The 56,432-nt window shown below is 72.4% G+C and carries 49 protein-coding genes and 1 pseudogene (1 of these 50 running past the window's edge); 22 read left to right on the top strand and 28 right to left on the bottom strand.

What is annotated here, in order from left to right:
• The 7 genes from AB0J86_RS15785 to AB0J86_RS15755 all read left to right on the top strand — a co-directional run.
• On the top strand, positions 1-1,466 hold the 3' portion of the coding sequence (locus tag AB0J86_RS15785; RefSeq protein WP_363857545.1) for a LamG domain-containing protein. Its footprint begins 1,378 nt before the window's first position; only the last 1,466 of its 2,844 coding nucleotides appear in the window; its start codon lies off the left edge, out of view; its stop codon occupies positions 1,464-1,466.
• 19 nt (positions 1,467-1,485) lie between these two features.
• A complete protein-coding gene (locus AB0J86_RS15780; protein ID WP_363857543.1) occupies positions 1,486-7,701 on the top strand; it encodes an RHS repeat-associated core domain-containing protein in 6,216 nt (2,071 codons plus the stop codon).
• A gap of 232 nt (positions 7,702-7,933) precedes the next feature.
• On the top strand, positions 7,934-8,605 hold the full coding sequence (locus AB0J86_RS15775) for a hypothetical protein (protein ID WP_363857541.1): 672 nt from the start codon (positions 7,934-7,936) through the stop codon (positions 8,603-8,605).
• Positions 8,606-8,697: 92 nt separating this feature from the next.
• On the top strand, positions 8,698-9,807 hold the full coding sequence (locus tag AB0J86_RS15770) for a methyltransferase (protein WP_363857540.1): 1,110 nt from the start codon (positions 8,698-8,700) through the stop codon (positions 9,805-9,807).
• Positions 9,808-10,295: 488 nt separating this feature from the next.
• Positions 10,296-10,427, top strand: coding sequence for a hypothetical protein (locus tag AB0J86_RS15765; protein ID WP_363857538.1), 132 nt, complete (start codon positions 10,296-10,298; stop codon positions 10,425-10,427).
• Positions 10,428-10,614: 187 nt separating this feature from the next.
• Positions 10,615-11,145, top strand: coding sequence for a GNAT family protein (locus tag AB0J86_RS15760; protein WP_363857536.1), 531 nt, complete (start codon positions 10,615-10,617; stop codon positions 11,143-11,145).
• A 206-nt stretch (positions 11,146-11,351) separates the two neighbouring features.
• The gene (locus tag AB0J86_RS15755; RefSeq protein ID WP_363857534.1) at positions 11,352-11,942 is read left to right on the top strand and encodes a DUF1684 domain-containing protein; all 591 of its coding nucleotides are present in this window, start codon (positions 11,352-11,354) and stop codon (positions 11,940-11,942) included.
• 68 nt (positions 11,943-12,010) lie between these two features.
• On the opposite strand, the gene AB0J86_RS15750 is transcribed toward AB0J86_RS15755, so the two are convergent.
• Positions 12,011-12,211: a DUF397 domain-containing protein gene (locus AB0J86_RS15750; protein WP_363857731.1), complete on the bottom strand. Its 201-nt coding sequence runs from the start codon at positions 12,209-12,211 to the stop codon at positions 12,011-12,013.
• A gap of 123 nt (positions 12,212-12,334) precedes the next feature.
• A complete protein-coding gene (locus tag AB0J86_RS15745) occupies positions 12,335-12,616 on the bottom strand; it encodes a hypothetical protein (RefSeq protein WP_363857532.1) in 282 nt (93 codons plus the stop codon).
• A 698-nt stretch (positions 12,617-13,314) separates the two neighbouring features.
• On the opposite strand from AB0J86_RS15745, the gene AB0J86_RS15740 reads away from it, so the two are divergent.
• Entirely contained in the window at positions 13,315-14,196 is an 882-nt protein-coding gene (locus AB0J86_RS15740; protein WP_363857530.1) for a helix-turn-helix transcriptional regulator, read from the top strand.
• Positions 14,189-14,386 carry a DUF397 domain-containing protein gene (locus AB0J86_RS15735; RefSeq protein ID WP_363857528.1) on the top strand — a complete coding sequence of 66 codons (198 nt, stop codon included), beginning with the start codon at positions 14,189-14,191 and terminating at the stop codon, positions 14,384-14,386. Before AB0J86_RS15740 ends, AB0J86_RS15735 begins: the two co-directional genes overlap by 8 nt.
• A gap of 539 nt (positions 14,387-14,925) precedes the next feature.
• Here AB0J86_RS15735 and AB0J86_RS15730 read toward each other — a convergent pair.
• The 3 genes from AB0J86_RS15730 to AB0J86_RS15720 all read right to left on the bottom strand — a co-directional run bounded on the left by AB0J86_RS15730 (position 14,926) and on the right by AB0J86_RS15720 (position 18,079).
• The gene (locus AB0J86_RS15730) at positions 14,926-15,759 is read right to left on the bottom strand and encodes an alpha/beta hydrolase (protein WP_363857526.1); all 834 of its coding nucleotides are present in this window, start codon (positions 15,757-15,759) and stop codon (positions 14,926-14,928) included.
• Positions 15,760-15,821: 62 nt separating this feature from the next.
• On the bottom strand, positions 15,822-16,619 hold the full coding sequence (locus tag AB0J86_RS15725) for an alpha/beta hydrolase (RefSeq protein WP_363857524.1): 798 nt from the start codon (positions 16,617-16,619) through the stop codon (positions 15,822-15,824).
• A gap of 599 nt (positions 16,620-17,218) precedes the next feature.
• Entirely contained in the window at positions 17,219-18,079 is an 861-nt protein-coding gene (locus AB0J86_RS15720; RefSeq protein WP_363857522.1) for a patatin-like phospholipase family protein, read from the bottom strand.
• Positions 18,080-18,244: 165 nt separating this feature from the next.
• On the opposite strand from AB0J86_RS15720, the gene AB0J86_RS15715 reads away from it, so the two are divergent.
• Complete coding sequence (locus AB0J86_RS15715) at positions 18,245-19,240, top strand: AraC family transcriptional regulator (protein ID WP_363857520.1); 996 nt, start codon at positions 18,245-18,247, stop codon at positions 19,238-19,240.
• A gap of 879 nt (positions 19,241-20,119) precedes the next feature.
• Here the strand turns inward: AB0J86_RS15715 and AB0J86_RS15710 are convergent.
• Both AB0J86_RS15710 and AB0J86_RS15705 read right to left on the bottom strand, forming a co-directional pair.
• Positions 20,120-20,743: a hypothetical protein gene (locus AB0J86_RS15710; protein WP_363857518.1), complete on the bottom strand. Its 624-nt coding sequence runs from the start codon at positions 20,741-20,743 to the stop codon at positions 20,120-20,122.
• A gap of 120 nt (positions 20,744-20,863) precedes the next feature.
• The gene (locus tag AB0J86_RS15705) at positions 20,864-21,727 is read right to left on the bottom strand and encodes a LysR family transcriptional regulator (RefSeq protein ID WP_363857516.1); all 864 of its coding nucleotides are present in this window, start codon (positions 21,725-21,727) and stop codon (positions 20,864-20,866) included.
• Positions 21,728-21,808: 81 nt separating this feature from the next.
• On the opposite strand from AB0J86_RS15705, the gene AB0J86_RS15700 reads away from it, so the two are divergent.
• A complete protein-coding gene (locus AB0J86_RS15700; protein WP_363857514.1) occupies positions 21,809-22,543 on the top strand; it encodes an SDR family oxidoreductase in 735 nt (244 codons plus the stop codon).
• Positions 22,544-22,579: 36 nt separating this feature from the next.
• Here AB0J86_RS15700 and AB0J86_RS15695 read toward each other — a convergent pair whose 3' ends face one another.
• A complete protein-coding gene (locus AB0J86_RS15695) occupies positions 22,580-23,278 on the bottom strand; it encodes an alpha/beta fold hydrolase (protein ID WP_363857512.1) in 699 nt (232 codons plus the stop codon).
• Positions 23,279-23,424: 146 nt separating this feature from the next.
• Between AB0J86_RS15695 and AB0J86_RS15690 the strand changes: the two genes are divergently transcribed.
• Positions 23,425-24,270 (top strand): helix-turn-helix transcriptional regulator, encoded by an 846-nt coding sequence (locus AB0J86_RS15690; RefSeq protein ID WP_363857510.1) that lies wholly within the window; start codon positions 23,425-23,427, stop codon positions 24,268-24,270.
• 73 nt (positions 24,271-24,343) lie between these two features.
• Here AB0J86_RS15690 and AB0J86_RS15685 read toward each other — a convergent pair whose 3' ends face one another.
• The 4 genes and pseudogenes from AB0J86_RS15685 to AB0J86_RS15670 all read right to left on the bottom strand — a co-directional run bounded on the left by AB0J86_RS15685 (position 24,344) and on the right by AB0J86_RS15670 (position 28,495).
• Positions 24,344-25,090, bottom strand: a complete 747-nt coding sequence (locus tag AB0J86_RS15685) for a GPR1/FUN34/YaaH family transporter (RefSeq protein ID WP_363857508.1) — start codon at positions 25,088-25,090, stop codon at positions 24,344-24,346.
• Between the two features lie 478 nt (positions 25,091-25,568).
• A pseudogene (locus AB0J86_RS15680) lies at positions 25,569-26,141 on the bottom strand (general stress protein); the annotation flags it as partial.
• A 98-nt stretch (positions 26,142-26,239) separates the two neighbouring features.
• Complete coding sequence (locus tag AB0J86_RS15675; RefSeq protein ID WP_363857506.1) at positions 26,240-27,043, bottom strand: helix-turn-helix transcriptional regulator; 804 nt, start codon at positions 27,041-27,043, stop codon at positions 26,240-26,242.
• Between the two features lie 69 nt (positions 27,044-27,112).
• Positions 27,113-28,495 (bottom strand): glycoside hydrolase family 6 protein, encoded by a 1,383-nt coding sequence (locus tag AB0J86_RS15670; RefSeq protein ID WP_363857504.1) that lies wholly within the window; start codon positions 28,493-28,495, stop codon positions 27,113-27,115.
• Positions 28,496-28,809: 314 nt separating this feature from the next.
• Here AB0J86_RS15670 and AB0J86_RS15665 point away from each other — a divergent pair, with 314 nt between their 5' ends.
• The gene (locus AB0J86_RS15665) at positions 28,810-31,749 is read left to right on the top strand and encodes a ricin-type beta-trefoil lectin domain protein (RefSeq protein ID WP_363857502.1); all 2,940 of its coding nucleotides are present in this window, start codon (positions 28,810-28,812) and stop codon (positions 31,747-31,749) included.
• A gap of 75 nt (positions 31,750-31,824) precedes the next feature.
• On the top strand, positions 31,825-32,331 hold the full coding sequence (locus tag AB0J86_RS15660) for a metallophosphoesterase (protein WP_363857500.1): 507 nt from the start codon (positions 31,825-31,827) through the stop codon (positions 32,329-32,331).
• A 15-nt stretch (positions 32,332-32,346) separates the two neighbouring features.
• Here AB0J86_RS15660 and AB0J86_RS15655 read toward each other — a convergent pair whose 3' ends face one another.
• Positions 32,347-32,562 (bottom strand): DUF3072 domain-containing protein, encoded by a 216-nt coding sequence (locus AB0J86_RS15655; RefSeq protein ID WP_363857498.1) that lies wholly within the window; start codon positions 32,560-32,562, stop codon positions 32,347-32,349.
• Between the two features lie 287 nt (positions 32,563-32,849).
• Here AB0J86_RS15655 and AB0J86_RS15650 point away from each other — a divergent pair, with 287 nt between their 5' ends.
• On the top strand, positions 32,850-33,824 hold the full coding sequence (locus AB0J86_RS15650; RefSeq protein WP_363857495.1) for a sensor histidine kinase: 975 nt from the start codon (positions 32,850-32,852) through the stop codon (positions 33,822-33,824).
• Positions 33,825-33,832: 8 nt separating this feature from the next.
• On the opposite strand, the gene AB0J86_RS15645 is transcribed toward AB0J86_RS15650, so the two are convergent.
• Genes AB0J86_RS15645 through AB0J86_RS15635 form a run of 3 tightly spaced genes read right to left on the bottom strand, consistent with a single transcriptional unit; the run spans position 33,833 to position 37,997 of the window.
• Positions 33,833-35,152, bottom strand: coding sequence for a cation:proton antiporter (locus tag AB0J86_RS15645; RefSeq protein ID WP_363857493.1), 1,320 nt, complete (start codon positions 35,150-35,152; stop codon positions 33,833-33,835).
• A 12-nt stretch (positions 35,153-35,164) separates the two neighbouring features.
• A complete protein-coding gene (locus AB0J86_RS15640; RefSeq protein ID WP_363857491.1) occupies positions 35,165-35,842 on the bottom strand; it encodes an HAD family hydrolase in 678 nt (225 codons plus the stop codon).
• Positions 35,843-35,852: 10 nt separating this feature from the next.
• A complete protein-coding gene (locus tag AB0J86_RS15635) occupies positions 35,853-37,997 on the bottom strand; it encodes a SpoIIE family protein phosphatase (RefSeq protein ID WP_363857490.1) in 2,145 nt (714 codons plus the stop codon).
• 246 nt (positions 37,998-38,243) lie between these two features.
• Here AB0J86_RS15635 and AB0J86_RS15630 point away from each other — a divergent pair, with 246 nt between their 5' ends.
• A complete protein-coding gene (locus AB0J86_RS15630) occupies positions 38,244-39,200 on the top strand; it encodes a hypothetical protein (RefSeq protein WP_363857729.1) in 957 nt (318 codons plus the stop codon).
• 41 nt (positions 39,201-39,241) lie between these two features.
• Here AB0J86_RS15630 and AB0J86_RS15625 read toward each other — a convergent pair whose 3' ends face one another.
• The 5 genes from AB0J86_RS15625 to AB0J86_RS15605 all read right to left on the bottom strand — a co-directional run bounded on the left by AB0J86_RS15625 (position 39,242) and on the right by AB0J86_RS15605 (position 42,099).
• Entirely contained in the window at positions 39,242-39,625 is a 384-nt protein-coding gene (locus AB0J86_RS15625; protein ID WP_363857488.1) for an SDR family NAD(P)-dependent oxidoreductase, read from the bottom strand.
• On the bottom strand, positions 39,571-39,813 hold the full coding sequence (locus AB0J86_RS15620; RefSeq protein WP_363857486.1) for a hypothetical protein: 243 nt from the start codon (positions 39,811-39,813) through the stop codon (positions 39,571-39,573). Before AB0J86_RS15620 ends, AB0J86_RS15625 begins: the two co-directional genes overlap by 55 nt.
• 128 nt (positions 39,814-39,941) lie before the next feature.
• Positions 39,942-40,154 carry a hypothetical protein gene (locus AB0J86_RS15615; RefSeq protein WP_363857484.1) on the bottom strand — a complete coding sequence of 71 codons (213 nt, stop codon included), beginning with the start codon at positions 40,152-40,154 and terminating at the stop codon, positions 39,942-39,944.
• A gap of 183 nt (positions 40,155-40,337) precedes the next feature.
• Positions 40,338-41,195 (bottom strand): BTAD domain-containing putative transcriptional regulator, encoded by an 858-nt coding sequence (locus tag AB0J86_RS15610; protein WP_363857482.1) that lies wholly within the window; start codon positions 41,193-41,195, stop codon positions 40,338-40,340.
• 94 nt (positions 41,196-41,289) lie between these two features.
• Positions 41,290-42,099, bottom strand: a complete 810-nt coding sequence (locus tag AB0J86_RS15605) for a hypothetical protein (RefSeq protein WP_363857480.1) — start codon at positions 42,097-42,099, stop codon at positions 41,290-41,292.
• Between the two features lie 171 nt (positions 42,100-42,270).
• On the opposite strand from AB0J86_RS15605, the gene AB0J86_RS15600 reads away from it, so the two are divergent.
• Positions 42,271-43,620: an MFS transporter gene (locus tag AB0J86_RS15600; protein WP_363857478.1), complete on the top strand. Its 1,350-nt coding sequence runs from the start codon at positions 42,271-42,273 to the stop codon at positions 43,618-43,620.
• 100 nt (positions 43,621-43,720) lie between these two features.
• On the opposite strand, the gene AB0J86_RS15595 is transcribed toward AB0J86_RS15600, so the two are convergent.
• The 4 genes from AB0J86_RS15595 to AB0J86_RS15580 all read right to left on the bottom strand — a co-directional run bounded on the left by AB0J86_RS15595 (position 43,721) and on the right by AB0J86_RS15580 (position 46,135).
• Entirely contained in the window at positions 43,721-43,978 is a 258-nt protein-coding gene (locus AB0J86_RS15595; protein WP_363857476.1) for a hypothetical protein, read from the bottom strand.
• 183 nt (positions 43,979-44,161) lie between these two features.
• Positions 44,162-44,626 (bottom strand): SRPBCC family protein, encoded by a 465-nt coding sequence (locus AB0J86_RS15590; RefSeq protein ID WP_363857475.1) that lies wholly within the window; start codon positions 44,624-44,626, stop codon positions 44,162-44,164.
• 49 nt (positions 44,627-44,675) lie between these two features.
• Positions 44,676-45,086: a DUF2795 domain-containing protein gene (locus AB0J86_RS15585; protein WP_363857473.1), complete on the bottom strand. Its 411-nt coding sequence runs from the start codon at positions 45,084-45,086 to the stop codon at positions 44,676-44,678.
• A 44-nt stretch (positions 45,087-45,130) separates the two neighbouring features.
• Complete coding sequence (locus AB0J86_RS15580) at positions 45,131-46,135, bottom strand: YihY/virulence factor BrkB family protein (RefSeq protein ID WP_363857471.1); 1,005 nt, start codon at positions 46,133-46,135, stop codon at positions 45,131-45,133.
• 178 nt (positions 46,136-46,313) lie between these two features.
• On the opposite strand from AB0J86_RS15580, the gene AB0J86_RS15575 reads away from it, so the two are divergent.
• The gene (locus tag AB0J86_RS15575; protein WP_363857469.1) at positions 46,314-46,733 is read left to right on the top strand and encodes a ChaB family protein; all 420 of its coding nucleotides are present in this window, start codon (positions 46,314-46,316) and stop codon (positions 46,731-46,733) included.
• Positions 46,734-46,871: 138 nt separating this feature from the next.
• Here the strand turns inward: AB0J86_RS15575 and AB0J86_RS15570 are convergent, their stop codons facing one another.
• A complete protein-coding gene (locus AB0J86_RS15570) occupies positions 46,872-48,311 on the bottom strand; it encodes an aldehyde dehydrogenase family protein (RefSeq protein WP_363857467.1) in 1,440 nt (479 codons plus the stop codon).
• 116 nt (positions 48,312-48,427) lie between these two features.
• Here AB0J86_RS15570 and AB0J86_RS15565 point away from each other — a divergent pair, with 116 nt between their 5' ends.
• The 3 genes from AB0J86_RS15565 to AB0J86_RS15555 all read left to right on the top strand — a co-directional run bounded on the left by AB0J86_RS15565 (position 48,428) and on the right by AB0J86_RS15555 (position 53,213).
• The gene (locus tag AB0J86_RS15565) at positions 48,428-50,017 is read left to right on the top strand and encodes an NAD(P)/FAD-dependent oxidoreductase (RefSeq protein WP_363857728.1); all 1,590 of its coding nucleotides are present in this window, start codon (positions 48,428-48,430) and stop codon (positions 50,015-50,017) included.
• A 418-nt stretch (positions 50,018-50,435) separates the two neighbouring features.
• Entirely contained in the window at positions 50,436-50,942 is a 507-nt protein-coding gene (locus AB0J86_RS15560) for a hypothetical protein (protein ID WP_363857465.1), read from the top strand.
• 258 nt (positions 50,943-51,200) lie between these two features.
• Complete coding sequence (locus tag AB0J86_RS15555; protein WP_363857463.1) at positions 51,201-53,213, top strand: FAD-dependent oxidoreductase; 2,013 nt, start codon at positions 51,201-51,203, stop codon at positions 53,211-53,213.
• 192 nt (positions 53,214-53,405) lie between these two features.
• Here AB0J86_RS15555 and AB0J86_RS15550 read toward each other — a convergent pair whose 3' ends face one another.
• Together AB0J86_RS15550 and AB0J86_RS15545 are read right to left on the bottom strand one after the other, a co-directional pair.
• The gene (locus AB0J86_RS15550) at positions 53,406-54,173 is read right to left on the bottom strand and encodes a polyprenol monophosphomannose synthase (RefSeq protein WP_363857461.1); all 768 of its coding nucleotides are present in this window, start codon (positions 54,171-54,173) and stop codon (positions 53,406-53,408) included.
• Positions 54,174-54,366: 193 nt separating this feature from the next.
• Positions 54,367-55,377, bottom strand: a complete 1,011-nt coding sequence (locus AB0J86_RS15545; protein ID WP_363857459.1) for an SDR family oxidoreductase — start codon at positions 55,375-55,377, stop codon at positions 54,367-54,369.
• 339 nt (positions 55,378-55,716) lie between these two features.
• On the opposite strand from AB0J86_RS15545, the gene AB0J86_RS15540 reads away from it, so the two are divergent.
• Positions 55,717-56,432: HAD-IIIA family hydrolase (locus AB0J86_RS15540; protein ID WP_363857726.1), on the top strand; the 716-nt coding region annotated here is incomplete at its 3' end.

Here is a 56,432-nt window from a genome sequence, read left to right as displayed (position 1 = left end):
TGACCGCGGCGGCGGACGGTACGGCGACGGTCTCCGTCACGCCCGGCCCGTCCCGCAGCACCCTGCGCACCCTCTACGTGCGCAGCGTCGACGCGGCCGGCAACCTCAGCGCGGTACGGGCGTACGACTTCTACGTCAACCTCGCCGCCGGACCGGCCGGCTACTGGCGGATGGACGAGGCGAGCGGCACCACCGTCGCGGACGCCAGCGGTGGCGGTCGCGCCCTGACCGTCACCGGCGGGACCCGTACCGCCGGCCGGCTCGGCACCGGGGCCGACCCGGGCGAGACGGCGTACACCGACCGGACGCTGACGCTCAGCGGCTCCGGCCAGTACGCGGCGACCGGCGGTCCCGTGGTCCGTACCGACACCAGCTTCTCCGTCTCGGCCTGGGTACGGCTGAAAACGAACACCGCCAACGCGACCGTGCTCACCCAGCCCGGCACCACCAACGGCGGCTTCCAGCTCTACTACTCCACCGCCTACGCCAACTGGGTCTTCAACCGGCACGCCACGGACGCGGCCGACCCGCCGATCATCCGGGCGGTCTCCGGCGTGCCGTTCCAGCTCAACCGCTGGACGCAGCTCACGGGCGTCTACGACCTGTCGGCGCGGCAGTTGCGGCTCTACGTCAACGGGGCGCTCGCGGCCACCAACACGTACGACCAGGCCGCCTGGAACGCCACCGGACCGTTGCAGATCGGGCGGCTGAAGTACAACGGCGCCTTCACCGAGTACCTCCCGGGCGACGTCGACGAGGTACGGGTCTACGACCGGGTCCTCTACCCGGACGAAATCGCGGAGAACGCCAACCGGCCGGCGTCCCAGTTCGGCAAGTGGCTGATGGACGAGGCCACGGGAACCACCGTGAAGGACGCCACGGGCCGGAACCATCCGCTGACCGCCGCCGGCGGGGTCACCTGGGGCACCGACCGGTTCGGCGTGGCCGCCAACGCGGTGGTCACCAACGGCACCACCGGCTACCTCGCCACCACCGCCGGCACGGTCGAGACCGACCGCAGCTTCACGGTCGCCGCGTGGGTGAACCAGTCCGCGACCACGACCGGCTGGTCGACCATGGTGAGCCAGGACGGCTCCCGGCACTCCGGCTTCTTCCTCCAGTACAGCCCCACCGACCGCAGGTGGGCCTTCTCGATGCTGGACCGCGACGCCGCGGGCGCGGTGCCCACCCGGGTCTACTCCCGCGGCCAGGCCGTGCTCGGCAGGTGGACCCACCTGGTCGGGGTGTACGACGCGGCGGCCCGGCAGATCCGCCTCTACGTGGACGGCGAACTCGCCACCGCCAGCGCCTTCACCGGCACGTGGTCCGCCGGGGGCCCGTTGCAGGTCGGGCGCGCGAAGTACGACGGCGCGTACAGCGACTACTGGCCCGGCGCCATCGACGACGTACGGGTGTATTCCGGCGTCCTGACCCAGTCCGAGATCGACGACCTGGCGCTCTCCTGAGACCAGAAGGGGTTCCGCGATGAAGATCCGATGTCGACGATGGGGCGTGCCGACGCTCGCGCTGTCGCTCGTGGTGTCGCTGGCGGCGGCACCGCAACGAGCCGAGGCGGCGAAGCCGTCCTGGGCCGCCGTACCGAAGGACCGCTCCGTACCGGGCGCGAAGGCCAAGCTCGCGCCGCTGCCGAAGGACGACCCGCCGGCCGCGCCGGTGAAGGCGCTGGCCAAACCGACCTGGCCGGCGGCCGGTTCGGCGACGGTGGAGCTGCCGGCCGCCGCGACCGTGGGCACGACGGCCACGGCCGACACCGCCCGGGCCGCCGCGCCCGTGCGGGCCGGCACCCTGCCGGTCTGGCTCGCCCCGGCCGCCGCGCCGGCGGGAAAGGCGGGCGGAGCCGCGCCGGCCGAAAAGGCGGCCACCGCCGCCGGGCCGATGCGGGTACGCGTGGACCTGCTCGACCACGCGGCCCTGGAGCGGACCGGGCTGCACGGTCTGGCCGTACGGCTCGCCGCCCAGCGGGGGAGCGGGCCGGCCAGCGTCTCGATGGACTACGGCCCGTTCGCGGGCGCGTTCGGCGCCGACTGGGCCACCCGGCTGCGGTTCGTGCCGCTGCCGGAGTGCGCGCTCAGCACGCCCGAGTTGCCGCAGTGCCGGCCGGGCGCCCCGATCGCCACGCGCAACGACGTCAAGACCCGGCGGGTCACCGCCGACCTGGGCGCCTCGGCCGCGCCGACCACGTACGCCCTACTGGCCGGGGAGAGCGGTCCGGGCGGCGACTACTCGGCCACCTCGCTGTCGCAGTCGGCGACGTGGCAGGTCAGCCCGCAGACCGGCGCCTTCTCCTGGTCGTACGAGATGGACGTGCCGCCGGGGCTCAACGGCCCGGAGCCGAAGCTCTCGCTCTCGTACAACTCGCAGGGCGTCGACGGCCGGACCGCGTCGACGAACAACCAGCCGTCCTGGGTCGGTGAGGGCTTCGACCTGTGGTCGGGCTACATCGAGCGGTCCTACGTCTCCTGCAAGGACGACGGCTCGCCCGGTACCGGCACGATCAAGCGCGGCGACTTCTGCTACGCGTACGACAACGCGACCATGTCGCTGAACGGCTCGGCGACCGAGCTGATCCCGGACGGCACGGGCAAGTACCGGCCGAAGAACGACGACGGCTCGAAGATCGAGCACCTGACCGGGGCCAGCAACGGGGTCAAGAACGGCGAGTACTGGAAGGTCACCACCGCCGACGGGACGCAGTACTACTTCGGACGCAACCAGCTCCCCAACGGCGGCCCGGTGACCAACTCGGCCTGGGACGTCCCGGTCTACAGCAACAACCCGGGTGAGCCCTGCTACAACGCGAACTTCGACAGCGCGATGTGCACCATGGCCTGGCGGTGGAACCTCGACTACGTGGTGGACCCGCGCGGCAACGCGCTGGCGTACCTGTACGCCAAGGAGACCAACTACTACGCGCGGAACACGAAGACCTCGACGGCGTACACCCGGGGCGGCTACCTGACCGAGGCCCGCTACGGCCTGCGGGACAGCGCGCCCGGGGCGCAGGCCCCGATGTTCGTGAAGTTCGTCGTGTCGGAGCGGTGCGAGCCCACCGGCACCATCACCTGCTCCGACGCGCAGTTCACCAGCGCGAACGGGCAGTACTGGCCGGACGTGCCGGTCGACTCGAACTGCAAGCAGGGGGCCACCTGCTACGCGGCCAGCCCGTCCTTCTGGTCGCGCAAGCGGCTGGCGTCGGTGGACACGTACGTCTGGAACGGCGCGGCGCGGCCGGTGGACAGCTGGGTGCTGCGTACGGAGTTCATGGACAACGACGCGTCCACCCCGTCGCTCTGGCTCGACGGCATCACGCACAAGGGCAAGGCGGTGAGCGGCAGCGAGCTGAGCCTGCCCGAGGTGACCTTCACCCGCAAGCAGTTGCCGAACCGGGTGGACGGCCAGGAGAACATCCCACCGATGGTCAAGAACCGGGTCCTGGCCATCACCTCCGAGTCCGGCGGGGTGACCTCGGTGGACTACTCGGACCAGGACTGCGCGGTCGGGTCGTTCCCGGCGCCGGACGCGAACACGACCCGCTGCTACCCGACCTTCTGGACGCCGGACGGCAACACCGCGGCGACCCAGGACTGGTTCAACAAGTACGTGGTGGACCAGGTCGTGCAGGACGACCGGATCGAGGGCTCGACCGACGACGTGACCAGCTATCTGTACCGGGGTGATCCCGGTTGGCACTTCGCCGACGACTCCGGCCTGGTCAAGCCGGCGGAGAAGACCTGGTCGCAGTGGCGCGGCTACGGAACGGTGCTGGTCCGCGACGGTGCTTCGACCGAGCAGCAGAAGGAGACGGAGTACCGGTACTACCGGGGCATGAACGGCGACAGGCTCGCGAACGGGGGCACCCGTACCGCCACGGTGGTCGACAGCGAGGGCCGGGCGCTGCCCGACGACTCCCAGTTGCAGGGCTTCACCCGCGAGGAGATCGAACGGGACGGACCCGGCGGTACGGAGATCTCGGGGAAGATCAACGACCCGTGGACGTACGGGCCGACCGCGACCCGCACCGCGAGCTGGGGCACGACCAGCGCGTACCGGGTCAACATCACTAAGGTGCGGACCCGGGTGCCGCTGGCCGCCGGCGGAGTGCGCCGCACCGAGGCGACCACCACGTTCAACGCGGACGGCCTGCCCGAGGTGGTGGACGACGCGGGCGACGTCGCGGTGAGCGGCGACGAGAAGTGCACCCGCAACACGTACCTGCGCAACGACAGCATCGGCATGCTCGCCGTGCCGAGCCGGGTCAAGACCGACGCGGTGCCCTGCTCGGCCGGCAGCGTCAGCATCACCGGCGCCGCGGCCGCCGAGCAGGTGATCTCCGACGAGCTCACCTCCTACGACGGCCAGGCGTTCGGGGTGGCCCCGACCAAGGGGCTGCCGACCAAGACCGAGACGCTCAGTGCCGGCTCGACGTACACCACCACCGAGCGGAAGGTCTACGACCAGTACGGGCGGGTGACCGAGGAGTACGACTCGCTCGGCAACAAGAGCACCACGGCGTACACGCCGGCCAGCGGCGGACCGGTCACGAAGACCGTCTCGACCGACCCGAAGGGCTTCACCACCATCCGGGAACTGGACCCCGGGCTGGGCCAGGAGACCGCCGAGGTCAGCCGGAGCGGCAAGCGCACCGACTTCCAGTACGACGGCCTCGGCCGGCTCACCAAGGTCTGGCTGCCGGGTCGGGACAAAAACAGCCAGACGCCCAGCGAGGAGTACGGCTACCGGGTCGGCGTCGACGGCATGACCACGATCACGACCCGGCAGTTGCGTGACAGCGGCAGCGGCTACAACGAGAGCTACGAGATCTACGACGGGCTCCAGCGGCCGCGCCAGGCGCAGCACCCCGCCCCGGGCGGCGGTCGGGTCGTCACCGACCAGTTCTACGACTCCCGGGGCAACGTCGTCCGCAAGAACGACCCCTACCCGAACGACCAGCCGGCCAGCCCGGACCTGTTCCTGGTGCCGGACGCGCAGGTGCCCGGGCAGACCCGGTACGTCTACGACGGCGCCGGCCGGGTACGGGAGGAGATCTTCCTGGTCAACGGCGTGGAGAAGTGGCGCACCAGCACCAGCTACCAGGGCAACGCCGTGACCGTGGACCCGCCGGACGGGGAGACCCCGACGACCACGATCGTCGACGCCGGCGGGCAGACCACCGAGCTGAGGCAGTACCAGGGCGACAGCCCCACCGGCGCGTACGACTCGACGAGGTACACCTACACCGCCGAGGACGAGATCGCCACGGTCACCGATCCGGCCGGCAACGTCCGGCGGAACAACTACGACCTGCGTGGCCGGCTCGTCTCGACGGAGGAGCCGGACGCCGGCACGACCACCTACACCTACGACGACGAGGACCGGATCACCAGCAAGCGGGACAGCCGGGGCCGGACCATCACCTACAACTACGACAACCTCGACCGGCTGGTCTCCAGCTACGAGGGCGGCACGCAGCTGACCGGCTACGTCTACGACACCCTCGTACCGGGGCTGGTCACGTCGAGCACCCGCTACGTGGACGGCAAGGCGTACACGGTCGCGGTGACCGGCTACGACGAGGCCGACCGGCCGACCGGGACCCGGTTCACCATTCCGGCGGAGGAGGGCTTCGGCAGCACGCCGATCGAACTCACCACCGGCTACAACCTCGACGGCACGCTGGCCAAGGAGGGCTTCCCGGCGCTCGGCGGCCTGCCCGCGGAGACGGTCCGGCACGAGTACGACGACCTCGGCATGCCCACCACGACCTACTCCAACCTGGGCAGCTACGTGACGGAGACGGTCTACGACAAGCTGGCCGAGATGACGCGAAGCGTCTACTCGACCGGCGCCAAGAGCGTCGTACGCACCTACGTCTACGAGGAGGGCACGCGCCGGCTCAAGCAGACCGTCACGGAACGCGACGCTACGCCGCAGCGCATCGGAGACACGCGCTACGACTACGACAAGGCCGGCAACATCACGAGCATCGTCGAGGCCCCGCCGGGACAGAAGGCGGACAACCAGTGCTTCGACTACGACTACCTGCGCCGGCTCGTCGAGGCCTGGACCCCGGGCAGCGGCGACTGCCGCACGGCGCCGTCGGTGGGCGGCCTCGACGGCCCCGCCCCGTACTGGACCTCCTACACCTACGACAAGGTGGGCAACCGCACCAAGGAGGTGCAGCACTCCGCCGCGGGTGACACCACCCGCACCTCCACCAACCCGGCGGCGGGCGGCTCCCAGCCGCACACGCTCAGCTCGGTCGCCATCGCCGGCCCGTCCGGCGCTCGCACCGACACCTTCGCGTACGACGTGGCCGGCAACACCACCAGGCGGACGGTGAACGGGTCGACGCAGGCCCTCGACTGGGACGTCGAAGGACACCTCGCGAAGGTGACCGAGGGCACCAAGGTCACCAGCTACGTCTACGACGCCAGCGGGAACCGGCTCATCCGGCGCGACCCGAGCGGCACCACCCTCTACCTGGGCAACGAGGAACTCACCGTCTCCGGCGGCAAGGTCAGCGGCCTGCGGTACTACCAGCACGCCGAGGACGCGGTCGCGGTCCGGACCGCCACCGGGCTGAGCTTCCTGCTCAGCGACCACCACAACACCGACGAGATGAGCGTGGACGCCACCACGATGGCGGTCACCCAGCGGCGGTTCGACCCGTTCGGCTCGGCCCGGGGACCGCAACCGCAGTCCTGGACCGGGGACCGGGCCTTCGTCGGCGGCACGTACGACCCGTCGACCGGGCTCACCCATCTCGGCGCGCGGGAGTACGACCCGGTCAACGGGCGGTTCATCAGCCTCGACCCGGTGGTGGACCAGGAGGATCCGCAGCAGCTGCACGGCTACGCCTACGCCAACAACAGTCCGGAGACGTACTCCGACCCGGACGGCAAGTGGTTCGGCAGCAGCCTGTGGAAGAAGGCCCAGGCCGCGTACCGGGCCTGGCTGCGGTGGAAGGCGCAGCAGGCGGCGTGGCGCGCCTGGCTGATCAAGAAGGCCCAGGCGGCGGCGAAGGCCGCGCTGAAGAAGGCCAAGCAGATGTACCGCAAGCACGTGCCGAAGAGCATCCGCAAGGTCGTCCACAAGGTGGCCCAGCGGGTCAAGAAGGACATCAGAACCTTCAAACACGTGGTCAAGAAGGCCGCGAAGGCCGTGGCGAAACAGGCGGTCGCGCAGGCGAAGGCGTACAAGATGGCGGCCAAGTGGGCCTGGGCGCACAAGCAGCAGATCTACACGGTCGCGAAGATCGTGGTCGGCGTGGTCGCCCTCTTCACCTGCACCATCTGCGCGATAGCCGGTTACGCGGCGCTGGCCTTCTCGGCCTACGACACGGCTGCCGCCGGGGTGAAGCTCGCCAAGGACCCGTCCGGGCAGAACTTCGCCAGCTTCGGGTTCAACGTGCTCGGCTTCGCGACCTTCGGGGTGGCCTCGAAGTACCAGAACGCGCTACAGGAGTCGAAGCAGCTGGTGAAGACCACCCAGGCGATAACCGGTACCGCGTCCCGGGCCGATCCGGCGATGGGGCCGGCGATGCAGAACCTGGACCACGCCCGGGTCGCGTTCGAGCGGGCGCGGGTCGTCACCGGCGGCTACGAGTTCACGCACTTCACCGTCAACACGATCGAGGACGTGAAGGGGTCGTTCAACCTGAGGCCGTTGGTCGGGAAGTGACCCGGTCGTGGGGCCCCCCGCCCGGGGGGGGGGGGGGGGGCCCCCCCCCCCCCCCCCCGCGGGGGGGGGGGCCGGCCCCCCCCCCCCCCCGGCCGTGCCCGGGTGGCTCGCCACCCGGGCACGGTGTCGCTCCTCGGCCGGAACGGCGGGCACTGTCAACTATCCGTCGTTGTTTCCCCATAGGGCCCGCCGTAGCGTCTCGGTCACGCCGTGCTCCAGCTGGAGGTGCCAGGTGACCGAACTCGTCGGCCCGCAGCTCGTCGTCAACAGCCGGATGATCTACTTCGGCTGGCTGCCGGCCGACCCGGACGCCGTCGCGGCCCTGGTGCCCGACGGGCTGGCGCCCGCGCCCGACCGGCAGGTCTTCATGAACCAGTACGTCGTGGACGACCCGGCGCAGACCTCCGGCTTCGGCGCGTACTCGCTCACCTACCTCGGGCCGGACCTGGCCGGGCTCGACGCGCCCGACGGGGTGACGCCGGGGCGGTGGTGGAGCCACTACCTGAACTCCAGCCCGGCCGTGCGCGACTACGCGGTGGCGCGCGGCGTGCCGGCCACCCCGGGCCGCACCACCATCGAGGTACGCGGGCACACCCTGGTCGCCACGACCGAGGCCGACGGCGTACCGCTGATCCGGACCACGGCCCGGGTCGGCCGTACGGGCGACGCGGTCAACCGGGGCCAGCTGCGCTACCTGACCGAGCTGGACGGGCGGCGGATCAGCGGGATCTACCCGTTCGTGGCCGAGCCGGTCGACCCGTTCGAGATCGAGTCGCTGGAGTTCCTCGTGCCCGACCACCCGGCGTACGCGCTGCGGCCGGCCAACCCCCTGCGGATCGTCTGGGGTTTCTACTCGCCCCGGTCGTCGTTCGCCTACCCGGGCGGCGAGTCGGTCCTGCCTTGACCGGCGCCACCGGCGGGCGCGGCCCGATCCGCTGGCGCCTCACCGGTCTCGGCGGGCGGACCCGCCGCCGGCCACCGGCATACGGTGGAGCCATGAGCGAGCTGCGCCGCGAGTACGTGGAGGCGCTGCGCCGCGAGGGCGCCCTGCGCCGCGACGACGTGGCGGCCGCGTTCGGCCGGGTGCCCCGCGAACTCTTCGTCGCCGACGGCTTCTACGGCCGCGACGGGGTGCTCGTCACCCCGGAACATCCGGACTTCCCGGCGGCGGTCTACCGCAACGACGTGCTCGTCACCAAGGTCGTCGACGGGGCCGCGGTCAGCTCGTCGAGCCAGCCCTCGCTGATGGCGGCGATGATCGAGTCGCTGGAGCTGGAGCCCGGCATGCGGGTGCTGGAGATCGGCGCGGGCACCGGCTACAACGCCGCGCTGATGGCCGTGCTCGGGGCGCGGGTCACCAGCGTGGACGTGCAGCCGGACGTGGTCGAGCGGGCCGCCGCCGCGCTGGCCCGGGCCGGTACCGGCGACGCCGTCCGGGTCCGGCTCGGCGACGGCTACCTCGGGGACCCGGACGGTGCGTCGTACGACCGGGTGGTGGCGACGGTCGGGGTGGCCGGCGTCTCCCCGTACTGGCTGGCGCAGCTCGCGCCGGACGGGTTCGTCCTCGCCCCGGTCGGGCACGCCGGCACCCACCCGGTGCTGCGGGTACGCCGGCGGGCCGACGGTACGGTCACCGGCCGGGGCGTCCTGCCGGCCGGTTTCATGCGGGCCGCCGGCCCGCTCTCGGCCCGTTACCCGTGGGCGCATCCCGAGCCGGTGGCCGACCGGGTGCTGGCGGAGCCGACGGTGAGCCGGCCTGGGTGCTGGGAGCCGCCGCTGGAGGCGTACCGCTACTACGACCTCTGGTTCGCGGCCGGCGTCTGGGACCGGCGGGTGACCTTCGGCGCGGTCGCCGGCGTGCGGGGTGCGGGCGGCTGCCTGCTGCTCGACCCGGCCGGCGCCGGCGGGGCGGGGCTGCTCGCCGACGGCGCGGTGCACGGCGCCGGCGCCGAGGCCGAGCGGTACGCCGACGCCGCCGTCGCGCTGCGCGACCGTTGGATCCGCGAGGGCGAGCCCCGGATCGACGAGTGGTTCGCCGACCTGCCGTCGGCCGGCGAACCCGACCGGCCGATCCACGTACCGCATCACTGGCGCCGCTCGCCCTAGCGCCCCCGCGTCGGGATTTCCGCGCAGGGGTTTCCGCGGCGGGGTTTCCGCGGCGGTTACCGCGCAAATACAGGGAAAGAGTGGCCTCGGCGCGTCCGCGAAGGGCCTCTTTCTCGGCAACTGTGTGGATCACGCGGGCCGGTGCGGACGCGGGGACCGGTGGGGCCGCTGTGGCTGGCGGGAGTCCGGGCCGCCGAGGCGGCGCGAGGCTACACCGAATAAATGCGGGCAGCCGGGTTTCCATCCCGCCAGACCGGCAAATCCTAGACCGGGTTGCGGAAACCGGTGCGCGGGCGAGCTTTCTGCGTCACCATGCGCGGCCCGCGAGGACGGCGACGTCCTCACGGTGGGGCACGCCGGCATCCGTCCGCCGACACGAGCCGGCGTGATCGGTCCGACCGACGCGCCACACGCCGGTCCACGGGCGCCTTGCGTCCGTGCCGCCCCGCCGCCGCTGCCGGGTAATGCGATGCCGAGGAGGTCAGGGGATGCCCCCCGAGAGCACGGAAATGCAGCCGAGCACCGTGGTCCACGCGGTCGAGAGCGAACGCGGCGCGCTCGTCGCCGTACTCGTCATGGTGGTGTTGGGTGTGGTCGGGATCTTCGCGGTCTCCGCGTAGCGCGCCCCTCCAGGAGCCGCGTCCAGGGCTCCGTCCCGGCCGGTGGTGGCCTACGTCACCACCGGCCGTGGCATGCGCGGTCAAGGTGGCGTGCCGGCGGGACCCGCGCACCATCGCGTGCCGGCGAACCGCGGGTGCCAGCGGAAACGGCCACGGCGGGTGCCATGGGGTGCCAGACTCCACCAGCGTGGAGCCCGTCGAAATCTCCGTACCCGGCCTGCACCTGCGGCCGTGGCGGTACGCCGACGCGCGGGACGTGTTACGGGCGCTGCGCGAGCCGCTCACGGCCCAGTGGAATCCCGCCCCGGGAACCGGCGACCTGGCCGGGGCGCGCGCGTGGGTCGAGCGGCGGGGCGACTGGTCGGGCGGCGACCACGCCTCGTTCGCGGTGACCGACCCGGCCAGCGGGGCGCTGCTCGGCTCGGTCTCGCTGCACCGCATCCACGACGGTGCCGCGTCGATCGGCTACTGGACGGTGCTCCACGCCCGGGGCCGCGGGGTGGCGTCGCGGGCGGTCTCGACGGTCACCGGCTGGGCGTTCCAGCGGCTCGGGCTGCACCGGATCGAACTCTGTCACGCCGTACCGAACCTCGCCTCCTGCCGGGTGGCCGAGCGGTCCGGGTACGCGCTGGAGGGGACGCTGCGCGAGTCGTACCGGTACGGCGACGGCCGGCGGTACGACGAACACCTGCACGCCCGACTCGCCACGGACGAGTGACCCCGGCCCGCGCCCCGCCGCCCCGCCGCCCCGTCGCCCCGTCGCCCCGTCGCCCCGTCGCCCCGTCGATCATGGAGTTGTGGCGAGGATAAGTCAGGCTAAATCCGGCAAGACGCCGACCATAACTCCATGATCGACGGGATGGGTGGGGTCGGGAAGATCACCAAGACCGGCGGGCCGGTCCGGGGTTGGCTAGCGTCGGTGGCATGGAGGACCTCGACCTGGCGGACTGGCGGCAGCGCGTGGCCGCCCTCTACCTCTCCGACGTCGACCTCGCCGGCTTCCGGGCCGCCCGCGACCGACTCTTCGCCGAACACCCGCAGTCGCCGATCCCGCCGGAGCGGCGGGCCGACTTCGCCGGGTTGCCCTACTTTCCGCCGGATCCGGCCGCCGTCGTCGAGGTCGAGCTGGAACCGGCCGACGGTACCGAGTCGATCGACACCGGCGGTCCGGACGGGGTGGTGCGCTACCGCCGGGTCGGCGTGGCCCGGACCGGTTGGGGCCCGCTGACCCTGTGGTGGATCGAGGCGTACGGCGGTGGTCTCTTCCTGCCCTTCCGCGACGGTACGGCGGGCCGGGAGACCTACGGCGGCGGCCGGTACCTGACCGATACCGTCAAGGGGACCTTCGGGCGGGGGCTGACGCTGCTGCCGGGCGACCGGGTCCGGCTCGACTTCAACTACGCCTACAACCCGAGCTGCGCGTACGACGACCGGTGGGCCTGCCCGCTGGCGCCGCCCGAGAACCGGGTGCCGGGCGAGATCCGGGCCGGCGAGTTGACCTACCCGCACGACTGAGTGAGCCGAAGCCGTACGAGAGAGAGACCCCCACCCGTGGGAGCTTCGGGTGGGGGTCTCAATCGGCCTCAGTTCAGGTCGAATTCGCCGTCCTTGACGCCGTTGACGTGGGCATCCCACTCGGGGCCGGTGAACGTCAGCACCGGACCGGTCGGGTTCTTGGAGTCCCGGAGCGTGACCCCGCCGTCGGCTGTCCGCGCCACCTGGACACACATGCCCTGGTCGTTCGACCTCGCCGTCTTGACGAACTCACCCACGGGCGCCTCCATCAGCTTGGACACAGTCCACCTCTCTTTCTCATTGAACGGTTTCTGGGAATAGCCGGCCGGGCTATTTATGTGATCAGCCCAGATTGAATGGGCGTGAGCACCGATTTTTGAAGGCCAAGCTTCTTACTGCTTTGCCTGCCACTCTCGATACGCGGCGGTGGCCTGCTTCGCGGGGATCTCCCGGCCTCCGGGTACGTACCTGTCCTGGAATTCGCTGCTCGATCCGACGGTCGACTTCCGCCGCTCGTGGTGGTCCGCCACCGTGAACCGCGCCGCGTTGAGGCGCCTGCAGCCAACGCGGGTGCAATCCGGGCACCTGCCGCCGTCCTGGTGATCGTTGACCACGCGCCCGGCGTCGGCGAGCAGCGCCGCGCTGTCAACCGGCTCGTCGGTTCCTCCGGGCATCACACCGCCTCCTCTTTCCAGGCGGGTTGTTGCGGGGCGGGTCGCTCGTGGGGGCAGCCTCGGTAGGCGCACTCGCACCTCGCCTGCCGGTCGCGGACCGGCGTTGGCGCTTCCTGGTTGGCGCGCCGTGGGTCGCTCTCGTGCGCCGGCTCGTCGTCCGCCATCAGCGCCGGCCCCGGTCGAAGCAGGGGGCGTGATTCGGCCTGGCCCTCGGACCGGCCGCCCGCCCGCCGCGTCGGCCGTGATGCCCGGCGCCGACCGGAGTCTTCGGCGCGAGGAAGACGACCGTGACCTTCCCGACCGGCCCTCCCGCGATCGGTTCCCCGGCGGACGGGCTGCCTGTCCGCGCCGGCGCGTGACCGGCTCGCACCTCTACCTCTCCGCCGTGCCGTAGGAAGAACGACAGCGAACTGATCTTCATGTCACCTCCTGGATCTGAGGGGCACGACGCCGGGCCTCCGACGGCCGGCTGATCCCACGACCACGGGGGACCGGAGAGACAGCGTTGGCACCTCGATCTCTCCTGCCGGCGAGCCAGGCCCGACGCCGTGCCTGGCTGTCACGCTTCCTGTTCGGAGGGTCACTTGCAACATCGCAGGACGCGAAACGCGGAAGAATATTGACGCTGTCTCATCGATGCTGGAAAGGTGTCGCAGAGTGCACTGTGTCGTGGCTGTACGTGAGGCATGGAGGTCAGCATGCGTGAAGTCGGGTCGTCGGTGCCCCGGCGCCAGCTCGGCCGGATGCTGCGGGAGGCGCGAGAGCAGGCAGGGTGGGGCGTCGACCACGCGGCCGAGCAGTTCGAGTGGTCTCGCCACAAGATGTACCGAATCGAACAGGGGGCAACCTCGGTCCGCAGCCTCGATGTAGATCAGATGTGCCGGATCTACGGCGTCGCAGACGACAAACGCGAAGCGATGGTGGGCCTGGCCAAGGAGACCAAGGCCAAAGGCTGGTGGCACTCCTACGGGGAGGTCATCCCGAGCTGGTTCGAGCTGTACGTGGGCATGGAGTCCGCGGCGTCGGCAATCCGGACCTACGACACCACCCTGATCCCCGGGCTTCTTCAGACTGCTGACTACGCCCGCGCCATCATCCAGAACCGGCCAGGGCTAACGGAGCGGGCGGTCCGTGACGCGGTGGCGCTACGGATGCAGCGGCAAGACATTCTCACGCGGACGAAGCCCGCACCGCCGATGCTGGAGGTCATGCTTGATGAGTCGGTTCTCCTGCGCCCAATCGGCGACGCTGATGCCTGGCGGGAGCAGCTTAACCACTTGATCGATACCCGCCGGGCGTACAACATCTCCGTCAGGGTTCTGCCACTGAGCATCGGCCCACACCGTGGGACCGACACCGGCAGCGGCTTTACCCTGCTTGATTTCCCCTCGGTCGGCATGCGTCCGCCCGAGCCGACGACCGTCTACGTCGAGCTTCTGACCGGGGCTCTGTACCTCGAAAAACCAGATGAAGTGACGGCGTACGATGCCGTCTGGGAGGCGCTCCGCGAAGCGGCGTGGAGTGTTGAAGAGTCGGCCAGCAGGATCGCGGCGGCTATAAGGGAGATCGGCGATGAGTGACCTGACCGGCGCCGTGTGGCGCAAAAGCAGCCGAAGCAACAGTCAGGGGCAGTGCGTCGAGGTCGCGGACAACCTTGCTGACGTGGTCGCGGTCCGCGACACCAAGGATCGCGCGGGCGGGACGCTCACCTTCACCCCCAGCGCGTGGAAGAGCTTCGTCGGCGGGGTCAAGGCCGGCTCGCTGGCCTGACCTGCCGGTCAAGGGGTCGGCCACCCGCGCACTTGGCCCAGGACCGAACAGGAGGGGAGCCGTCCGTCCGGACGGCTCCCCGATCTCTATCCGGCTTGCTTGCCGGTGCTCAGTTCCTCGTCCGGGTGATGAACGCCGATGTCATCAGCTCGGCCCCTCCGGCGCCGTGCCCCGTGCCCCGGCTCCTCGGGTCGCCGCCGTCGTTCGGCGCGGCCGCGACCCATCCATCGCCGCACGCGGCGGCAACCAGCAGGGCCGCCCGATGACATTTTGGCATCCGCTACTTGACATGTGCGTGTGGCATCTCGGTCAGCTTGCGTATCGTCGCGTGGTGGGCGGATCGCGGCAGATCAGTGCACTGGAGCGGCAAATTTCCGTGGCACGCCAGAACCGAGAGCCGATCGACAGCTGAATTTGCTGGTCCTGTGGCTGTCCGAGAAGAGAGGCGGGTGCTGGCACGTCTGTGGCGGCTTCCAGCACGGTCGGGAGTGGCCTCGCGGAAGGTCGGGTCCCACGAGGCCACATGTTCATCCGGGTCGTCAGGCGGTGTGGTGGGCCGCGTCCTCGATCACGTCCCGAATCTTGTCGGGGTGGGAGATCATCGAAAGGTGTGAGGCGTCGATTTTGGTGACGGTCGCTCCGGCCCTTTCGGCCATGAACTCTTGCGCGGCCGGGGGTATGGCGTGGTCGACGGTTCCGACAACGTCCCAGGAGCGGATGCTGCTCCATGCGGGCTTGCCGGACGTTTCGGTGAGGGCGGACGCCGCGAGGGGACGCTGCGTGGCGGCGAGTTGCGCGGCCTGGGCTGGTGACAGATCGTTGGCCAGGATGCTGCGGAACTGCTCCGGATTGACGTAGGCGTCGACGACGCCGCCGGCTGACGGCACGAAGTTGAGTGCATCCGGGGTGATCTGACTGCCCGGGAACTGCCCGGTCAGCGCGTTGAGGGTGTCACCCTGCGCGGGGATGAACGCATCGACGTAGACGAGCGCTTTGACGTTGGCGTTGCCGGTCGCCGCGTTGGTGATGACGAATCCGCCGTAGGAGTGTCCGACAAGCACGATCGGCCCGGAGATCGTGCTCAGGTAACTCGCGAGATAGCTGGAGTCGCTCGCGGATCCACGCAACGGGTTGGGTGGGACGTCGACCGTGTACCCGTCGTGTTGGAGGCGGCTGACGACACGGGCCCAGCTTGAGCCGTCCGCCCATGCTCCGTGGACCAGCACGATCGTCGGTTTGACCGCCGAGTTGCCGACGATGGTCGTAACCGCGGACGCGGCCGTGGCGGGGACGAGCGCGGCCGTGGCTAGCAGGGCCGCACCGAGGAGCACCGCGCGTACGCCTCGCCGGCGCGGTTTCCGGAGTGACTCCATGATCTTCCTTTCATCTGACTGGAACGTGCCGCATTGGTGCGGCAGCACGCAGAGGTGAGTGGTCAGCGGCCCTGGCGCCGGAGCCAGTCGAGCGTGTGGTCGGCGACTTCGCGCCACCTTTGGTCGAAGACCAGGGAGTGACCTCGGTCCGGGAACGACTGGTAGTCCGTGACGGCGTTGGAGCCGGCATAAAGGCGGTACGCGGCCTTGGCGACGACTTCCGGGACGATGTGGTCCTTGCCTCCGCCGATGATCAGCAGCGGTCCGCGGTTGCTGTTCCCGGTGTCGACCGCGGCCGGGGAGTTCTTGCTGAAGTTCGCGGCGCTGGCCTCGAACAGCGGCTTGCCTGGGCCGGGGATGGTCCACAGCTCGTAGAGCTCGTCCGATTCGCCTTGTGAGATGGCGTTGCCGAAGCCGTACCGGAACTGCTTCCGGGTGAGCGAGACGGCCTTGTGCTTGTTGCCTGGCCGCGAGAGCACCGGCAGACCGGATCGGATCTGCGCGAATGGGAGTGGCTTGACCCCCTTGATCTGTCCCGGATCGATGGCGACCGCGGCTGAGGCGTGCCCGTCCGCCAGAAGCTTCTGCGCGATGAGTCCTCCGAAGGAGTGGCCGACGACGATCGGTGCGACGCCGAGCTGCTCGACCACGCGTACGTAGCTCGCCGTGATGTCATCGATTCCGCGGTTGCCGACCGCGTCGGCATTCCGGCGAGTGGCGGCCACGGTGTCGGAGTCGCCGGGCCAACCGGGGGCGAGGGCGCGGTAGCCGGCCTTCTCGTACAGGTCCATCCAGTTCTGCCAGGAGCTGGAGTGAATCCACAGGCCATGGATGAAGAGGACGGGGATTGATGCGGACATAGCTATGTTTCTCCAAATTGATCGATAGGCTGATTGGTAACTCTGCGTAGCTGGAGTTCCGCAGATGCGGGCAGGGTCGGCACCGAGGTCTGTTTTTCGACCAGGTTGGCTGTTGCGTGGCAGCGAGCGGGCACATCGCCATACGGCCGTTGGTAGCCATTACTAGGGATGAATACCGAAAGCGCCGATGATCCCGGCGTCGCTGCGTGGTGTCGGTGTGTTGGGCGGGATCGCTCACGCCAACAGTTCGCCGGACAACGGGAGCGGGTGAACCGAATCATTGCGTTGGTGGTCGGTAGTTTGCGCTACGGCGCACCTATGTCGCGGTGCCCGCGACGCGGGTGCAGGTGGAACCAGGGCGGGGTTCAGGCGCGCCAGGGGAGGCCTGGCTCGGGGGCCGGTGCGGCGGTGGTCGGGAGGTAGCCTGTGGGTGGCCCTCGATGTGCAGTTCGGGCAGGACGCGCTCCAGGCAGAGCGGAAGCCACCTGTTGGGCCGGCCATGATGTGCATGACGGCCGGTACAGCAGCGGCCGGATCACGGTGGTCTCGAGCAGGATGGCGGCAGCCATGCCTACCTTGATCACCTTCGAGGATGCTGTTCAGGCGTTCCACCAGGTGGATAGGTGTTCGAGGGCGCCGCGGGCTTGTTTCGCGCCGGCGGCCGCGGCGATGTCGATGTATTGGGGGTTCAACATGTCGGCCGGGGTCTGGTAGAAGGGTTCGGCGGTGATGATTTCGACGCGGTAGCCCTGTTTGACGAGGGTGTCGCGTTCGCGGGTGAGGTTGTCACTGGGCAGCGGGGCGACGACCAGGACCCGGCCAGGGGCGGTGGCGCCGAGTTGGCTGACCAGGTCGGCGTTGGTTACGGAGCGTACGCCGCCGTCCATCCAGATCGTGTCGCCGACGGCGACCGGCGGTGCGATGCCGGGCGCGGCGGTGGAGCAGGCGACGGCGGTGGCCAGGGAGATACCGTCGGCCGGCGTCCACACGGTGGCGGTGCCGGTGGCGGTGTTGACCGAGGTCACCCGCAGTTGCCGGGGCCACGGCCCGTCGGGCAGGGTCGTCTGCCACATGGCGTCGGCTTGTTCGGTGGAGATCGGTGCGATGGCGGCGATCGCGGCCTGACCGATGTTGCGTATGGTGCCGAGGTCATGGCCGGAGGCAGCTGCGACGCGACGCAGGAGGTCCTTGTCGCCGTAGCCTGCGGCGGTGTTACTGGCGTGGTGGCGGGCGCGCGCGAGCATCCGGTGGGGCAGTTGCTGCAGGCCGTCCGGTTTCATGAGCAGCCAGGCTCCGGCGACCGACCCGGCGGAGGTGCCCAGAACCAGACGGGTCTGAGTCAGCGGGATTCCGTCGGTGATCAGTGCGTTCAGCAGCGCGGCGGTCCAGGCGACGCCGACCGGTCCGCCGCCGCCGAGGACGAGCGAGTCGGTGGATGCGATGGAGCGGGATTCAGTCATGTCGCAAGGCGTCTCTCTGGTGAGGCCGGAATCCGGTGCAGCTGCGGTGCCCCGGTGCTGGTCGACAGCGTCCGCGGGTGGTCCCGGGCCGAGTGGTGCCCGAAGTTTGGCCGGTCGGCCGATGTTGCCGGGTTCAGCTGGTGGAGCACTCCCAGGACAGCACCGATGGCGCTCGTGATTCTGACGACCAACCCCACTTTTGCGCTCCTCGGTCCTTTCGGTCAGGCAGTGTCGAACGTAGGGTCGAATTCCCTGTTGCTGGTTGCCTTTCAAGGACAGACGTTGGTCAGAAACGGACTCGGCGCGGTACGGACGCTGCCCTATCGCGCGGACGTCGGGGTGCCGCCGGGCATCGAGGTGATCGACTTCGCGCGGCTGCTCGCGCGGGCTGCCGGGCATGGCGTCGATCCGTACTCGCCCAAGCGGCCCGAGTTTCATCTGCTGATCGCAGTACGCTCGGGCACGTTGCGGTGCTCGCTGGATTTCACCGACCACGAGTTGGGACCCGGTGACTGGTTGTGGGCGCGGCCGGGCCAGGTCCATCGGTACGCCTCCGACCTGGGACAAGCCGAGGGGCGGATGGTCTTGTTCGTGGCCGGTTTCCTCGATCGCGCGACCGCGGAGGCAGCCAGCGCGGACAGGGCCGCCTGGGCGCCGGCTGCGGAGCCCGAGCCCGGGGATCGGCACAACTTGGCGCTGATGCTGCCCGTGCTGGAGGCCGAGTATCAGCGGTGGCTGGAGCAGTCGACGCCGCTGCGTCAGCAGGTGCTGCGGCATCTGGTGGCGGCGCTCGTGCTTCGCTTGGCCGACCCGCGTCAGCCGCTTACGCGGCCGGGTGCCGGCGCGACCGCGTTCCTGCGTTTCCAGGCCGCCGTCGAGCAGGAGTTCACCCGCAGCCACCATGTCGAAGACTATGCGGCCCGGCTGGGCTACAGCGTGCGGACTCTGACCAGGGCGACCCAGGCCGCCGTCGGGTGCGGCGCCAAACGTTTCATCGACGACCGAGTGCTGCTGGAGGCCAAGCGGCTGCTGGTGCACACCACGCTGCCGGCGACCTCGATCGGCGCACAGCTGGGGTTTCCCGATGCGACGGCGTTTGCGAAGTTCTTCCGCCAGCGAACCCAACGGACCCCTACCGAGTTCCGCGCCGCGGGCACCTGAGGCCGCGGGACCTCGACCGGAGCCAAGGATCGTGGCGGTGCCAAATCCGCCTCGTGGACCAGAGGCGAGATCGATGGGGAACGCGAATAGACCAGACACCAACTACAGCCGCCGCATAGCCGCCAAAATGGCCGCCTTTGTCACGGCCAAGGCCCACATCGGCTCCTACCCACAGCGCGCCTGGATGCCCCGGCGTAAGCGGCTGCGGTTGAGAATCGCGCATTTCTGGGGCAGATCCGGACGTTAGGCGGCGGCGGCCACGCTGGCATACCGGCCGAGACGACGACGCCACCGTCAACGCGCGAGGAGAGAGAATGCGTCACGGCATCGGCCCGCGTTAGGAACGCGCCTCCTGAAGCCTCGATCAGACAGTGCTAATACCAAGTCCACGGGCCGGCAAGCCGCCACAGGCGTCCACGCCAGCGTTCGAGCCGCGGATGCGAAAGACCTCGATATCGTCCAGCGCGTTGCCGGCACTGCCCCTGACGGGAGGCCGGATACGCACCTTGCGGAGCGGGCGACTACCCGGTCTTCGTCGAGTTGACCGTAAACCCTTGCCAGGTGCCCCAGATAGGCGGCGGCAGTGCCTGCACTTGGCGATCATCGTGGTTGAGCAGCGCCAGGTAAAGATCCTGCGCCTGACTCCATTTGCCGTCGCCGTGCAACGCGCACCCCCACCATGGCGTCGAGAGCAGCGCTGATGTCGGCGTGATCGAGAGCCCTTCGTACCGCAGCCGGCGTTGCCGACGGCAGATTATGGAAGGTGTCGTGCTGATGGCTCATGAACCACATCTTCGATCATGTCAACATCAGCCGACATCCGCTCATCGGCAGATCCGGATACCTGACGTTGGCATCCGGATCGTGGATCGTGGCCCCTCAGACGGCCGGTTCGCTGGTAGGCGACCGGTGGCCTCCGTGGGACGAGACCAGCGCGTCTGCCACGATTTCCGCGTCAGCTGCGGCGACCTCGGCCGGGTACTCCGGTAGCAGGTCGTCCCAGACGACCAGCCACGATCCGTACAGCTGGGCCTGTCCTTCGGGTCGAGCGAAGAACCAGACGTGCAGGTGGGCACCGCCATCCCCGATGCGGTAGACGTGGGCCCGCGAGATGTGCGGCAGCGCCTGCACGTGGCGGACGATACGAGTGCTCAACAGGCCCAGTTCGGCGGCCAGTTCGTCAGGTAGATCCGCCATGTCGTAGTGATCGCGCGGATACAGCATGAGTACTAGCGGGACACCTACTCGCGGAATCCGGACCAGCCGCCAGCGGTCGTTGAACCAGATCCCTTCGTCCCGGTCGCGGCACGCGTTGCAGTCCGACGGATCCTCGCCGTGCCGCATGGGCTCGGGGAGCACCGGCGGACGCAACGGTGCTACGCGCAGTCCGTCCAGCTCGAACGGGCTGATCCCCCATTCCGTCATGCGTGCCAACGGAAGCCGCCGCTCGCCGTCCGCGGCGGCGACTGCGTGGTCGTAGAACTCGTCCGGTCGCAAGGCCATGCGGCGAAGACTAGTACGGCAAGCTTCCAGGTGATCGAGGCCGGCGCCGGCATCGGGATGGCGGCGACGAGGGCGCTGATGCGGGACGCAGGAACGTCCGCCGATGTGGCTTCGTCGCCGTCACACCCGGCCAAGGAGCGCGGCCGCGACCGCGACGAACTGCTCGACCAACGGGCTCTTCTCGTTCGCCCTGGTGGCGACGACGACGCGGCACGGTTCGACGTCGCGTACCGGGACGTATGTCAGGTCGCGTCGCAAAGACGTGTACTCGTCTGCCAGCGGCGCCATGGTCAACGCGTCTCCGGCGGCGACGAGTTCGAGCTTGTCCTCGACGGTTGCGGCCGTGGGGCCGTCCGGGGCGGGCGAGCCATCAGGGCGGGGGTCGACGCGCCAGAACGCATCGAGGGTGGGATCGGGGTACCGGACCAGGGGCTCGTCGGCGAAGTCGTCCAGGGCGACCGACTCCTTGCCGGCCAGTCGGTGCGACACCGGCATGACGAGCACCCTGGGCTGCTCGTACAGGACGGTGACGCGGAGCCGGTCGGTGGACAACGGCAGCCGGGCGACGGCCACGTCGATCCGGTGGTCGGCCAGGGCCGTGGCTACGCCCGGTTGGGAAAGGTACGTCGTTCGCACGGTACGACCACGGCGGCGCAGTTCGCGGACCACGGGGGTCACGATGAGGTTGCCGGTGTAGCCGATCAGCAGCGGGTCGGAGCTACCGGCGGATCGGGCCCGCTCCGCGGCCCGCTCGGCGGCCCGCAGCAGCGACAACGCCTCGGGCAGGAATGCCGCGCCCGCGGCGGTGAGGTGACTGCCCTGGCGCGACCGCTCGAACAGCCGCACTCCGAGAACGTTCTCCAGCCGGCGGATCTGGCGGCTCAGCGACGGCTGGGCCGTACGCAGGGCAGCTGCCGCGCGGTGGAAGTTGCCGTGCTCCGCCACCACCGTGAAATATCGGATCAGGCGAAGGTCGACGTCCATCGGCCAATGATGCCTGATCGGTATCGCGGGAGGCAGAACAGGTCTTGGACGCGCGCTCCCCGCGCTCCCTAGCGTTGCCGCATGACTTCACGTACCGCGCTCATCACGGGCGGCACCAGCGGGATCGGCCAGGCCACCGCCGCCCTACTCCACCGCGACGGATATCGGGTGGCCGTCACGGGCTCCACGCCCGAGTCGGTCGGCGCGGCTCGGGCGCAGTTGCCGGACGACGTGGTCGTCCTGCGAGCCGACGCCCGCTCGCTGTCGGACACGGACCGGGTGATCGCCGAGGTCCGTGACCGGTTCGAGGCCCTGGATGTGCTGTTCCTCAACGCGGGGATCGTCCGTGGCATGCCGATCGGCGCGTACGACGAGGCGACCGTCGACGACCTGCTGGCCGTGAACTTCAAGGGACAGTTTTTCACGCTGCAGAAGGCGCTTCCGCTGCTGACCGAGGGGGCGAGCATCATCTTCACCGTCGGCATCGGCGTCACCCGCGGCATGCCGGTGGGGTCGGCCGCCGCTGCCAGTAGAGGCGCCCTGCTGGCCCTCGTACCGTCGCTGGCCCTCGAACTGGCTCCACGACGGATTCGGGTCAACGCGGTGAGTCCGGGCGCGATCGCGACGCCGATCTGGTCCAAGCTCGGCATGTCTGTCGACGCGGCGAGCACCGCCATGGCCGCGCGCATCCCGTACGGCCGGTTCGGCACCAGCGACGAGATCGCCGAGGTGGTCGCCTTCCTCGCCTCGCCCGCGGCGGCCTACCTGACCGGCGAGAACATCGTCGTCGGAGGCGGGTCCGGACTGAACGCTTAGGGCATGGCATCCGCTGACAGGCTGCGGCGGGCCGGACTACGCCAACTGCCCCGACGCCTCCGCGCGGCGCTCGTCGAGCAGCAGCGCGGCGACGGTCTCCGGAGCTTCGCGCATCGCGTTGTGGCCGGTCGGGAGGTCGTGCACCCGCCAGTCGGGGTCGGCTTCGAGTCGGGCCCGGAGCCCGGCGAACGGCGTGCGGTCCTCCCACCCGGAGCAGTAGACGAACTCGCGGCGGGGAACCTGGGCGAGAGCGCCCCTGAGCCGGATCGTCTGCAGGAACGAGGCGAGGGGATGCGGACGGCGGCGGGGGTCTCCGCCGTCCGGCGGGCGGACGGCGTAGCCGGTGGCCGCGGCGCCGGCGGCGAACACCTGCCGGTACCGCTCGGTCGTCGAGGACCAGCACGACTCGCCGTCGCGCGGCACGTACGCGTCGAGATGCACCAGTCGCGAGACCCGGCCGCCGGCGCGGTCGGCCGCGGCGGTGATCACCATTCCGCCGTAGCTGTGGCCCACCAGCGTCGCGTCGGTGAGCTGGGCGCGATCGAGGAGCCGCAATACGTCGTCGGCGTGTGTGTCGAGGTTGGCGGACGCGACCGACGCGCTGTCGTCGTCCGGGCGCAGACCGGTCAGGGTCAGGGCGTGCACGGCATGACCCGCGCGCTCCAGCAGCGGAACCACCGCCTCGAACGACCAGGAGCCGTGCCAACCGCCGGGCACGAGGACGAACGTCGCCATGTGTTTCTCCTCCCAAGCCGCGACATCGAGGCACGCTGCCCCGATGGGTGGCGGTTCGGTCGAGCACCGGGTGCGACCGAGCACCACCGGATGGAGGAAGTCTCACCGGGGCAGGGGATGGCTTACTACCGATAGAATGCCAAGAGATGCCTGTTCGCCGCCAACCTCGCCGGACCGCCGGAGTGACGTCGCACATCTGGCCGTCCGGCGGGCGCCACCTCTGGCCCTCCGGCGGGGCGAGCGCGGCGCAGTCTCACCCGCGGGGCCACCTGGTGTACGCGGCCAGCGGCGTCCTGGCGGTGCACACCGAGCGCGGTACGTCGGTCGTCCCCGCCAACCGGGTCGCCTGGACCCCGGCCGGGTTCACGCACCACCACCGCGCCCACGGCGACACCGACATGCGGATCGTCTTTCTCGCGCCGTCCCTGGCCCGGCTCATGCCGGAGCGTCCCGCCGTGTTCCTGGCGTCCGGCCTCGCCCGCGAGGTCCTGCTCGCCCTGACCGGCCCCCGCAACCACGACGACGCCGCGCCCGGCTACGACCGTTCCGCGCGCTCCCGCCTCCTCCGCGTCCTCGTCGACGAACTCCGTGAGGCACCCGAAGAGCCACTGCATCTGCCGGAGCCACGGGACGACCGGCTGCGGGCCATCGCCCGGATGCTCCACGAACAGCCGGCGGACAACGCCTCGCTGGCCGAGTTCGGCAGGACGATCGGAGCCAGCACCCGTACCCTCAGCCGGCTGCTCCGCAACGAACTGGGCATGACCTTCTACGAGTGGCGCACGCAGCTACGCGTCTACCACGCGCTCACGCTTCTCGCCGAGGGCCACGACACCACCCAGACCGCCTACGCCTGCGGCTGGGCCAACCCGAGCGGCTTCATCGCGGCGTTCACCAACATCATCGGCACGACCCCGGGCCGCTACCGAACCGGTCGCCAGAGACCCGACCGCGCACCCGAAGGCTCGACGGCGGTCGAGCCCTCCGGGTGATCCGTACGTGCTGATTGGCGGGGCCGGTCCGCGGCCGCCCGGAGAGCCGGATCGCAGCGGCCGCGGAGCCGGGCTACTGGCCGACCTTGACGCCGGGCTCGCCGGCGGTGAACTGGATGACCTGGCGCGGCTCGCGGCCCGGGACGTTCGCGCCCCGGATCTTCCCCATCGGCAGGATGACCCGGCGGAACGAGCCCTCCAGCATCATCGCGGTCGCCACGTACCAGGCGATCAGGGACGAGACGATGAAGAACCAGGCCCCGAGCGTGGCGATCCAGGAGATGTCGGCGATGCGGCCGATGGCTTGGCAGGTGGCGCCCGCGGCGAGCGTGGCCAGTACCGCGGAGACGCCGAGATTCTCCCCCAGCGCCGCTAGTGCGCCGGACCACGTGATGGCCGCCAGCGCGACGAACCAGAACCCGAGCGCCACGAAGGGCTGCACCGGGGTCAGGACGCCCGTCGCCACCAGCAGGAAGAGCACGCCGTAGGAGAGCCAGAAGGCGCCCCATATGCCGTGCATGGCGGTGGCGAGACCGTCCCGGGCCCGGTAGGCCCACATGCCGGCGAGGAACTGGGCCAGCCCGCCCGTGAAGGCTGCGAACGGGAAGAGGAAGTTCGGCGTCGTCGCGTCGCCGTACCAGCCGGCGAGGTTGGTGGCGACGACGAACGTCGCGGCGGCGAAGCCGAACAGCCCCAGGATCGACGGGGCGGCCACCGGTTGCAGCGAGATCTGCGCGTGGTTGCGCCAGAACTCGAACTCGCCGTCGTGGCTCTGGGCCGTGCGCGGCGGCGGTTGTGCCGAGTATGGCATCTGGTTCATCACCGGCTCCTTTCCGGCAGGTGCGCCGCGTCGCGCGGCTGGCCGAACGGCCAGTGCCGACTACCCCCCGTTCCGGTGACTACACGGAATCGCGGCGAATGGCCGGGTCGGCGGGGTTCCACCGGGAGCGGGGGGCGGACCCGCGCGACACGGCTCCGCCAGGGGCGTCGGACGCGTGCCCGGCTCCGGCGGGAGCGCGGTGGGCGGGCACGCCGGCACCCCGGCGCCCTGCTGGCGGCGCCGGGATGCCGGGCGGTACCGGAAACTAGCCCGGCTGGCCGGGCTGCTGAACCGGCGGCTGGACCTGGGTCGGCTGCTCCGACGGTCCCGGCTGCGGAGCCGCGGCGCCGGGCTGGTACGGCTGACCGGGCTGCGGACCCTGGCCAGCCGGGCCGCCGGGCTGACCCGGGCCGCCGGGCTGGCCCGGGCCGCCGGGCTGGCCCGGCTGCGGGCCCCGGTCACCGCCCGCCGGCTGCCAATTCAGCCGGGTCAGCAGCTGCCGGGCCTGCTCGGCGAAGTCGGCGTCCACGATGACGGCGTACTGGCTGGCGCGCAGCGAACTGGCGGAGGTGAAGTCGCGCTGCCCGCCCGTCATGGCGTGCGCGATCGCGCCGAAGATGGCGCCCCAGACCGCGCCGACGACCAGGGCGACGATGATGACGGCGAGCCAGTTCCCGGTGGTGAAGATGCCGAAGAGCAGGCCGATGAAGAGGCCGAACCAGGCGCCGCTGGCCGCGCCGGCCAGGGCCGCCCGGCCGGTGGTCATCCGGCCCAGCACGGTCTCCACCAGGGTGAGGTTGGTGCCGATGATGGCGGTGTGCTCCACCGGGAAACGGTTGTCGGCGAGGAAGTCCACGGCCCGCTGGGCGGACGGGTAGTCCTGGTACGTCCCGACGGTGACGGTGGGCCGGCTCAGCTGCGAGGCCGCGTTTCCGTCCGGTACCGCCGGCCGGCCGCTGGGCCCCGGCGGCAGGTTGCCGCCACCTGGCATGCCCGGCACCCCCGGCACGCCCGGGCGCCAGCCGGAGGTCGGAGTCGTGGGTGTGGTCATGGTGCGCCTCCTTCGTCAACCGACCCATTTCCCCGCATCGCTGCCGTGGTAACCCGCCCGCGCCCGCGCGGGTTACCGCCAGGAGGCCGGGTAACCGGTCAGCCGCGCAGGAAGGCGGCGGTACGGTCGTCGGCGGGAAAGAAGGACTCGATGGACAATTCGGCCACGGTGATGTCCAGTGCGGTGCCGAAGGTCGAAACCGTGCTCACGAAGGTCAGCTCGCCCTCCGGGTGCCGCAGCCGCAGCGGTACCGCCACGTCGCCCGGGCCCGGCAGCTCCGCCTCGGGTTCCGGCTGGTCGCACGGGTACGCCCGCAGCTCCTCGTAGAGTTCGGCGAGTTCCGGGTCCTCGGTCAGGTCGAGCTGGCGGCGCAGCCGCCCGAGCAGGTGTGCCCGCCACTCGCCGAGGTTGGCGATGCGGGGCGCCAGCCCCTCCGGGTGCAGCGTCAGCCGCAGCGCGTTGGCGGGCGCGGCGAGGAGGTGCGGCGCGACGCCGCCGGTCAGCAGGGCGATGCCGGCGTTCGTCTCGACCAGCCGCCAGAGCCGGTCCACCGCGACGGCGGGGAACGGCTCGTGCGCGGCCAGCACCCGGCGTACGGCGGCCCGGATCGGCGCGAGCCGGGGCGAGTTCAGCGCCGTCCGGGCGTAGACCGGCGCGTAGCCGGCGGCCAGCAGCAGATCGTTGCGCTCGCGCAGCGGCACGTCGAGCCGCTCGGCCAGCCGGAGCACCATCTCCCGGCTCGGCCGGGCCCGTCCGGTCTCCACGAAGCTCAGGTGGCGGGCGGAGATGTCGGCGGCGATGGCGAGGTCGAGCTGGCTGAGCCGACGCCGCTCACGCCAGGCGCGCAGCAGCTGCCCGACGGGGCGGCGCAGCTCGGTACCGAGGGGCGGGGCGCTGCTCATCCGCCGATGGTACGGCGGGACGCCGACCGTCCCGCCGTACCGTGGCACCGCTCACGCCCGTCCGGCGGTTCAGCTGGTGCAGGCGGCTCCGTTGAGGGCGAAGCCGCTGGCCGGGGGCAGCGTGCCGGTGTAGCTGCCCTGGAAGCCGAAGCTGGTGCTGCCGCCCGCCGGCAGGGCCGCGTTGTAGGCGACGTTGCGGGCGGTGAGCTGGGTGCCGGACTGGCTCCAGACCGCGTTCCAGCCGTTGGCCAGCGTCACGTTCGCGCCGACCGTGAAGGTGAGGGTCCAGCCGTTGACGGCGGTCGGGCCGTTGGTGAGCCGCACCTCGGCGGTGAAGCCGCCGGTCCACTGGTTGACGCTGTAGGCGACCCGGCAGCCGCCGGCCGGCGGGGTGGTCGCGGGCGGCGTCGTCGCGGGCGGGGTGGTGGCCGGGGGAGTCGTGGCCGGCGGAGTGGTCCGCGGCGGCGTGGTGGGCGGGTTGCCGGCCGCGATCGCCAGGTCGTACGCCCGCTGCGGCACGAACTGGCCGGCCGGGGCGATGCAGCCGTCGGACTCGCCGGGCAGCTTCACCCAGAGGAACGCGTCGACCGCCGCGTCGCCGGTGTTCGTGGTGCTGGCGGTGCCGATGGCCCGACCGGCCGGGTCGCACCACTCGGTGCCGGCGGGGCCCCGGCCGTTGCGGCTGGTGTCCACGACGATCTTGAGTCGGGAGACACCGGTCGCCGCGACGACGGCCTTGGCGTAGGTCACCGACTCGGCGGTGGTCCGGTAGTTGGAGACGTTGACCGAGATGCCGTCGGCGCTGTTGGCGATGTCGGCGCCGACCAGGCGACTGGCCATCTCGGACGGGCTGAGCCAGGCCGAGTTCGCCGCGTCGAAGTAGACCTTGGCCTGGGCCGAGCCGGCCTTGAGCTGCCGACCGGCGTACGCCATCGAGGCGCGGGTCTCGGCCTGCTGCGAGGCGTTCTGGCAGTTGGACATCAGCGCCAGCACGTCCGGTTCGAGGACGATGCTGGCCGGACGGCCGGCGAGCCCGGCGGCGACCTGGTCGATCCACTGCCGGTACGCGGTGTGGTTCGGGGCACCCCCGCCGCTGGCGCCGCCGCAGTCCCGGTTGGGGATGTTGTAGACGACCAGGATCGGGATCTTGCCCGCCGCCGCGGCGGCGCCGACGAAGGCGTCCACCTGCCCCCGTACCGTGGTGGGGTTGTTCTGGGTGAACCAGCGGGCCTGCGGCACGCTGGCGATCCGGTCGCGGATGACGGCGGCCCGCGAGTCGGAGGGGTTGGCGGCGACCCAGAGCGCGCCGGCGGTCGCCGGGTCCACGTAGAAGGCCGAGTCCGCCGCCTGCGCGGCGGGGGGACGCAGCAGGCCGACGCCGAGCGTCGCCGTGGCCGCCACCGCCAGGACGGCGCTGGCGCCGGCCGCGGTGAGCGCGGGTCTTGCGCGCATACGGTGTGCTCCTTCCGGGGCAATTGCATTGACAGAATTGACTGGAAGCGCTCCCACGGATATCAGAACACGGTACGGGCATGTTGCGGCGCTGTGAAGGGCTGATGTCCGCCCGAAGTGACATTCAGGAATATAAGTACATCCCTGGCGCCGGGCCCCTGGTTAGGGCGGGAACTTCTGTAGCGGCGTGAAGAACTTTCGGTTCGGGATGCGGAAACACTGGGGCGACGCAGTGAAAGTCGCTAATGTCTCCTGCACCATCGCGGTGCTCCTCCAGTCGGCGGGAGCGGCACCGTCCGTCCCGAGGAGGAACCGTGTCACGCACCCCGCGCCGACGAACCGTCCTCTCCGCAGTGCTGCTCACCGCCGCGGCCTCGTTCGCCACCGCGGCACCCGCCGCGGCCTCGTCCGCCACCGCGACCCCCGCCGCGGCCACCGCCGCCCGGGGTTTACCCGCCGCCGAAGCGCCCGCGTCGGCCGAGGCGCCCGCCGCCCCGGCCGCGGCACCGCCGCCGACCAGCGGCTTCGAGAAGGTCAAGCTCGACGGCGGGCTCTCCATGGGCGAGCCGATCGAACTGGCCGTCCTGCCCGACGGCAAGGTGCTCTACATCAACCGTGGCACCAGCGCCGGCGGCGGTCAGGTCCGGCTCTACAACCCGGCCACCGCCGCGACCACGGTGGCGCTGACCCTCCAACTGGACGCCCGGTTCGAGGACGGTCTGATCGGGATCACGCTGCATCCCAACTTCGCCACCAACCGCTGGGTCTTCGTCTTCTACTCGCCCAAGGTCACCCCGCTGGTGAACCGGATCTCGCGGTTCACCTTCAACCCGAGCACCCTCGTGCTCGACCCGGCGAGCGAGGACATGATCATCGAGTGGCCGACCGAGCGGAACCTCTGCTGCCACTCGGCCGGCTCGATGTCCTGGGACAGCGCCGGGAACCTGTACTTCGCGGTCGGCGACAACACCAACTCGGGCGGCGACTCCGCCGGCATGGCCCCGATCGACGAGCGCACCAGCCGCGACCCGCAGTACGACGCGCAGCGCACCTCCGGCAACGCCAACGACCTGCGCGGGAAGATCAACCGGATCCACCCGGAGAACAACGGCACCTACACCGTCCCGGCCGGTAACCTCTTCGCCCCCGGCACCCCGGGCACCCGTCCCGAGGTCTACGTGATGGGGGTGCGCAACCCGTACCGGATCTGGGTCGACCGCAAGGCGGGCAACACCCTCTACTGGGGCGAGGTCGGCCCGGACGCCGGCGCCACCATCGCCAACCGTGGACCCGCCGCGTACGACGAGTTCAACCGGGCCACCGGACCGGGCAACTACGGCTGGCCCTACTGCGGCGGCCCGAACGTCGCCTACAACGACTGGGACTTCGCCGCGAACGCGCCGCGCGGCTGGTTCCCCTGCGGCGGCTCGACCGGACCGGTGAACAACTCGCCCCGCAACACCGGTATCCAGCAGCTGCCGCCGACCAGGCCGGCGCTGGTCTGGGAGCAGCACGGCGGCAGCCGCGAGTGGCCGCAACTGGACAACCCGGGCGGCTGCGGCTCACCCAACCACGTCGAGGTCTACCACTACGACGCCAACCTCAACTCGCCCAACAAGTGGCCGCAGTACTACGACAACAAGTGGCTGATCTCCGAGTACTGCCGCAACTGGATCAAGGAGGTCCAGTTCGACAACGGCAACCCCGCCACCGGTACGCCCACCGCCATCGAACCGGTCCTGGCCGGGATGAGCCTCGTGCACCCGATCGACGCGGAGTTCGGCCCGGACGGCTCGCTCTACCTGCTGGAGTACGGCAGCGGGTACTTCTCCGGCGCGGCCGACGCGGGCCTCTACAAAATCAACTACGTCCAGGGCGGCCGTTCGCCGATCGCCCGCGCCACGGCCAGCGTGGACAACGGCCTCGCCCCGCTGACCGTCGCCTTCTCCAGCGCCGGCAGCTCCGACCCGGACGGCGACCCGCTGCGCTACGCCTGGGACTTCGACAACAACGGCACCACCGACTCGACCGCGGCCAACGCCTCGTACACGTACACCACCAACGGGGACAAGCGGGCCCGGCTCACCGTCGACGACGGGACGGGACGCACCGCCACCACCCTGGTCCCCGTGGTGGTCGGCAACAACCGGCCCACGGTCAACCTCGGCGGGCTGCCGGCCGGCGGCCTGTTCGGCTGGACGGACCACCTCACCGCGACCGGCTCGGCCACCGACCCGCAGGACGGCACGATCCCCTGCGGCAACGTGGTGGTACGCGCCGCGCTGGGCCACCAGGAGCACGCGCACGAGGAGGGGGAGGGGACCGGCTGCGGCGCCACCTTCGACACCGGGCCCGTGCACGCCGGCCCGGACTCGGTGCTCTTCTTCGTCATCCGGGCCAGCTACACCGACCGGGGCGCCGCCGGCAGCGTGCCGCTGACCGGGGAGAAGGAGATCACCCTCTGGCCGAAGCAGTGGCAGGCCGAGCACTACGCGCAGCTCAACGGCCCGGCGGTGATCAACGCCTCCGGCGCCGAGGGCGGCCGGCGGCTCGGCGACATCCAGAACGGCGAGTGGGTCCGACACCACGCCGTCAGCCTCAAGGGCATCACCGGCGTACGGGCCCGGGTCTCGTCCGACAAGGCCGGCAACGTCGCGTCGTTCCGGTTCGACTCGCCGACCGGTCCCGAGGTGGCCCGGGTGACGGTGCCGAACACCGGTGGCTGGGACAACTACACCGAGGTCACCGCGCCGGTCACCAGGCCCGACGACGGTACGCACGACCTCTACGTCGTCTTCACCGGTGGCAGCGGGGCCCTGCTCGACCTGGACAGCTACACCTTCACCGGTGCCGGCGTCGGCACCCCGACCGGCCCGCGCAGCGGGGCGCTCAAGGCGCTGGGCAAGTGCGCGGACATCAACGCGGCCGGCACCGCCGACGGTACCCGGGTGCAGATCTGGGACTGCAACAACGCCGCCCAGCAGACCTGGACGGTCGGCGCCGACGGCACCGTACGCGGGCTCGGCAAGTGCCTCGACGTGCAGGCCAGCGGCCTGACCAGCGGTACGAAGGTGCAGCTGTGGACCTGCAACGGCACCGGGGCGCAGCAGTGGACGCCGGCTGCCAACGGCGCCCTGCGCAACCCCCAGTCCGGGCGCTGCCTCGACATCCCCGGCTCCGACACCACCAACGGCAACCAGTTGCAGATCTACGACTGCAACGGCACCGGGGCCCAGAACTGGACCCTGCCCTGACGGTAAGGACCGTCTCCTGACCCCCGGTCCCGGTCGGCGCCGCGCAAGCCGACCGGGACCGGGCAGGATGGACGGATGCGCCTGGTCATCACCGCCGACACGCACGTACCGAAGCGGGCCCACGACCTGCCGGCGCCGCTGTGGGAGGCGATCGACGCGGCGGACGTGGTGATCCACGCCGGCGACTGGGTGGCGGAGCCGCTGCTCGACGCGATCGAGGCGCGGGCCCGGCGGCTCGTCGGCGTGTACGGCAACAACGACGGGCCCGGGCTGCGGGCCCGGCTGCCCGAGGTCGCCCGGGTCGAACTGGACGGCCTGCGCCTGGCCGTGGTGCACGAGACCGGCGCGCGTACCGGGCGGGAGCAGCGCTGCGCCGCCCGGTTCCCCGACCGCGACCTGCTCGTCTTCGGCCACTCGCACATCCCGTGGGACACCGTCGCCCCGGGCGGGCTGCGGCTGCTCAACCCCGGCTCGCCGACCGACCGGCGGCGCCAGCCGTACGCCACGTTCCTCACCGCCGAGGTGGCCGGCGGGCGGCTCGACCGGGTACGCCTGCACCGCCTGCCGCCCCGCCGGCCCTGACCGGGCCGACCGGCCCTACTGGCCCCGGCCGGTGCGCTCCTGCAACTCCTCGATGCGTCGGGCCGCCTCGGCCTTGGTCAGCTCCTCCGGCGGCTCGGTACCGGCCTCCCGCGACAACGTCTGCAGGTACGACTCCTGCGCCGCGGTCCACGGCTCGTCGCCGGTGACCCAGTCGTCGGGGTCCTTCACCGCCGCGTCCGGGTTGGCGTGCGGGCTGTTCCGGTCGGACATCAGGGTCACCTTCCGTTCGCATCACGTGCCGTCGAACCTGCTCCGCCCGGTGCGCCGAGCCGGAGCCTCCGTTGCCTGGCGTTCGAACGGGCGGCTCGCCCGGCGTTCGAACGTGCGTCCCAATACCCCGCCGCCCGCCGGTTCATGCCGGCACAGCGGACCGGGATCGGCCGTCCGGACGGGCTACGCCACGTCATCGGCCGATCTACCGACGGAAACCCGATCTCGCTCACCCCGACACGGAGGATGGCGCGTAGGGTACGCAGCGGAGGGGAGGCCAGCGTGCGGTGCTCGACGGGGGAACGGGGCAGCGGATGACCGGCGCGCCGGGAGGGAGGTCCACCGCGAAGTCGCTGCGCCACCAGGCCCTGCTCTACTCGGGCGACCACGACTATCTCCGCGGCATCCGCGACTTCGTGGACGCGGGGATCGCGGCGGGGCAGCCGGCGCTGATCGCCGTACCGCCGCACCGGCTCGACCTGCTGCGCGAGGCGTACGCCGCGAGCCCCGACGTCCGGCTGGTCGACATCGGCGACGTCGGGCGCAACCCGGCCCGCATCCTCCCCGGCCTGCTCTTCCCGTACCTGGCCGAGCAGGCGGGCCGGCCCGCGCGCATCGTCAGCGAGCCGATCTGGTCCGGCCGGCCGGTCGCCGCCTACCCCCGCTGCGTGCAGCACGAGGCGTTGACCAACATCGCGCTGGCCGACGAGGCGGTCAGCGTCCTCTGCCCGTACGAGGCGACCGCGCTCGGCGCCGACGTCATCGCGGACGCGGCCAGCACCCACCCGGTGCTGATCCGCGACGGTGACGCCCGGTCCAGCCCCGGCTACGGCCGCCCCGAGTCCGTGGTGGACGCCTTCAACCGCCCGCTGCCGGAGCCGACCTTCCCGCCGTCGACGCTGCTCTTCGACGCGGCCGGCCTCTCGGGCATGCGGGCGCTGGTCGCGGCGCTGGCCGAGGAGGCCGGCCTGAAGCCCGAGCGGGTCGGCGAACTCCAGCTCGCGGTCAACGAGATCGCCACCAACGCGGTGACCCACTCCCCGCGCGAGCCCGCGGTGCTGCGCGTCTGGGCCGATCCCGACGGGATGGTCTGTGAGGTGATCGGCTCCAGCGTGCTGACCGACCGGCTCGCCGGCCTCGTCCCGCCGTCGCCGACCAGCGACCGGGGGCGCGGGCTCTTCCTGGTCAACTACCTGTGCGACCTGGTGCACGTGCACACCGACGACCGGTCGACCACGGTCCGCGTACACATGGGCTGGTAGCGGCCGGGCTACGACCGCAGCCGTGACCCGCCCCGAGGGCGCGGGACGCGGGGCCGCTGCGGCCGGTCCGGCCGATCCGGTTCGTCCGGCGCGCGTTCGGCGTGGCGGTCCAGGATCTGCATCACCGGGGTCGCCGCCACCCCGTGCACCACCACCGAGACGACCACCACCAGGCCGACGGTCGCCCAGAGCAGCTCGGCGTCGGGGAAGTGCGCGTGCGCGGTCGCGTACGCGAGGTAGTAGAACGAGCCGATGCCGCGGATGCCGAAGGCGGCGATCACCCAGTGTTCGGTACGCCGGCCCGGCGCGCCGCGCAGGCAGAGCCAGCCGGCCAGCGGCCGGACCACCAGCAGCAGCGCCAGCGCCACCCCGACCGCCGGCCAGGTCAGCGGGGCGAGCAGCCCGCCGACCACGGCACCGCCGAAGAGCATGAGCAGCAGCACGGTGAGCAGCCGTTCGATCTGTTCGGCGAAGTCGTGCAGCACCTGGTGGTACTCGTGCGAGCGCTCGGCCGAGCGGATCGCCCGGGCGGCCACGAAGACCGCGACGAAGCCGTACCCGCCGAGGACCTCGGTGATCCCGTACGCCAGGAAGGTGGCGGCCAGGGCCAGGAAGCCCTCCGAGTGCCGGGCCAGGCGCAGGGTCTCGGACCGGGCGCGGAAGAAGAGCCGGCCGAGCAGCCAGCCGATCGCCAGCCCGGCGGCCAGCCCCACCGCGAGCTTGTAGCCGACGTCCACGGTGAGCCAGCGCCCGAGCCACCGGTGTGGCGCGGTGCCGGCGGCGGCGAGCGCGAGCGCCGCGTAGACGAAGGGAAAGGCCAGCCCGTCGTTCAGGCCGGCCTCGGAGGTCAGCGCGAAGCGCACCTCGTCCTCGGAGTCCTCGGCGTCCGTCGGCTCGCCGACCTGCACGTCCGCGGCGAGCACCGGGTCGGTGGGGGCCAGCGCGGCCGCGAGCAGCAGCGCGGCGGCCGGCGCCAGCCCGACCCACCACCAGCCCAGTACGGCCACGCCGAGGATGGTCAGCGGCATCGCCACGGCGAGCAGCCGCCAGGTCGACGACCAGCGGCGCCGGCCCAGCGGGCGGTCGATCTTGAGCCCGGCACCCATCAGCGCCACCAGCACCCCGACCTCGGTGAGGTGGGTAGTGAGCCCCGGATGGGCCAGCGGGTCGGGCACCGGCAGGCCGGTCGGGAGCAGGAAGACGACCATGCCGAGCCCGAGGAAGGCGATCGGCATGGAGAGCGGTCGGCGTTCCAGCAGCCGCGGCAGCACCCCGGCCAGCAGTGCGCCGAGGCCGAGCAGCGCGAACGCCACATCCACCGGATCCACGGGGGCGGCGGGTCAGGCGAGCGTGGCCAGCGGCGAGGACTCCAGCGCCGCCAGCAGCGCGGCCGGATCGTCGAAGACCGCCGCCGCCCCCGCCCCGGCCAGCTCGCCCCGGCTGGTTCCGCCGCAGGTCAGGCCGATACAGGGGATGCCGAGCCGGCCGGCGGCGACGACGTCCCAGACGGAGTCGCCGACGCAGACGGCCCGCTGCGGATCCACCCCCGACCGGTCCAGGGCCGCGGCCAGGATGTCCGGCGCCGGCTTGCTCTCGCGCGCGTCGTCCGAGGAGGTCGCCGCCGCCACCACGTCGTCGGCGTCCAGCGCCGCCCGCAACGCCGTCAGCTCCCGCTGCGCGGCGGAGCTGGCCAGCACCACCCGCAGCCCGCGCGCCGCGCACTCGCGCAGCAGGTCGACGGCGCCCGGCAGGGGACGCAGCCGGTCGAAGTACCCGGCGAAGAGGTCGTCGTGCCCGGCCCGGATCTCCTCGTCGGCGTCGCGGTCGCGTTCGGGGCCGAGCAGGTGCTCCAGCAGCCGGTCACCGCCCATCCCGATCGCCCGGTGCAGCTGCGCCATCGGTACGTCGTGACCGGCCCGTCGCAGCGCCTCCCACCAGCTCACCGTGTGGAGATAGGTGGTGTCGACGAGCGTCCCGTCGACGTCGAACAGCACCCCGGCCGGCTTGTCGTTCTCCATTGGGGCCTACCTACCCCGAAGCGGCACCGGCGACGCCTGCCCCGGCGGGCGGAATCAGGATCTCGAACCAGACGGTGGAGCCCCGTACCGTCGGGTCGGTGCCCCAGGCGTCGCTGAGCTGCTCGATCAGGCCGAGTCCGCGACCGCGGCTGCTCAGGGTGTCGGTACGGGCCCGGGTCACCGTGCCGCGGGTGCCGCTGTCGGCCACCGAGACGAGCAGCCGCTCCGGGCTCAGGTCGATCTCCACCTGGGCGGCGGTGCCGGCGTGCAGCAGCGCGTTCGTGGTCAGCTCGCTGATGCAGAGCACCGCCGAGCCGATCACCGCCTCGGGCACCTGCCACGCGCCGAGCTGGGCCTTGAGCCAGTGCCGTACCCGGCTCGGCGCGGTCGGCTCGGCCGGCATCTCCATCGCCGCGGAGCGGCTGGGCGCCACCGCGTACTCCAACGCCAGCACCGCCACGTCGTCCTCGGTGGCCTCCGGCACCGCCGCGGTCGCCACCGCGCAGAGCCGGCGCGGGTCGCCGCCGCGGGCCCCGGCGACGGCGGCGGCCAGCCGCTCCAGCCCGATGCTGATCTCCTGCTGCCGTCGCTCCACCACGCCGTCGCTGAAGAGCAGCAGCGTGTCGCCGGGCCGGAAGTCGGCGGTGACGGTGGTCCGCCGCCCGCCGAGACCCAGCGGTACGCCCGGCGGCACGTCGATGTACCGGGCGGTCGCCGGTTCGCCGGGGCGGCGCAGCAGCGGGGCGGGATGCCCGGCGCTGGCGAGCGTGAGCCGGTGCCGGGCGGCCTCCACCACGCCGTACACCACGGTCACGAAGAGCTCGTCGCTGCGCGCCTCCGCGCCGAGGCTCGCCACCAGCCGGTCCAGCCCGTGCAGCACCGCCGTCGGGTCCGCGTCGGTCAGCGCCAGCGCGCGCAGGGCGGCGCGTACCTGGCCCATCAGGGCGGCGGCCTGCACGTCGTGCCCGGCCACGTCCCCGAGGACCACCGCCAACCGGCCGTCGGGCAGGACGAAGCTGTCGTAGAAGTCGCCGCCGGCGGCGTTGCCGTCCACGCCCGGGTCGTACCGGGCGGCGAGCCGCAGCCGGGGCAGGTCGGGCAGGTGCTCCGGCAGCATGCTGCGCTGGAGCAGCTGCGCGGTGCCGTGCTGGTTCTCGAAGCGGCGGGCGCGCTCGGCCGCCTGCGCGACCAGCTCGGCGGAGGCCGCGAGCAGCGCGCGCTCGGGCGGCGACCAGGGGTGGGCGCGCACGTAGCCGACGGTGAGCGCGCCGCCCAACGACGGGGTACGCAGCGGCAGGCACGCCAACGCCCGGATCTTCTGGTCGTGCCGGTCGATCGCGGTCTCCAGCAGCGGCTGCCCGTCGCTGACGAACCGGGCGGCGCCGCCGGCGGCGGTGACGACCAGCGGGGCCCGGGAGTCGGCCGGATGACGCCGCCAGAGCGGGGGCAGCCGCTCGTCCGCCTCGTCGAGCAGCTCGCCCCGGATGCGCCGGACCGCGCGCCAGCCGGATCCGTCGTCCACCGCGAAGGCCACCTGGTCGGCGTCGAAGGAGAGGGCGGTGTAGCGCAGCGCGACCCGGGCGACGTCGTCGAGGGTGAGGGCGCGGGCCAGCGCGGTGGTCAGGTCGCCGAGATCCTGCAACTGCTGGGTGACCTGCGTGGTCTCCGCCGCGACGGTGAGCATGCCGATGATCCGGCCGCCGGCGTCGCGTACGGCCGAGTAGCCGCGGGTGAAGACGCTGGTCGCCTCGTCCTGCAGCAGCGGCAGGGAGCTCTCCTTCTCCAGGAAGGGCTCCCCGGTCCGGTAGACGTGCTCGATGACGTCGCCCACCCCGGGCAGCCCCCACACCTCGGCGAAGACCTCGGCGGCGGGGCGGCCGAACGCGGCCGGATGCTTGGGGCCGATCAGCTCGGCGAAGCCGTCGTTGTAGACCAGCACCAGGTCGTCGCCGTACGCGAGCGCCATCGCCACCGGCGAGGAGAGGATGAGGTCGACGACGGCGCGCAGCGCCGGGTCCCAGCGCTGCGGCGGCCCGAGCGGCGTCTGCGCCCACGGTACGGGGACGGCCGGCGGCGCGGACGGCTCGCCCCCGGGCCACGAGGCACCGGACATCGGGGCGGGTGGAGTGGGAACACGCCCAACCGTGCCTGGCATGTCGAAAGCCTAACCGCAATGGTCCAATCGGGTGGCGCTCGCCTGCCGGTACGACATTTTTGGTATGGAAGGGCCTCTTGTTTGGTATGGAACGGCCCCTTGCCGCCGGGGCGGGCACTGATGTAAGCGCCCCCGGCGGGGTTCCCGTCACGGTCCGTGGTCCGTGGCGGCGCCGGATTGCCCCAGCGGCGGCGGGGTATGCGGGCGGCGGCAGCCCAGGCGACGGGGGAGGACGCCGTGACGAGCATGCCCAGGGTCGGGGCGCGCGATGCCCAGCCCGCGCTGACGGACCTCTGGGTCGCGCTGGCGAACTTCGTTCCCCGGGCCCTCACCTTCCTGGCGATCCTCGCCTTCGGCTGGATCGTCGCGCGCTTCACACTCCGGCTCGTCGCCGCCGCGCTGGCCCGTACCCGGTGGGAGCGGCTGGCCGGCCCGGAGGCCGCGGGCGACCTGCTACGACGGGCCCGGCACCTGGTCGACGGCCTGTTGCCGCGCCTGGCCCACCTCGCCGTCGTGCTGGTCACGCTGCGGTTGGCGTTCGAGATCTGGGGGCCCAACCCGGTCAGTGTGCTGCTGGAGGAGGTGCTGGCGTGGCTGCCCCGGGCGCTGGTGGCCGTGGTGATCGTGGCGGTGGCCGTGCTCATCGCCCGGGCGGCCCGGGACCTCGTGGGCGGTCTGCTCGGCGACGGGCCGTCCGCCCGTCCGCTCGGGCGCGCGCTGTCGGCCTTCATCGTCATGCTCGGAACGGTCGCCGCGCTCAGCCACGCCGGCATCGCCACCACCGTGACCCAGCCGCTGCTCATCGCGCTGCTCGCCGCCGCCACGGGCGTCTTCGTGGTCGGGGTGGGCGGTGGTCTGGTCCGCCCCATGCAGCGCCGCTGGGACCGGTGGCTGCGCCGGCCCACCCCGCCCGCGCCCCCGGCCCCGGTGGCGTCTCCGGCCCTGCCCGGTTCCTCGGCCCCGCTCGCGTCCCCGGCGCCGGTGCCCGCCGGTCCGGCGGTACCGACCTCCCCGGCGCCGGACGGGCCCGCTCCCGACGCTCCGGAGCCGACGCCGCCCACCCCGCCGGTCTGGAGCCCGGCCGCCGGGGGACCGGGTACGGGCGGCGCCCGCTCGCCCGACCCGGTCCGGATCATCCCGCCGCCCGACGCCGCCGACCGGACCGCGCCGGCCCGGGACCTGCCGGGTGCCGCCGACGCCTGAGCCAAAACACGGCCTGGGCCGTCCCGACGCCGGCCCTCGGCTCAGGCGGCGCCGAGGGAGTAGAACTCGCTCGGGTCGCCGGCCACGGACCGCTTGACGTGCGCGCTCCACGCGTCGGCGAGCACCTCCAGGCGGCCCGCCTCGATCCCGTCCAGGCCGGCGCGGACGACGTCGACCGGGTCGCCCTTGTCACCCTCGTACCACGCGCTCATGTCGGTGTCCGCGACGCCCAGGTGCAGCCCGGTCACGAGGGTGCCCTGGCCGGCCAGTTCGATTCGTACGCCGTTGGTCAGGCTCCAGGCCGCCGCCTTCGCGGCGCCGTACGCGTTGGCCCCGTCGTACGAGAACCACGACATCGCGGAGAGCACGTTCAGGACCGCCCCGCCGCCGTTGTCGGCGAGCCCCGGCGCGAAGGCCCGGACCATGCCGAGGTGCCGTGGAAGTGGGTGTCCATCTCCCGGCGGATCAGGCTCAGGTCGCCCGTGACCAGGTTGCTTCGCGTGGCGATCCCGGCGTTGTTGATCAGCAGCGTGGTGTCGGCCGCGGTGGCCGCCGCCGCGGCGACCTGCTCCGGGTCGGTGACGTCGAGCCGGAGCCGGACGACTCCGCGCACGTCGATCCGTTCGGGGTGCCGGACCGTCGCTCGCGGTCGACAGCGGTCCGTTCGTGAATCTTGGTGCGGGCTGGCCCTCCTGAGGGCCAGCCCGCACCAAGATTGCCGGGAGATGAGGGTCGTTACCGCTATTCCGTCGTACCCGCCTCCGCCGGGCGCCGGCGGCGAGCGTCGTCGGCGATGATGACGGTCGCCACCATGAGGGCCACGCAGACGCTGAAGAACCAGGAGTCGTCGGCGAGGAGGTGGGCGGAGACGGGCGCTTGCAACGCGGTCAGCACGAAGCCGAGCCAGGCCAGACGGCGCTGGCGCGCGGAGAGGAATCCGGGAGCCTGATGCATCCCGCCATCCTGCCCCGCGCGATCCGGATCGCCCCTCGGCCGTTCAGCCGAATCTTACCGATCTGTCCGTCTGTGTCGCCGCCGCGTCGCCGCGCCCGGGTTCGTGGCGCGGGGCTGGGCGCGCTGGGCGGCGGTCCTCCCACGCCTGCGCGGCGCTCCGGACGCGGTCACCCCCGGTTCGGTTCAGCTGGCGCGTGCCCGTACCGGGGTCGGCGCGTGCCGGCCGGCGCGGCGCCGGGCCGCGGCCCCGCCGTCCAGGGCCGGGTCCCGATGCAGCATCAGCCGGTGCAGGCTGCGCAGCTGCGGACCCGGTTCGATGCCGAGCCCCTCGACCAGCGCGGCCCGGGCGGCCCGGAACGTGTCGAGCGCCGCCGCCGGGTCCCCGGCCCGGTAGCTGGCGAGCATCAGCTGCCCCCAGGCCCGCTCCCGGTACGGATGCCGGGCCAGGTGCTCGTAGAGCAGACTGCGCGCGGCGTCGTGGTCGTTGAGGCCGAGCAGCGCCGAGGCGTAGTCCTCGACGACGGCGAGCCACTGCGCCCGCAGGATGGAGGCCCGGGACGCGAGCGCGGGGCCCTGCGGTACGTCCAGCAGCGGGACGCCCCGGCAGGCCAGCACGGCGCGGCGCAGCGGCACCACCGCATCCGCGTGCTGCCCCGACTTCATCGCCGTGCGTCCGAGCCCGAAGTCGCGCTCGAAGGCGGTCACGTCGGTCTCCATCCGGCAGCCCGGGCCGAGCCGGACCGTCCAGCCGTTGCCGGCGTGCTGCAACTGGTACGCGCCCGGCGGTCCGATCCGGTCCAGCCATCTGCGGACGCCGGAGAGGTACGTGCGCAGGTTCGCCGCCGCCGACGCCGGCGGCTCACCCGTCCAGAGCTCCGCCATCAGGCGGTCCCGGGTGATGGTGTGGTTGGGGTCGAGCGCGAGTAGCGCGAGTACCGCGCGTTGACGGCCTCCCGGTGCGGCTATCGCCTGCCCCCCGTGGCTGGCGGTCAGCGGTCCGAGGAGGTTGACCGACAGGTGCGTGTGCTCAAGCGAATGCATGCGGTCAGGATGGCATCGCCAGGGCCGCGAAACCCCTGCTCGTACTGTTCGGAACAGTCCCGAACACCCATCGGGGACGGTGCCGGCGGGCCGGTCAGCAGCTGCCCCGGTACGACGTCCCCTCCGCCGAGACGGTGGCGCCGCCCGCGAGGTAGGCGGTCACCCGCCAGGAGACCCGGTCGCCGTCGCGGAACGGGTCGCCGCTGTAGTTCGGTACCCAGGTTTCGATCGCCGAATCGGTGAAGCTGCCGGAGCCGCCGCCGGGGCTGAGCCAGAAGGTGTCGGCGGGCGTCGAGCCGACGGCGCCGTGGTAGACCTGCACCCGGTCGATGGCCCTCCCGCCGGCGTTGGCGACCGAGCCCTGCAGGTGTACGCCCCAGTCCGGGCAGTCCACCCGGGGGGTCAGGCGCAGCTGCGGGGCGGGTGCGGCGGGCGGCTTGGTGGTGGCCGGCGCGGCGCGGGTAGCCGTCGCCCGACCGGGCTGCGCGCCGGGCTGTCCGCCTGGTTGACCGCCCGGTTGGACCGCGCCGGGGTTCGGTCCCGGGACGGGCGCACCGGCGGGCCCGCCCGGCGCCGCCACCGGCGTCGCCGACGCGGCCACGGTCGCGTCCGTCCCGGCCGATTCCGGTACCGCCGGCGCCTCGGCCGCCGGCTCGTCGTCCGGTACGGGTCGCGACCCGCTCCCGGCCTCACCGGGCCGTCCGGCCAGCCAGGTCACGCTGACCAGCGGCAGCAGTACGACCACCGCCACGATCGGGACGACCCGCGCCAGCCGGCCGGACCGGAGCCGCCGGGGCGGTTTCGGCTTCGCGTGCCGCCCGCCGGTCCGGGTACCGCGGCCGTCGCCGCCCGCGCGGTTGCTCGGCATCGCGCTGTTGCTCGACATCGTGCCGTTGCTCGACATCGCGCCGTCAGCCCTCCCGCCTCTCCGATGCTGGCCCGGTTCCGCCGACCGGCCCCATCAGTCTGGATCAGCGGCGTTCACGTCGGCGCACATCCGGTCCGGGACGGCCCGGTCCCGTCGCCGGCCGTCCGGGCTGGCCCGGCGCGCCCCGGTCGGGCAAGATCGACAGTTGTGCCGACCGCCCCGCGGGCCACCCGCCTCTCCCTGCTCGTCCTGGCCTACCTCGCCTTCGTCAGCCTCGGCCTGCCCGACGGCCTGCTCGGCGTCGGTTGGCCGTCGATCCGGTCGGAATTCCGGGTACCGACGGAAGCCGTCGGACTCCTGCTCACCGCCGGTACCGCCGGCTATCTGACCTCGAGCATCGCCGCGGGTTTCAGCATCGCGCGGCTGGGCGTCGGCCTGCTGCTCGCCGGCAGTACCGGACTGGCCAGCCTCGCGCTCGCCGGGTACGCCGTGTCTCCCGTACTCGCCGTGACCGTCGGCTGCGCGCTCCTGCTCGGGCTCGGTTCCGGCGCGATCGACTCGGGACTCAACGCGTACGCCGCCACCATGTTCGGGCCCCGGCACATGAACTGGATGCACGCCTTCTTCGGGCTCGGGGTCGCGATCGGCCCATTGATCATGACCAGCGTGCTCGGCTCCGGACTCTCCTGGCGGTGGGGGTACGGCATCGTCTCCGCGGCGCAGTTGCTGCTGGCGCTCGCCTTCGTCCTGAACGCCCGGACCTGGGACGACCGACGCGGCAGCGCGTCCGGGGCGGACCAGCGGAGCGGCGCGTCCGGGGCGGACCAGCGGGGTGGCGCGTCCGGGGCGGACCAGCGGGGTGGCGCGTCCGGGGCGGACCAGCGGGGTGGCGCGTCCGGGGCGGACCGGCCGGCGGCCGAGGGGACCGGTCACGGCGGCCCGGTCCCCGCCCCGACCATCCCGGTCGGCCCGGTGCCGGTGCGGGACACGCTGCGGCTGCCCGCCGTCTGGCTTGGCATCGCCGCGTTCGCGGTCTACGTCGCCATCGAGGTGGCGAGCGGACTCTGGGCGTTCCTGCTGCTCACCGACGGGCGGGGGCTGAGCGCCACGGTCGCGGGCGTCTGCGTCTCCGGCTACTGGGGGAGCCTCTTCGCCGGCCGGGTGGTACAGGGAATCGTCGCCGAGCGCCTCGGCCCGGCCCGGGTGCTGCGCTGGAGCCTGGTCGGCATGGCGTTCGGCGCGCTGCTGGTGGCCGTACCCGCGCCCGCCTGGCTCGCGGTCGCCGGACTGGCGATCATCGGGTTCGGGGCGGCGCCGGTCTTCCCGCTGCTGACCCTCGGTACGGCCGACCGGGTCGGTACCGCGCACGCCGACCGGACCATCGGCCTCCAGATCGGCGCGGCCGGTCTCGGCGGCGCGCTGGTACCGACCACCATCGGATTCGTGCTGGACCGCTTCGGCGTCGGGGCGCTCGGACCGGCGCTGCTCATCCTCTCCCTGCTGCTCATCGCCCTGCACGCCGCCACCGCCCGCCGGCCCTCGGTCGCGCGGGACTGACCGGGCGGACGCGGCGCGGGCCGGGTACGACGTACCCGGCCCGCGGCGTCGTCCGGTTCAGCTCGCGGTGGTGCGGGGGACCGGCGACGGGACGTACGGGTCAGTGCGGTCCGTTGCGTCCCGTCGTCGACGGCCGGTACGCCCGCTGGTCGTCGGTCATCTCGCGCCCGCCGCCCTCCGGGCCGGCGTTGCCGTCGGCGGCCTCGGCGCCGTGCCCGAAGGCCGACTCGTAGCCCGCGTCGTTGCCGGTCACGTCGTCGAGCTGGCCGTCGTTCGAGGGCACCCCGACCGCCCGCTCCAGGTCCCGCAGCGGTATCCGTTCCTCGTCCCGCCAGATGCTGCTGCTCTCGTCGCTCATGCCTATCGCCGTACCCGCCGGCCGGGCCCGCAAACAGCACCGGGGCGCCGCGCACGGACAGCACCGGGGCGCCACGCACGGACAGCACCGGGGCGCCACGCACGGACCGTGCCGAGCCGTACCCGCGGACGGCGGTGGCCGCCGGAGCGATCCGGCGGCCACCGTGCGAGTCGGCTGGGGAGGCTACGGCTGCGGGCGGTTGACCTCGCCACGCCAGGCGCCGGTCTCGGCGCCGCCGCGTCCCTCGATGAACTCCTTGAACCGCTTGAGGTCCCCCTTGGCGCGCCGGTCGACGACGCCCAGTTTGTCGCCCGCGCCCTCGACCGCGCCCTTCGGCTGGAACTCCATCTGGAGCGTGACCCGGGTGTGGCTGTCGTCGAGCCGGTGGAAGGTCACCACCCCGGACTGCTCGGTACCGCCGGTCGACGTCCAGGCCACGCGCTCGTCGGGCAGCTGCTCGGTGATCCGGGCGTCGAACTCGCGGGTGACGCCGCCGATCTCCACCTTCCAGTGGGTCATGGTGTCGGAGAGCTGCCGCACCTCCTGCACGCCCTCCATGAAGCGGGGGAACTCCTCGAACTGGGTCCACTGGTCGTACGCCGCCCGTACCGGGACGGCGACGTCGACGCTCTCCATAACCCCACTCATCTGGTCTTCCTCCTTCTTCTCCTGTCGCGACCGGCCGGGGGAGGCCCGGTCACCACCGCTGCGTCTCGTTGTCGTGGCCCAGCGCCGCCCAGACCTGGGAGACCGTCTGGTACTCCCGGTCCGGTGGCAGCCGGTCCAGCGCGGCGAGGATGTCGTCGGGCGCCTCGTTCTCCTCGGCGTTGCTGCGCAGCGCGCTGCGGTCGGCCGGGAGAACGGAGAGGCTGATGTAGCGCCCGAGCCGGCTGCGCTGCTCGACCTCCGCGGGCGTCATCCCCTTCGGCGCGCTGCTGCGCGTGTCGTTCTGGGGCGCCCGCGTCGGTTCCGGCTGGTCCTCGCCGGCCGGCTCGGGTTGGCGCCACTCCTCGGCGCGCGAGCCGGCGGTGTTGCCTACGGTGCTGGCGGTCTCCCGGCTCATCTCGTCGTCGAGCCGCGGACCGTGCTTGCTGTTGCCCCGTTCCATGTCTGTTGCGCTACCCCTGGGTAGCGGCGGTAAACCCGCGCCGGTCAGGAATCGGCCGGGGTACGCGGCCGCAGCACCGGCTCCCGTACGTCCGTGGCGCCGCCCTGCAGGGCCCGGCCGCGCTGCACCTCGGCATTGATTTCCACGCCCAGCATGAGGGCGCAGTTGGAGAGGTAGAGCCAGACCAGGAAGGCGATGACGGCGCCCAGGCTGCCGTACGTCAGGTCGTACGACGCGGAGGCGAAGCGGCTGACGTAGAAGCCGAAGCCGAAGGTGGCGAGGGCCCAGACCACGAGTGCGACCGCGCCGCCGACGGTGAGCCACCGGAAGCGGGGCTGGCGTACGTTCGGCGCGATCCAGAAGAGCAGCGAGAGCAGCAGCATGATGATCGCCACCAGGACCGGCCACTTGGCGATCGACCAGACCGTTCGGGGTGCGTTCCCGAGGTGCAGTGCGTCGCCGACCGCGTCGGCCACCGGCCCGCTGAGGATCAGCCCCGTCGCCACGACCGCGAGCAGGACGAGCGCGACGGCGGTCAGCCCGAGCTGCAACGGGCGCAGCTTGTAGAAGGGCCGGCCCTCCTCGACGCCGTAGATCGCGTTCGAGGCGCGGGTGAACGCCCCGACGTAGCCCGACGCGGACCAGAGCGCGGCGAGTACGCCGAAGCTGAGCAGCACCCGGCTCGGGCTGCGCTGGTCCACCACGCCCCTGACGATGTCGATGAAACCGTCGCTGGCCAGCACCGATCCGGCGCCGGCCTCCCGGGCCAGCCCGGTGACCAGGTCCACCGTCTGGTCGCCGTTGGAGACCAGACCGACGAGGGCGACGATCACGATCGCCGACGGGAAGAGCGCGAGGGTGCCGTAGTAGGTGAGCGCCCCGGCCCAGTCGGCGCAGTTGTCGTTGAGGAAGCCCTTGACGCTGCGTACCAGGATCCCGCGCCAGGTCGACCAGCTCAGCTGCCGCAGCCGGCGGGGGACCGCGAGTGGTCGCGGCGGCGTTCCGGTGCCCTCCGCGGCCGGAGTCGAGGGATTCGTCGTCGCTGCCATGCCCACTCCCTGCGCTACCGGGTACCGGCGTGCCGTTTGGGCAGCCCGGTACCCGCGCGCCGAACCGGACAAACCCCGCGCCGGGCGGGGCGAGGGGAGGGGAGGGTTTGCTCGGTGGTGGCGCCGGGAACGCATTCCGACGAGGCATCGCGCGCTTCCGACGCGAAGGAGGAAGATCATGCCGGGACGTGAGGTCCTGCCCAGTACGTTGCGCCGCTCGCCGGACAAGGCCCAGAGGACCTGGGCGAAGACGCACGACTCGGCGGTCGAGACGTACGGCGAGGGCGAGCGGGCCCACCGGACCGCGTTCGCCGCCGTGAAGAACCAGTTCGAGAAGGTCGGCGACCACTGGGAGTCGAAGGGGCGCAAGGGCCCCAGCGACGAGCAGGCGGCCGGCGGTGGCCCGGAGCGGCGCGCCCCCACCGCGGGTGGGGTGGACGCCAACGCGCCGAAGGAGCACCTGCTGGGCGTCGCGAAGAAGCTCGACGTCAAGGGGCGTTCCCGGATGAACAAGGCCGAACTGGTCAGCGCCATCCAGAAGGCGAACAACCGGAAGACCGCCGAGGCCCGCGAGGGCGGCCGGGGCAGACGCCGCTGAGCGGCACCCGTCGGCTGGCACCCGTCGCGAGGCGGCCGTAGCGGCGGCGACGCGGCGCCGGCGGCGAGAACGGCGACCGGGCCCGGACCGTGATCACGGTCCGGGCCCGGTTCCGCGTACGGGCTCCTCCGGCGGCTCCTACCAGGAGGCGGCGCCGCCCCCGGGCGCTCCGAGGTGCACGACCTTCGTCACGGTCAGCTCGTCGAGCAGCTCGGGACCGTACCCGAAGCCCTCGCCGCTGCCCCGGCGCGGATGCGCGGCACCGCCCGGCGCGCCGCCGAAGACCGCGTTGATCTTCACGGTGCCGACCGGCAGCTCCCGCCAGGCGCGCTGCGCGTTCGACATCGACCCGGTCAGTACGGTGGCGGCCAGCCCGTACGGCGAGTACGAGGCGCGGGAGAGCGCCTCGTCGAAGGACTCCACCACCATCACGGGCGCCACCGGGCCGAACGTCTCCTCCCGCATCACCGCCATCCCGTCGGTGCAGTCCGCCAGGACCGTCGGCGGATAGAACGCGCCCGGGCTCTCGGGCACCGCGCCGCCGGCGAGCAGCCGCGCGCCCTCGCCCACCGCCGCCCGTACCTGGGCGTCGACGTGCTCGCGGTGCCGCAGGTCCACCAGGGGGCCCATCTCCACGAGCGGGTCGCGCCCCGGCCCGACCCGCAGCGACTCCGCGCGCTCGACCAGCGCGGTGAGGAACTGCGGGGCCAGCGACCGGTGTACGTAGATCCGCTCGACCGCCACGCAGAGCTGTCCGGAGTTGGTGAAGGCTCCCAGCGCGGCCTGTTCGGCGGCCCAGTGGGCGTCGACCCCCGCGTCCACGATGAGCGGGTCGCTGCCGCCGTTCTCCAGCAGCGCCTTCGCGCCGGTACGGGCGCAGGCGGCGGCGATGGCCCGGCCGGTGGTGGTCGAGCCGACGTGGGCCACCACGTCGACCTCCTGTTCCGCCAGCGCCGCGCCGACCGTACCGTCCCCGGTGAGCAGGGAGAGCACGCCCGGCGGCAGCTGCTCGTCGAGCAGCCGGGCCAGCAGGAAGCCCGTGGCCGGGGCCCGCTCGCTCGGCTTGTAGAGCACGGTGTTGCCGGTCACCAGGGCCGCGCCGAGCAGCCCGCAGGAGACCGCCACCGGGTCGTTCCACGGTGTGATCACGGCGACCACGCCCCGCGGCTGCACCGCCATCAGGTCGATCGCCTCCGGCTGGCCGGCCAGCGCCCGACCGCGATGGATCTGCCCCAGCTCGGCGTACTGCCGCAGGGTCGCCACGCCGGCCGCCACCCCGCCCCGCGCGCCGCCGATCGGGCGCCCCATCTCGGCCACCTCCGCGTCGGCGAGCCGGTCGGCGTTCGCCTCGATCGCGTCCGCCGCCCGGCGCAGGGCGGCGGCGCGTTCGGCCGCCGGGGTGGCACCCCATTTCGTCGCGGCGGTACGGGCGGCCTTGACCGCCGTACCGACCGCCGCCGGGGTGGCCACCGGCACCCGGCTGACCGGTGAGCCGTCCGCCGGATCGCAGACCACCAGCTCGCCCGCGTCCCCGTCCGCGCCCCATGCTCCGTCGATGAGTTGCTGCACCACGTACATGGGCGGATGATGCCCCGGTCTGACCGGGACAAACGCGTTTCGCCCGGTTGTCGTGCGGGTACCGCGCCGGGGTGTCGCAGCCTGGAGCGTCCCCGCCGGCGTCCGGTCCGTCGCCGGTGGAGGGCGCGGACGCGATCGTGGTCGGCGCGGGGCACAACGGGCTGGTCGCGGCGAACCTGCTCGCCGACGCCGGCTGGGACGTACTGGTGCTGGAGGCGACCGGGTCGCCCGGCGGCGCGGTGCGCTCCGCCGAGGTCACCGCGCCCGGCTACCTCAGCGACCTCTACAGCTCCTTCTACCCGCTGGCCTTCGCCTCGCCGGTGCTGCGCCGGCTGGAGCTGCACCGGTACGGGCTGAGCTGGCGGCACGCCCCGGACGTGCTCGCCCACCCGCTGCCGGACGGCCGGGCGGTGCTGCTCAACCGCGACCCGGCGGTGACCGCGGCGTCCGTGGAGGCGTTAGGCGCCGGGGACGGGGCGCGCTGGCAGATCGCGTACGACGAGTGGCGGCGGCTCTCCGCGCCGCTGCTGGACGCCCTCCTCGCGCCGTTCCCGCCGGTGCGCGGGGCACTGCGGCTGCTCCGCCGGCTGCGTACCGCCGGCGCGCTGCGCCTGGCCCGCCGGCTGCTCCTGCCGGTGAGCACGCTCGGCGCGGAGCTCTTCGCCGGCCCGGGCGCCCCGCTGCTGATGGCGGGCTGTGCCCTGCACACCGACCTGGCCCCGGCCCAGGCCGGCTCGGCGGCGTACGGCTGGCTGCTGACCATGCTCGGACAGCAGGTGGGCTGGCCGGTACCGGCCGGCGGGGCCGGGCGGATCACCGACGCGCTCACCGCGCGGCTGCGGGACCGGGGCGGGCGGGTGGTCTGCCGGGCGCCGGTGGAGCGGGTGCTGGTGGCGCGGGGCCGGGCGCTGGGGGTCCGTACCGCCGACGGCCGGGACTGGCGGGCCCGCCGCGCCGTGCTCGCCGACGTGCCGGCCCCCGCGCTCTACCTGGACCTGGTCGGTGCCGGCCGGCTGCCGCCCCGGCTGGTGGCAGACCTGGCGCGATACCGCTGGGACGGCTCGACGGTCAAGGTGGACTGGGCCCTGTCGGCGCCGCTGCCCTGGGCCAACCCGGCGGTGGCCGGCGCCGGCACCGTCCACCTCGGCGGCGACCTCGCCGACCTGGGCCGGTACGCGGAGCGGCTGGGCCGTGGTGAGCTGCCCGAGCACCCGTTCCTGCTGCTCGGGCAGCTCACCACGGCTGATCCGGATCGGTCGCCGCCCGGTACCGAGTCGCTCTGGGGATACACCCACCTGCCGTTCCGCCGGGACTGGCCGGCCGCCGAGATCGACGCGCACGTCGAGCGGATGGAGGCGCAGCTGGAGCGGTACGCGCCGGGCTTCGGGCGGCTGGTCCGGGGCCGGTACGTGGCCGGGCCGGGGCGGCTGGCCGACGGCGACCCGAGCCTGGTGGGCGGGGCGCTGGGCGGCGGCACGGCCGCGCCGTACCAGCAGCTCTTCCTGCGCCCGGTGCCCGGGCTGGGGCGGGCCGACACCCCGGTCGACCGGCTCTTCCTGGCCTCCGCGTCGGCCCATCCGGGCGGGGGTGTGCACGGGGCGCCGGGGGCGAACGCGGCCCGCGCCGCCCTGGCCCGCGACCGGGCCGTCACGGGCGGGGCGTACGCGGCGGCGGTGGGCGCCGCGCACCGCGCGATCTACCGCTGACCGGCGCGCCGGTCCGGCGGGCGCGGACACGCCCGGGTGCCTCCATTCCCGCGCGTTCATATCCATTTCCGGCCCATTACCCGCACCGACTATTCGTCGGTAATTGCTCATCCCGGAGCCTTTCGCGCCAGTCGCGGGCGCACCGCACCATTAGCCGCCGCACGCGTAGCAGCTCGGCATTTGGCTTCTGACCGGTCCGGATGTGTCATTCCCGGCCGAGGCGAACGCACCGGTCACCGCCACACCGGCGGTACCCCGAAGGTCACCTGTGGCTTCCCGTCGCGTCACCGACCGGGCCCGCCGGACGGAATTGTGGAAATTCTCATCTATGGCGATGCGTCAATGCGTGATAGAAAGCTTCGAGGCCGGCCCCTGCATTGCAAATAATTAACCCCCTGCTGCGATACGGGAGACCACCATGCCATCGACCCGTCGTGCCGCCCTGCGGCGCCGCGTACTGACCATGATCCTGGCGGCCTGCGCGGCCACCCTCACCGCGCTCGGCTTCGCCACCCCCGCCTTCGCCATCACGCACGCCAGCGCCACCTCGCAGCTCGCCGCCGCCGGCATCTCGTGGACCTCCAGCGGCGGGTGCAGCGACCGCAACGTCCCGACCTGCACCTCGTTCGAGGGGATCCGGCAGGCCACGATCGACGGGATCATCACCTTCAAGAGAGCCAGCGGCTGCGCGGTGACCATCACCGCGGGCACCGAGACCGGGCACGCCGGCGGCACGTACAGCCACTGGAACGGCTACAAGGTGGACATCTCGAAGACGAGCTGCGTGAACAACCACATCCAGACGGCCTACACCTACGTGGGCTACATCTCCGGCTGGGGCTACCAGTACCGCGCCCCCTCCGGCAACCTCTACACCGACGAGGGCAACCACTGGGACATCCTGTACTACACCTGCGGTTGCTGACCCGGAGGCCCGGGCCGCCGCCCCGCGGCCCGGGCCCGCCGGTCAGCGGGTCCGCCTGCCCCGCCGGTCAGCGCGTCCACCGGTCAGCCGGTCCCGACCCCAGCCCGAGTCAGCGCGTCCCTACCCGGCCGGTCCGGGCATCCTGACGCCGCCGCCGCGACGGTCTTGACAGCGCCCGGCGGCGGCAACGAGAGTCGATGTCGGACAGGCCCAGGTGCGGCGGCGCGCTCCTGCCACCCATGAGGAGGAGGCCGCACCATGCCGCGCCCGCTCACCCGCCGCCACCTGCTCCGCCTCGGCGGGGTCACCCTCGCCGTCGCCGGCTCGGCCGGGCTCGGACTGCCCGCGCTGGCCGCCGCCGTGGTCCAGGTCGACCTGGTCGTCTACGGCGCCACGCCGGCCGGCATCGCCGCCGCCGTACAGACGCGGCGGATGGGGCGTACGGCGGTGATCCTGGAACCGGGCAACCACGTGGGCGGCCTCACCACCGGCGGCCTCGGCGCCACCGACACCGGCACCGCCGGGGCGATCGGCGGCATCGCCGGGGAGTTCTACCGCCGGGTCCACGCGAAGTACCAGGGCACCCCGGTCACCCCGTCCTCGCCGGCCCGCTTCACGTTCGAGCCGCGGATCGCGCGGGCGGTCTTCGACGACCTGCTCACCGAGGCGTCGGTCCCCGTCTACCGGGGCGTACGGCTCGCCGCGGTGAACCGTACCGGCAACCGGATCGTCGAGCTGGTGGCCGAGAACGGGCAGGTCTTCCGCGCGCCGATGTTCGTCGACGCCTCCTACGAGGGCGACCTGATGGCCCGCGCCGGTGTCTCCCACACCGTCGGGCGGGAGCCCAACAGCGCGTACGGCGAGACGGTCAACGGCGTCCAACTGCGCGACAAGCACCAGTTCACGCTCCCCGTCGACCCGTACGTGGTGCCGGGCAACCCGGGCAGCGGGCTCCTTCCGGGCATCTCGGCCGGTCCGGTGGCCCCGAACGGCACCGGCGACGACCGGATCCAGGCGTACAACTACCGGATGTGCCTGACCGCGTCGGCCGACCGGATCCCGTTCGCCCGGCCCGCCGGCTACGACCCGACCCGGTACGAGCTGCTGCTGCGCTACGTGCAGGCCGGCTACACCGGTCCGTTCTTCACCACCACCGGCGTCGGCAACGGGCGGACCGACTCCAACAACAACGGGGCCTTCTCGACGGACTTCATCGGCGCCAACTACGCCTACCCCGCCGCCTCGTACGCGGCCCGCGAGTCGATCGCCGCCGAGCACCTGGCCTACCAGCAGGGCCTGATGTGGTTCCTCGCCAACGACCCGCGACTGCCGGCGTCGGTACGTACCGCCACCGCCGCCTGGGGGCTCGCACCGGACGGTTTCCCCGAGACCGCCGGCTGGTCACCGCAGCTCTACGTCCGCGAGGCGCGCCGGATGGTCTCCGCGTACGTGATGACCGAACGTGACTGCCGCGGCGCCGTCCGGGTGGCGGACTCGGTCGGCCTGGCCAGCTACACCATGGACTCGCACAACTGCCAGCGGGTGGTGGTCGGTGGCCTGGTCCGCAACGAGGGGGACGTGCAGGTCGGCGTCCCCGGCCCGTACCCGATCAGCTACCGCTCGATCGTGCCGACCGAGACCCAGTGCGCGAACCTGCTGGTACCGGTCTGCCTCTCGGCCAGCCACATCGCGTACGGCTCGATCCGGATGGAACCGGTCTTCATGATCCTCGGGCAGTCCGCGGCGACGGCGGCGGCGCTCGCCACCGCCGCGAACCGGCCGGTGCAGCGCGTCGACGTGCCCTCGCTGCAGGCCCGGCTGCGGCAGGACGGTCAGTACCTGGAGTGGCCGCCCGTCACCCCCGGCGAGGTGATCGTCGACAACGCCGCCGCCAGCGGCGTGACCCGCGCCGGCACCTGGCTGCGCAGCACCTCGATCGGCGGTTACCTCGGTCCGGACTACGAGCACGACGACAACACCGGCAAGGGGGTGAACCGGCTGCGGTTCACCCCGTCCCTGCCGCGGGCCGGCGACTACACCGTCCACCTGCGCTGGACCGCGCACGAGAACCGGGCCAGCAACGTACCGGTCGACGTCGTGCACGCCGGCGGCGTCACCACCCGTACCGTCGACCAGCGCACCGCCGGCGGACAGTGGGTGGCGCTCGGCACCTTCACGTTCGCCGCCGGTGCGGCCGGCAGCGTCCTGATCCGCACCGACGCCACCGACGGCTACGTCGTGGCCGACGCGGCGCGATTCACGCCCGCCTGACCCGGACCCCCGGTCACCCGACCCGAGGCGCCAGCCCGGTAGCCGGGTACCCCCGCCTGATGCCCGGCCGCGACCCGCGCGCGCACCGTCCCGACGGACGTCTCCCGGTCAGGGCGGGGCCCGCCGCATCCGGCGGAGACATCAAGCCTGACGGGGTTCGCCGGGACGGCGGGCCCCGCCCCCAAAGCGTGACTACCGAGAAATGTTGCGATGCCGGCTACGGAGCCGGAACGGCATCAGCGCACTCTCGATCTTGGTGGCGGTGGTCATCTTCGACTCGCCCTCGTTGCGTTCCTGGAACCGGATCGGCACCTCGAGGATGGTGTGCCCGAGCCGGGTGGCCAGGTAGTGCATCTCGACCTGGAAGCTGTAGCCGTTCGACTGCACCCGGTCGAGGCCGATGTCGTGCAGCGCGTCCGCCTTCCAGATCTTGAAGCCGGCGGTGAGGTCGCGAATGCGTACCCGCAGCAGCGTGTGTACGTAGAAGTTGGCCCAGCCGCTGAGCGCGCGCCGGTAGAACGGCCACGCCTCGTCCAGCTCGCCGCCGGGTACGTAGCGTGAACCGATCACCACGCCGGCCTGGGTGGAGAGCAGCGCGCCGAGCATGCCGGGCAGCGCCTCCGGCGGGTGCGACAGGTCGGCGTCCATCTGCGCCACGAACTCGGCGCCGTCCTCGAGCGCCCGGCCGATGCCGTCGACGTACGCCCGGCCCAGCCCCTCCTTGCCCGGGCGGTGCAGCACCCGGATCCGGTCCGGGTGCTCGATCGCCAGCTTGTCGGCGACCTCACCCGTGCCGTCCGGGGAGTTGTCGTCGGCGATCAGGATGCTCAGTCCCGGCAGGGGGAGGGCCAGCAGCCGCTCGACCAGTACAGGCAGGTTCCCCGCCTCGTTGTACGTGGGGACGACGACGGTCAGGCGCGCGTCCCGCCAGGGCGTGGGAAGCTGTACGGGTTCGATCATCTCGGTCATCCTCGGTCGGCCGACAACGGTCAGTGGAGAGGGTAGTCACATCCCGGTTCCAGGCGATGGGCCTCCCCGTGGTGCCGGGCACTACCTGTGTACCACCTCTACCTGTAACCGTGCGTGGCGCGTCGGCCAACCGAGTGATGAACGTCGACAAACCACGTTGCTCCGCGCCGCGGGTACGGCGGGTTCAGCGGGCGCGGCGGGCGGTCAGGGCCGCCCAGGCGAGCCCCGCTCCGGCGGCGAACGCCGCGCCCATCAGCGGTTTGTGGGTGGTGACCCAGAGCGTGGCCGAGCGGGTGCGCTGAGTGGACGTGAAGACCCCCTCGGCGCCGTGGTCCCGCTCGTCGTCGGCCGGTTTGTCGAGGTTGTCCCGCCAGGTGGACAGGTCGATCGGGTCCGGCGTCTGCTGCCCCTCGTAGCCCACCTTCCGCCGGGAGAGGTAGCGGTCCAGCAGCCCCGGCGCCACGATGTTGCCGAGCCGGGTGAGCACCGTCGGGCCGCCCGCGTTCAGCTCCCGTACGCCGTGGTCGGCGGCCCAGAGCACGGCCCGCGCCGCCACCTCCGGGGCGAAGATCGGCGGTACGGGCTGCGGGTGGCGGGGCAGCCGGGTGCGTACCCAGGAGAACTGCGGCGTGTTCACGGCCGGTAGCTGCACCATCGACAGGCGCACCCCGGGCGAGCTGTGCAGCAGCTCGGCGCGCAGCGAGTCGTTGAAGCCCTGGACCGCGTGCTTGGTCGCGCAGTACGCGGACTGCAGCGGGATGCCCCGGTAGGCCAGCGCCGAGCCGACCTGCACGATCGTGCCGCGGCCACGGGGGCGCATGTGCCGCAGCGCGGCGAGCGTGCCGTGCACCGTACCGAGGTAGTTGACCTCGGTCACCCGGCGGAACTCGGCCGGGGTGATCTCCCAGGTCGGGGCGAAGACGGAGAGCATGGCGTCGTTCACCCAGACGTCGATGCCGCCGAACTCGTCGCTGGCGGCGTCCGCCGCCCGCTGGACCGCGTCCGCGTCGGCCACGTCGAGCTGGTGCGTGACGACCTGGGTCGCGCCGAGCTCGCGGCACTCGTCGGCGGCCGCGGCCAGGCCGGCGGTACCGCGCGCGAGCAGCGCCAGGCACGCGCCGCGCCGGGCGTACGCCTGCGCGACGGCCCGGCCCACGCCCGCGCTGGCCCCGGTGATCACTACGTTCTGTGTCATCGGACGCACCCCCCGATCCGGGTCGCCGGGAGGCCCCGATTTGCCTGCCGGACCCGCCGTACGGGTCCGGTCGTCACGTTCTGAACCGTCAGCACCTGGAAGCCGATACCCAGCCACCGGCGGGCTAATCCGCCCTGGTTTACTCCTTGCCCCGAGGGGAACCCGCCCGGCGTGCGAAACGGCCAGGTCGACCCGCATCAGCGCAGGTCAGACGCGATAGGCGTCGACCTCGGCGGGGCGCTGCTCGGCCGTGGTGAGGACCTGTCCGGCGCGGCGTCCGCCCCCGGCCCGGGTCCGCTCGACGCGTTGCCCGGCCGTGGTGCGGGCCGGCTCGACGCGGTGCCCGGTCGTGGTGCGGGCCTGCTCGACGCGGTGCTGCTGGATCGGGACGGCACGTTGGTGGAGGACGTGCCGTACAACGGTGATCCGGAGAAGGTGCGGCCGTTGCCGGGTGTGCGGGTGGCGTTGGACCGGTTGCGGGCGGCGGGGTTGCGGCTGGGGGTGGTGACGAACCAGTCGGGGTTGGCGCGGGGTCTGTTCTCGGGTGGGCAGTTGGCGCGGGTGAACGCGCGGGTCGAGGAGTTGTTGGGTCCGTTCGACACGTGGCAGGTCTGTCCGCATGACGAGACGGCCGGCTGCGGGTGCCGCAAGCCGGCGCCGGGGATGATCAGGGACGCGGCGGCGGCGTTGGGGACGGTGCCGGGCCGCTGCGTACTGGTCGGCGACATCGGGGCCGACATGGTCGCCGCCGGCGCGGCGGGTGCGAGCGGCATTCTGGTGCCGACCCCGGTGACCCGGGCCGAGGAGGTGGCCGCCGCCCCGGCCGTCGCCGGGGACCTGAACGGCGCCGTCGACCTGATCCTGCGCCGCCAGCGGCTGGCCGCCGGCGAGTCCGTGCGGGACCGCGACCGGCCGCCCGCCGGGCGGCGGCGCGGTTGCGTGCTGGTGGCCCGGCCGGACTCGGCCGGGGACGTGTTGGTGACGGGTCCGGCGATCCGGGCGGTGGCGGCGGGTGCGCGGCGGGTGGTGCTGTTGTGTGGGCCGCGTGGTCGGGC

Source organism: Micromonospora sp. NPDC049559 (assembly GCF_040676675.1).
Taxonomy (GTDB): domain Bacteria; phylum Actinomycetota; class Actinomycetes; order Mycobacteriales; family Micromonosporaceae; genus JBFAPK01.
The sequence above is the reverse complement of the archived record's forward strand: the minus strand, read 5'-3'. Positions and strand labels throughout refer to the sequence as shown.

Bases quoted from the DNA above. Each gene is read 5' to 3' on its own strand.
- AB0J86_RS15615 (WP_363857484.1), bottom strand. From the start codon at position 40,154: ATGCATCAGGCTCCCGGATTCCTCTCCGCGCGCCAGCGCCGTCTGGCC.
- AB0J86_RS15695 (WP_363857512.1), bottom strand. From the start codon at position 23,278: ATGGCGACGTTCGTCCTCGTGCCCGGCGGTTGGCACGGCTCCTGGTCG.
- AB0J86_RS15560 (WP_363857465.1), top strand. From the start codon at position 50,436: ATGCCATCGACCCGTCGTGCCGCCCTGCGGCGCCGCGTACTGACCATG.
- AB0J86_RS15610 (WP_363857482.1), bottom strand. From the start codon at position 41,195: ATGCATTCGCTTGAGCACACGCACCTGTCGGTCAACCTCCTCGGACCG.
- AB0J86_RS15705 (WP_363857516.1), bottom strand. From the start codon at position 21,727: ATGGACGTCGACCTTCGCCTGATCCGATATTTCACGGTGGTGGCGGAG.
- AB0J86_RS15765 (WP_363857538.1), top strand. From the start codon at position 10,296: ATGCCCCCCGAGAGCACGGAAATGCAGCCGAGCACCGTGGTCCACGCG.
- AB0J86_RS15730 (WP_363857526.1), bottom strand. From the start codon at position 15,759: ATGGAGTCACTCCGGAAACCGCGCCGGCGAGGCGTACGCGCGGTGCTC.
- AB0J86_RS15660 (WP_363857500.1), top strand. From the start codon at position 31,825: ATGCGCCTGGTCATCACCGCCGACACGCACGTACCGAAGCGGGCCCAC.
- AB0J86_RS15670 (WP_363857504.1), bottom strand. From the start codon at position 28,495: ATGCGCGCAAGACCCGCGCTCACCGCGGCCGGCGCCAGCGCCGTCCTG.
- AB0J86_RS15570 (WP_363857467.1), bottom strand. From the start codon at position 48,311: ATGTACGTGGTGCAGCAACTCATCGACGGAGCATGGGGCGCGGACGGG.
- AB0J86_RS15690 (WP_363857510.1), top strand. From the start codon at position 23,425: ATGCCTGTTCGCCGCCAACCTCGCCGGACCGCCGGAGTGACGTCGCAC.
- AB0J86_RS15580 (WP_363857471.1), bottom strand. From the start codon at position 46,135: ATGGCAGCGACGACGAATCCCTCGACTCCGGCCGCGGAGGGCACCGGA.
- AB0J86_RS15715 (WP_363857520.1), top strand. From the start codon at position 18,245: ATGGCGCTCGTGATTCTGACGACCAACCCCACTTTTGCGCTCCTCGGT.
- AB0J86_RS15605 (WP_363857480.1), bottom strand. From the start codon at position 42,099: ATGTCGAGCAACGGCACGATGTCGAGCAACAGCGCGATGCCGAGCAAC.
- AB0J86_RS15710 (WP_363857518.1), bottom strand. From the start codon at position 20,743: ATGGCCTTGCGACCGGACGAGTTCTACGACCACGCAGTCGCCGCCGCG.
- AB0J86_RS15700 (WP_363857514.1), top strand. From the start codon at position 21,809: ATGACTTCACGTACCGCGCTCATCACGGGCGGCACCAGCGGGATCGGC.
- AB0J86_RS15770 (WP_363857540.1), top strand. From the start codon at position 8,698: ATGAGCGAGCTGCGCCGCGAGTACGTGGAGGCGCTGCGCCGCGAGGGC.
- AB0J86_RS15780 (WP_363857543.1), top strand. From the start codon at position 1,486: ATGAAGATCCGATGTCGACGATGGGGCGTGCCGACGCTCGCGCTGTCG.
- AB0J86_RS15750 (WP_363857731.1), bottom strand. From the start codon at position 12,211: ATGGAGGCGCCCGTGGGTGAGTTCGTCAAGACGGCGAGGTCGAACGAC.
- AB0J86_RS15640 (WP_363857491.1), bottom strand. From the start codon at position 35,842: ATGGAGAACGACAAGCCGGCCGGGGTGCTGTTCGACGTCGACGGGACG.
- AB0J86_RS15585 (WP_363857473.1), bottom strand. From the start codon at position 45,086: ATGGAACGGGGCAACAGCAAGCACGGTCCGCGGCTCGACGACGAGATG.
- AB0J86_RS15675 (WP_363857506.1), bottom strand. From the start codon at position 27,043: ATGAGCAGCGCCCCGCCCCTCGGTACCGAGCTGCGCCGCCCCGTCGGG.
- AB0J86_RS15740 (WP_363857530.1), top strand. From the start codon at position 13,315: ATGCGTGAAGTCGGGTCGTCGGTGCCCCGGCGCCAGCTCGGCCGGATG.
- AB0J86_RS15655 (WP_363857498.1), bottom strand. From the start codon at position 32,562: ATGTCCGACCGGAACAGCCCGCACGCCAACCCGGACGCGGCGGTGAAG.
- AB0J86_RS15720 (WP_363857522.1), bottom strand. From the start codon at position 18,079: ATGACTGAATCCCGCTCCATCGCATCCACCGACTCGCTCGTCCTCGGC.
- AB0J86_RS15555 (WP_363857463.1), top strand. From the start codon at position 51,201: ATGCCGCGCCCGCTCACCCGCCGCCACCTGCTCCGCCTCGGCGGGGTC.
- AB0J86_RS15630 (WP_363857729.1), top strand. From the start codon at position 38,244: ATGCCCAGGGTCGGGGCGCGCGATGCCCAGCCCGCGCTGACGGACCTC.
- AB0J86_RS15595 (WP_363857476.1), bottom strand. From the start codon at position 43,978: ATGAGCGACGAGAGCAGCAGCATCTGGCGGGACGAGGAACGGATACCG.
- AB0J86_RS15725 (WP_363857524.1), bottom strand. From the start codon at position 16,619: ATGTCCGCATCAATCCCCGTCCTCTTCATCCATGGCCTGTGGATTCAC.
- AB0J86_RS15745 (WP_363857532.1), bottom strand. From the start codon at position 12,616: ATGCCCGGAGGAACCGACGAGCCGGTTGACAGCGCGGCGCTGCTCGCC.
- AB0J86_RS15735 (WP_363857528.1), top strand. From the start codon at position 14,189: ATGAGTGACCTGACCGGCGCCGTGTGGCGCAAAAGCAGCCGAAGCAAC.
- AB0J86_RS15590 (WP_363857475.1), bottom strand. From the start codon at position 44,626: ATGAGTGGGGTTATGGAGAGCGTCGACGTCGCCGTCCCGGTACGGGCG.
- AB0J86_RS15755 (WP_363857534.1), top strand. From the start codon at position 11,352: ATGGAGGACCTCGACCTGGCGGACTGGCGGCAGCGCGTGGCCGCCCTC.
- AB0J86_RS15625 (WP_363857488.1), bottom strand. From the start codon at position 39,625: ATGGTCCGGGCCTTCGCGCCGGGGCTCGCCGACAACGGCGGCGGGGCG.
- AB0J86_RS15685 (WP_363857508.1), bottom strand. From the start codon at position 25,090: ATGAACCAGATGCCATACTCGGCACAACCGCCGCCGCGCACGGCCCAG.
- AB0J86_RS15575 (WP_363857469.1), top strand. From the start codon at position 46,314: ATGCCGGGACGTGAGGTCCTGCCCAGTACGTTGCGCCGCTCGCCGGAC.
- AB0J86_RS15545 (WP_363857459.1), bottom strand. From the start codon at position 55,377: ATGACACAGAACGTAGTGATCACCGGGGCCAGCGCGGGCGTGGGCCGG.
- AB0J86_RS15550 (WP_363857461.1), bottom strand. From the start codon at position 54,173: ATGATCGAACCCGTACAGCTTCCCACGCCCTGGCGGGACGCGCGCCTG.
- AB0J86_RS15635 (WP_363857490.1), bottom strand. From the start codon at position 37,997: ATGCCAGGCACGGTTGGGCGTGTTCCCACTCCACCCGCCCCGATGTCC.